At 73.0% G+C, this 57,671-nt stretch carries 50 protein-coding genes, 1 tRNA gene and 1 pseudogene (1 of these 52 running past the window's edge); 27 read left to right on the top strand and 25 right to left on the bottom strand.

Annotated features, from left to right (window positions below; genetic code table 11):
- The 5 genes in view from metK to PSD17_RS05375 are tightly spaced (at most 2 nt apart) and all read right to left on the bottom strand, a layout consistent with a single transcriptional unit that may run on beyond the window.
- Positions 1-475, bottom strand: partial view of a methionine adenosyltransferase gene (gene metK / locus PSD17_RS05395; RefSeq protein ID WP_013674257.1) — the beginning only. It extends 761 nt beyond the left edge of the window; 475 of the gene's 1,236 nt are visible here — the first part of the coding sequence; it begins with the start codon at positions 473-475; its stop codon lies off the left edge, out of view.
- Positions 476-477: 2 nt separating this feature from the next.
- Positions 478-1,608 carry a hypothetical protein gene (locus PSD17_RS05390; protein WP_339121931.1) on the bottom strand — a complete coding sequence of 377 codons (1,131 nt, stop codon included), beginning with the start codon at positions 1,606-1,608 and terminating at the stop codon, positions 478-480.
- Complete coding sequence (locus tag PSD17_RS05385; protein WP_013674259.1) at positions 1,608-3,110, bottom strand: hypothetical protein; 1,503 nt, start codon at positions 3,108-3,110, stop codon at positions 1,608-1,610. Before PSD17_RS05385 ends, PSD17_RS05390 begins: the two co-directional genes overlap by 1 nt.
- Complete coding sequence (locus PSD17_RS05380; protein ID WP_013674260.1) at positions 3,100-4,086, bottom strand: methylenetetrahydrofolate reductase; 987 nt, start codon at positions 4,084-4,086, stop codon at positions 3,100-3,102. The genes PSD17_RS05385 and PSD17_RS05380 overlap by 11 nt, the downstream gene beginning before the upstream one ends.
- On the bottom strand, positions 4,083-4,655 hold the full coding sequence (locus PSD17_RS05375) for a methylenetetrahydrofolate reductase C-terminal domain-containing protein (RefSeq protein WP_339121930.1): 573 nt from the start codon (positions 4,653-4,655) through the stop codon (positions 4,083-4,085). Before PSD17_RS05375 ends, PSD17_RS05380 begins: the two co-directional genes overlap by 4 nt.
- Positions 4,656-4,934: 279 nt before the next feature.
- On the opposite strand from PSD17_RS05375, the gene PSD17_RS05370 reads away from it, so the two are divergent.
- The 4 genes from PSD17_RS05370 (at position 4,935) to PSD17_RS05355 (ending at position 11,691) form a co-directional block, all read left to right on the top strand.
- Complete coding sequence (locus PSD17_RS05370) at positions 4,935-6,305, top strand: PucR family transcriptional regulator (protein WP_041759495.1); 1,371 nt, start codon at positions 4,935-4,937, stop codon at positions 6,303-6,305.
- On the top strand, positions 6,302-8,113 hold the full coding sequence (locus tag PSD17_RS05365; RefSeq protein WP_339121927.1) for a bifunctional homocysteine S-methyltransferase/methylenetetrahydrofolate reductase: 1,812 nt from the start codon (positions 6,302-6,304) through the stop codon (positions 8,111-8,113). The genes PSD17_RS05370 and PSD17_RS05365 overlap by 4 nt, the downstream gene beginning before the upstream one ends.
- Before the next feature lie 132 nt (positions 8,114-8,245).
- A complete protein-coding gene (locus PSD17_RS05360) occupies positions 8,246-10,099 on the top strand; it encodes an acyltransferase family protein (RefSeq protein ID WP_339121925.1) in 1,854 nt (617 codons plus the stop codon).
- Positions 10,100-10,446: 347 nt separating this feature from the next.
- Complete coding sequence (locus PSD17_RS05355; protein ID WP_339121924.1) at positions 10,447-11,691, top strand: carboxylate--amine ligase; 1,245 nt, start codon at positions 10,447-10,449, stop codon at positions 11,689-11,691.
- Positions 11,692-11,716: 25 nt separating this feature from the next.
- On the opposite strand, the gene PSD17_RS05350 is transcribed toward PSD17_RS05355, so the two are convergent.
- The gene (locus tag PSD17_RS05350; protein WP_339121922.1) at positions 11,717-13,732 is read right to left on the bottom strand and encodes a M13 family metallopeptidase; all 2,016 of its coding nucleotides are present in this window, start codon (positions 13,730-13,732) and stop codon (positions 11,717-11,719) included.
- Positions 13,733-13,841: 109 nt separating this feature from the next.
- Between PSD17_RS05350 and PSD17_RS05345 the strand changes: the two genes are divergently transcribed.
- Positions 13,842-15,281 (top strand): MFS transporter, encoded by a 1,440-nt coding sequence (locus tag PSD17_RS05345; protein ID WP_013674267.1) that lies wholly within the window; start codon positions 13,842-13,844, stop codon positions 15,279-15,281.
- Positions 15,282-15,287: 6 nt separating this feature from the next.
- Here the strand turns inward: PSD17_RS05345 and PSD17_RS05340 are convergent, their stop codons facing one another.
- From PSD17_RS05340 to PSD17_RS05325, 4 genes are all read right to left on the bottom strand, one after another.
- Entirely contained in the window at positions 15,288-15,683 is a 396-nt protein-coding gene (locus PSD17_RS05340) for a cupin domain-containing protein (RefSeq protein WP_013674268.1), read from the bottom strand.
- 106 nt (positions 15,684-15,789) lie between these two features.
- Positions 15,790-16,497 (bottom strand): SDR family NAD(P)-dependent oxidoreductase, encoded by a 708-nt coding sequence (locus PSD17_RS05335; RefSeq protein WP_013674269.1) that lies wholly within the window; start codon positions 16,495-16,497, stop codon positions 15,790-15,792.
- Positions 16,494-16,736 carry a hypothetical protein gene (locus PSD17_RS05330; RefSeq protein ID WP_339121920.1) on the bottom strand — a complete coding sequence of 81 codons (243 nt, stop codon included), beginning with the start codon at positions 16,734-16,736 and terminating at the stop codon, positions 16,494-16,496. The genes PSD17_RS05335 and PSD17_RS05330 overlap by 4 nt, the downstream gene beginning before the upstream one ends.
- Before the next feature lie 156 nt (positions 16,737-16,892).
- On the bottom strand, positions 16,893-18,266 hold the full coding sequence (locus PSD17_RS05325; RefSeq protein WP_445260993.1) for a DUF349 domain-containing protein: 1,374 nt from the start codon (positions 18,264-18,266) through the stop codon (positions 16,893-16,895).
- 872 nt (positions 18,267-19,138) lie between these two features.
- Here PSD17_RS05325 and PSD17_RS05320 point away from each other — a divergent pair.
- From PSD17_RS05320 to hflX, 4 genes are all read left to right on the top strand, one after another.
- On the top strand, positions 19,139-19,858 hold the full coding sequence (locus PSD17_RS05320; protein ID WP_013674272.1) for a hypothetical protein: 720 nt from the start codon (positions 19,139-19,141) through the stop codon (positions 19,856-19,858).
- On the top strand, positions 19,855-20,850 hold the full coding sequence (gene miaA / locus PSD17_RS05315; protein ID WP_339121918.1) for a tRNA (adenosine(37)-N6)-dimethylallyltransferase MiaA: 996 nt from the start codon (positions 19,855-19,857) through the stop codon (positions 20,848-20,850). The genes PSD17_RS05320 and miaA overlap by 4 nt, the downstream gene beginning before the upstream one ends.
- 5 nt (positions 20,851-20,855) lie before the next feature.
- On the top strand, positions 20,856-21,731 hold the full coding sequence (dapF, locus tag PSD17_RS05310) for a diaminopimelate epimerase (RefSeq protein WP_013674274.1): 876 nt from the start codon (positions 20,856-20,858) through the stop codon (positions 21,729-21,731).
- 177 nt (positions 21,732-21,908) lie between these two features.
- Complete coding sequence (gene hflX / locus PSD17_RS05305; protein ID WP_233899443.1) at positions 21,909-23,279, top strand: GTPase HflX; 1,371 nt, start codon at positions 21,909-21,911, stop codon at positions 23,277-23,279.
- 708 nt (positions 23,280-23,987) lie between these two features.
- Here the strand turns inward: hflX and PSD17_RS05300 are convergent.
- The 4 genes and pseudogenes from PSD17_RS05300 to lexA form a co-directional block, all read right to left on the bottom strand.
- Positions 23,988-24,398 carry a hypothetical protein gene (locus PSD17_RS05300; protein WP_013674276.1) on the bottom strand — a complete coding sequence of 137 codons (411 nt, stop codon included), beginning with the start codon at positions 24,396-24,398 and terminating at the stop codon, positions 23,988-23,990.
- A gap of 55 nt (positions 24,399-24,453) precedes the next feature.
- A complete protein-coding gene (locus PSD17_RS05295; RefSeq protein WP_339121915.1) occupies positions 24,454-24,978 on the bottom strand; it encodes a hypothetical protein in 525 nt (174 codons plus the stop codon).
- 525 nt (positions 24,979-25,503) lie between these two features.
- Positions 25,504-25,920 (bottom strand): annotated as a pseudogene (locus PSD17_RS35300) (hypothetical protein); the annotation flags it as partial.
- Positions 25,921-26,637: 717 nt separating this feature from the next.
- Complete coding sequence (gene lexA, locus PSD17_RS05290; protein ID WP_013674278.1) at positions 26,638-27,369, bottom strand: transcriptional repressor LexA; 732 nt, start codon at positions 27,367-27,369, stop codon at positions 26,638-26,640.
- Positions 27,370-28,144: 775 nt separating this feature from the next.
- On the opposite strand from lexA, the gene PSD17_RS05285 reads away from it, so the two are divergent.
- The 3 genes from PSD17_RS05285 (at position 28,145) to PSD17_RS05275 (ending at position 32,652) form a co-directional block, all read left to right on the top strand.
- Entirely contained in the window at positions 28,145-28,519 is a 375-nt protein-coding gene (locus PSD17_RS05285; RefSeq protein ID WP_339121913.1) for a LysM peptidoglycan-binding domain-containing protein, read from the top strand.
- A gap of 618 nt (positions 28,520-29,137) precedes the next feature.
- Positions 29,138-29,617 carry a transcriptional regulator NrdR gene (gene nrdR / locus PSD17_RS05280; RefSeq protein ID WP_013674280.1) on the top strand — a complete coding sequence of 160 codons (480 nt, stop codon included), beginning with the start codon at positions 29,138-29,140 and terminating at the stop codon, positions 29,615-29,617.
- A 170-nt stretch (positions 29,618-29,787) separates the two neighbouring features.
- On the top strand, positions 29,788-32,652 hold the full coding sequence (locus PSD17_RS05275; RefSeq protein WP_339121911.1) for a vitamin B12-dependent ribonucleotide reductase: 2,865 nt from the start codon (positions 29,788-29,790) through the stop codon (positions 32,650-32,652).
- A 237-nt stretch (positions 32,653-32,889) separates the two neighbouring features.
- Here PSD17_RS05275 and PSD17_RS05270 read toward each other — a convergent pair whose 3' ends face one another.
- Positions 32,890-33,885, bottom strand: a complete 996-nt coding sequence (locus tag PSD17_RS05270) for an alpha/beta fold hydrolase (protein WP_013674282.1) — start codon at positions 33,883-33,885, stop codon at positions 32,890-32,892.
- Positions 33,886-33,950: 65 nt separating this feature from the next.
- Here PSD17_RS05270 and PSD17_RS05265 point away from each other — a divergent pair, with 65 nt between their 5' ends.
- A complete protein-coding gene (locus PSD17_RS05265) occupies positions 33,951-34,457 on the top strand; it encodes an NUDIX hydrolase (protein WP_339121908.1) in 507 nt (168 codons plus the stop codon).
- 10 nt (positions 34,458-34,467) lie between these two features.
- Positions 34,468-35,442, top strand: a complete 975-nt coding sequence (locus tag PSD17_RS05260) for a pirin family protein (RefSeq protein ID WP_339121906.1) — start codon at positions 34,468-34,470, stop codon at positions 35,440-35,442.
- Positions 35,443-35,464: 22 nt separating this feature from the next.
- Here PSD17_RS05260 and PSD17_RS05255 read toward each other — a convergent pair whose 3' ends face one another.
- Complete coding sequence (locus tag PSD17_RS05255; protein ID WP_013674284.1) at positions 35,465-35,677, bottom strand: helix-turn-helix domain-containing protein; 213 nt, start codon at positions 35,675-35,677, stop codon at positions 35,465-35,467.
- 209 nt (positions 35,678-35,886) lie between these two features.
- Between PSD17_RS05255 and PSD17_RS05250 the strand changes: the two genes are divergently transcribed.
- The 4 genes from PSD17_RS05250 to PSD17_RS05235 all read left to right on the top strand — a co-directional run bounded on the left by PSD17_RS05250 (position 35,887) and on the right by PSD17_RS05235 (position 39,012).
- Positions 35,887-36,579 (top strand): transglutaminase-like domain-containing protein, encoded by a 693-nt coding sequence (locus PSD17_RS05250; RefSeq protein ID WP_339121904.1) that lies wholly within the window; start codon positions 35,887-35,889, stop codon positions 36,577-36,579.
- A 10-nt stretch (positions 36,580-36,589) separates the two neighbouring features.
- Positions 36,590-37,669, top strand: a complete 1,080-nt coding sequence (locus tag PSD17_RS05245; RefSeq protein WP_103383288.1) for an MBL fold metallo-hydrolase — start codon at positions 36,590-36,592, stop codon at positions 37,667-37,669.
- Positions 37,670-37,848: 179 nt separating this feature from the next.
- Entirely contained in the window at positions 37,849-38,337 is a 489-nt protein-coding gene (locus tag PSD17_RS05240; protein ID WP_103383287.1) for a DUF3145 domain-containing protein, read from the top strand.
- Positions 38,338-38,457: 120 nt separating this feature from the next.
- On the top strand, positions 38,458-39,012 hold the full coding sequence (locus PSD17_RS05235; RefSeq protein WP_013674288.1) for a hypothetical protein: 555 nt from the start codon (positions 38,458-38,460) through the stop codon (positions 39,010-39,012).
- Positions 39,013-39,083: 71 nt separating this feature from the next.
- Here the strand turns inward: PSD17_RS05235 and PSD17_RS05230 are convergent, their stop codons facing one another.
- From PSD17_RS05230 to PSD17_RS05210, 5 genes are all read right to left on the bottom strand, one after another.
- Positions 39,084-40,328, bottom strand: a complete 1,245-nt coding sequence (locus PSD17_RS05230) for a beta-ketoacyl-[acyl-carrier-protein] synthase family protein (protein WP_339121902.1) — start codon at positions 40,326-40,328, stop codon at positions 39,084-39,086.
- Positions 40,325-40,567: an acyl carrier protein gene (locus tag PSD17_RS05225; protein ID WP_013674290.1), complete on the bottom strand. Its 243-nt coding sequence runs from the start codon at positions 40,565-40,567 to the stop codon at positions 40,325-40,327. The genes PSD17_RS05230 and PSD17_RS05225 overlap by 4 nt, the downstream gene beginning before the upstream one ends.
- Before the next feature lie 53 nt (positions 40,568-40,620).
- Complete coding sequence (locus PSD17_RS05220) at positions 40,621-41,610, bottom strand: beta-ketoacyl-ACP synthase III (protein WP_013674291.1); 990 nt, start codon at positions 41,608-41,610, stop codon at positions 40,621-40,623.
- The gene (locus PSD17_RS05215) at positions 41,607-42,539 is read right to left on the bottom strand and encodes an ACP S-malonyltransferase (RefSeq protein ID WP_339121900.1); all 933 of its coding nucleotides are present in this window, start codon (positions 42,537-42,539) and stop codon (positions 41,607-41,609) included. The genes PSD17_RS05220 and PSD17_RS05215 overlap by 4 nt, the downstream gene beginning before the upstream one ends.
- 185 nt (positions 42,540-42,724) lie before the next feature.
- Positions 42,725-44,242, bottom strand: a complete 1,518-nt coding sequence (locus PSD17_RS05210; RefSeq protein ID WP_339121898.1) for a PucR family transcriptional regulator — start codon at positions 44,240-44,242, stop codon at positions 42,725-42,727.
- 155 nt (positions 44,243-44,397) lie between these two features.
- On the opposite strand from PSD17_RS05210, the gene PSD17_RS05205 reads away from it, so the two are divergent.
- Positions 44,398-45,165: a pirin family protein gene (locus tag PSD17_RS05205; RefSeq protein WP_339121896.1), complete on the top strand. Its 768-nt coding sequence runs from the start codon at positions 44,398-44,400 to the stop codon at positions 45,163-45,165.
- Positions 45,166-45,290: 125 nt separating this feature from the next.
- On the opposite strand, the gene PSD17_RS05200 is transcribed toward PSD17_RS05205, so the two are convergent.
- Positions 45,291-45,497 (bottom strand): cold-shock protein, encoded by a 207-nt coding sequence (locus PSD17_RS05200; protein WP_013674295.1) that lies wholly within the window; start codon positions 45,495-45,497, stop codon positions 45,291-45,293.
- A 352-nt stretch (positions 45,498-45,849) separates the two neighbouring features.
- Complete coding sequence (aceE, locus tag PSD17_RS05195) at positions 45,850-48,618, bottom strand: pyruvate dehydrogenase (acetyl-transferring), homodimeric type (protein WP_013674296.1); 2,769 nt, start codon at positions 48,616-48,618, stop codon at positions 45,850-45,852.
- 205 nt (positions 48,619-48,823) lie between these two features.
- On the opposite strand from aceE, the gene PSD17_RS05190 reads away from it, so the two are divergent.
- From PSD17_RS05190 to PSD17_RS05180, 3 genes are all read left to right on the top strand, one after another.
- Entirely contained in the window at positions 48,824-49,258 is a 435-nt protein-coding gene (locus tag PSD17_RS05190; RefSeq protein ID WP_013674297.1) for a DUF3052 domain-containing protein, read from the top strand.
- 130 nt (positions 49,259-49,388) lie between these two features.
- Positions 49,389-49,847 (top strand): peroxiredoxin, encoded by a 459-nt coding sequence (locus tag PSD17_RS05185; RefSeq protein WP_013674298.1) that lies wholly within the window; start codon positions 49,389-49,391, stop codon positions 49,845-49,847.
- A 30-nt stretch (positions 49,848-49,877) separates the two neighbouring features.
- Positions 49,878-49,949, top strand: a tRNA-Val gene (locus tag PSD17_RS05180).
- Between the two features lie 347 nt (positions 49,950-50,296).
- Here the strand turns inward: PSD17_RS05180 and PSD17_RS05175 are convergent.
- Together PSD17_RS05175 and PSD17_RS05170 are read right to left on the bottom strand one after the other, a co-directional pair.
- Positions 50,297-50,638, bottom strand: coding sequence for a hypothetical protein (locus PSD17_RS05175; RefSeq protein ID WP_339121894.1), 342 nt, complete (start codon positions 50,636-50,638; stop codon positions 50,297-50,299).
- Positions 50,616-51,725: a phosphotriesterase family protein gene (locus PSD17_RS05170; protein ID WP_339121892.1), complete on the bottom strand. Its 1,110-nt coding sequence runs from the start codon at positions 51,723-51,725 to the stop codon at positions 50,616-50,618. The genes PSD17_RS05175 and PSD17_RS05170 overlap by 23 nt, the downstream gene beginning before the upstream one ends.
- 1,489 nt (positions 51,726-53,214) lie before the next feature.
- Here PSD17_RS05170 and PSD17_RS05165 point away from each other — a divergent pair.
- The 5 genes from PSD17_RS05165 (at position 53,215) to PSD17_RS05145 (ending at position 56,879) form a co-directional block, all read left to right on the top strand.
- Positions 53,215-54,654 (top strand): nicotinate phosphoribosyltransferase, encoded by a 1,440-nt coding sequence (locus tag PSD17_RS05165; protein WP_339121890.1) that lies wholly within the window; start codon positions 53,215-53,217, stop codon positions 54,652-54,654.
- Between the two features lie 283 nt (positions 54,655-54,937).
- Positions 54,938-55,756 (top strand): aldo/keto reductase, encoded by an 819-nt coding sequence (locus PSD17_RS05160; protein WP_103381258.1) that lies wholly within the window; start codon positions 54,938-54,940, stop codon positions 55,754-55,756.
- Between the two features lie 133 nt (positions 55,757-55,889).
- Entirely contained in the window at positions 55,890-56,570 is a 681-nt protein-coding gene (locus PSD17_RS05155; protein ID WP_049803651.1) for an HAD family hydrolase, read from the top strand.
- A gap of 43 nt (positions 56,571-56,613) precedes the next feature.
- A complete protein-coding gene (locus tag PSD17_RS05150; protein WP_339121883.1) occupies positions 56,614-56,748 on the top strand; it encodes a glutamine amidotransferase in 135 nt (44 codons plus the stop codon).
- A complete protein-coding gene (locus PSD17_RS05145; protein WP_267895056.1) occupies positions 56,745-56,879 on the top strand; it encodes a hypothetical protein in 135 nt (44 codons plus the stop codon). Before PSD17_RS05150 ends, PSD17_RS05145 begins: the two co-directional genes overlap by 4 nt.
- Positions 56,880-57,671: the final 792 nt, after the last annotated feature.

The following is a 57,671-nucleotide window of genomic DNA, read 5'->3' as shown; positions in this document are numbered from 1 at the left end:
TGTGCGCCAACGCGATCGGCATCGGCATCAGCTCGGGGGTCTCGTCGGTGGCGTAGCCGAACATCATGCCCTGGTCGCCGGCGCCCGCCTTGTCGAGCTCGTCGTCGGAGAGCTTGCCGCGGTGCTCGTGGGCCTGGTCGACGCCCTGGGCGATGTCGGGGGACTGCTTGTCCAGCGCGACGAGCACCGCGCAGCTGTGCCCGTCGAAGCCGTAGCGGCCGTCGTCGTAGCCGATGCGGTTGACGGTGTCGCGCACGATCTGGGTGTAGTCGAGCTGCCCGGGCGTGGTGATCTCGCCCGCCAGCACGACCATGCCCGTCGTGATCAGGGTCTCGCAGGCCACCCGCGAGTACGGGTCCGCCGTGAGCGCGGCGTCGAGCACCGCGTCGGAGATCGCGTCGGCGATCTTGTCAGGGTGCCCCTCCGTCACCGACTCGGAGGTGAAGAGGTAGTCGTGCGACTCCTGCTGGCTCATCGTCATGCTCCTCGGGCGACGGACTCTGGTGCTGTCTCTGTGGGTGACTCGCTCGCCGCAGCGATGGCGTTCACCGGCGGTGCTGTGATGCGGGAGGCGAGCTCGGCGCGCACGGCGGCCGTGCCGGCGACCATGGCGGCGAGCTTGGCGCGGGCGACCGCGCCGGTCACGTTGCGCAACCCGCAGTCGGGGTTGACGACGAGGCGTTCGGCCGGGACGAGCTCGAGCGCGCTGCGGATGCGGGACGCGATCAGCTCGGGCGTCTCGACCTCCGACGACTTCACGTCGACGACGCCGAGGCCGATGGTGCGGTCCCAGCCGAACTTCTCGATCACGGGGAGATCCTCGTAGCCCTTGCGCGCGAACTCCAGCACCAGCTGGTCGACGCGGGCGTCGAGGACGGCGGGGAACAGGAAGTCGTAGTGGCCCTCCCACAGCGGTCGGGCGTAGCGGTTGCCGTAGCAGACGTGCAGACCCCAGGTGACGTCCACGCCCTCGGTGACGATGTTGACCGCCTCGATCGCCGTCCCGACCGCGTCGGGGTAGCCGGCGAGGAACGGCTCGTCGATCTGCAGCAGCTGCGCGCCCCGCTCGGCCAGCGCGTGCGCCTCGGCGTTGAGCACCCTCGCGATCGCCAGCACGAGCTCGCGCTGGTCGGCGTAGGCCGAGTCGTGGATGCGCCGCGACAGCGAGAACGGCCCGGTGAAGGAGAACTTGACCGGGCCCGACGTCTGCTCGGCGGTGAACGCGAAGTCGTCGGCCAGACCCAGCGGGGCGGTCGCGAACCGGTCGGGCAGCGGCGCCGGCACCCGCGCCTCGTAGTAGTCGAAGTAGAAGTCCTTGGCCGTCTGCGGGATCTCCACGCCGGGCATCCGGGCCAGGAAGTAGTCGATGTCGTTGTCGCGGCGCAGCTCGCCGTCGGAGACGATGTCGATCCCGGCCAGTTCCTGGTCGCGCAGCGCGGCCTTGATCGCCATCTCGTGCAGGTCGGTGAGCTGGGCGAAGCTCATCCGGCTGCGGTAGTAGTCGGTCTTGAGCCGCTCCATCCACTCCGGGACCGGGTACGAGCCGACGACGGTCGTCGGCAACAGCGGCACCCGGCCCATCAGCGCGGCGTTCCTGGGCGCCGACATCAGTCCCTCACCTGCGCCGTCATCGTCACGATGTTGCCCCCCGAGCGGTGTGAGAACGGGGCGTAGTGCACGTCGAACCCGTGCCGGCGCCCGACGTGGGCGAGCAGCGGGCCGTTGACCCAGTTGACCACGGAGCCGTCGTACTTGCCGGGTCCGCGGAAGTGCGAGCGGTAGGACTGGACGTCGGTCACGAACAGGTCGTGGCAGACGAGCTTGCCGAAGGGGTGCAGCAGCTGCAGGCTGTCGACGAAGCTCGCGAGCGCCCCGTTGTTGACGTGCATCCGCACGTCCGCGCCCGACTCCAGCAGCGGGCGCAGCATCTCGCCGCCGACCTCGGGGGCGATCTCGTAGAGGTCGAGCCCGGCGAGCGGGACGTAGCGCTCCTCCAGCCGGATCGCGCTCCACGCCGCCCGCCAGAAGGTCACCGCCGCGTCGGTGTCGGCGAAGTTCGCCGGGGCCGCCTCGGCGAGCAGCGCCGGGCCGAGCCGCAGCAGCTTGTGCACCAGCGCGCCGACCTGGTCGGGCGTGGTGTTCGCCTGTCCCGCCAGCGCGCGCGCCTGCTCGGGCGGCAGGTACGCGCGGGTCTGCACCTGGTAGGTGCGCCCGCCGAGCTGGGCGACCTCGTCGGTCGGCAGGTTGTCGTAGACGTTGGAGATGTAGACCAGGAACACCTTGTAGCGCAGGAACCCCAGCGACGTCCGCGGCCGTGTCGCGTCGAGCGCGAACGAGCTGACGTGCGCGAGGTGGTCGCACACGGTCTCGCGGGCGAGGTCGAGCACGTGCTGGGAGTAGTCGCACATCAGGTAGTGCAGCCGGCGGTAGTAGCCGCGGCCGTGGGCGAGGTCGAGCGCGCGGAACTCGTCGAGGAACACCTTGGCCTGGCTGCCGTTGCCCACCCCGAGCTCGACGACGTAGAGCTCCTCCGGGAGGGCGTTGTTGTCCGACAGCGGGTCCCACACCGCGAAGAGCTTGCGGATGAGGTCGCGCGCCGCGTCGTGGTTGCGGGCGTCGCTCTCCCCGCCGGGCAGCGCCTGCTCGTAGCCGCGGCCGGTGGACTTCTCCCACAGGTCCAGGTCGGCCCAGTAGCGCGCGTTGAACGACCAGATGCAGCTCGCGCTGCCCGGCCCCCACTCCTCCAGCGTCACCCGGCCACCGGTGCCGCCGCCCGCGTGCTCGCGCAGCAGCTCGGCGGTGTGCTCCTTGAGCGCCACCTTGCCGCTGCGCCGCACGTCGACGGCGACCTCCATGTCGTCGTCGCGCACACCGACCTGCTCGATCACGGGACCGCCCGCGGGCAGTCGCTCCGGTTCGGCCAGGATCGGCCGCAGCTCGACGACGTCGCGGAAGTTCTCCCGGTACTGCACCCAGTCGCAGACCAGCCGGACCTTCGACAGGTCTGTGGAGTCCTCCGAGAGCGCCTCGACGACCGGGACCAGCGCGGTCGTGATGTCGATCGGGGTGGTCCCGCGCAGGCGGGAGTGGGGCCGGAAGTCAACCAGCATGTCCGAGTCCCTCCGTGGTGACCGCGCCCGGTGCGGAACCGGTCAGTGCCGGGCGTGGGGCCGGGCGTGGAGCGGGTCGTGGCGCGATGCCCGCGCGTTCCAGGATCTCCGGGACGCCGCGCTCGTACCCGAAAGCCATGAGGTGCACGCCCGCGACGCCGGGCAGCTCGGCGAGCTGCTGGATCGTCTCGACGCACATCGTGACGCCCTCGGCGGCGACCCGGTCGGCCGGCACGCCGCGCAGCCGGCGGACCACCTGGTCGGGCACGTGGATGCCGGGGACCCCGTGGCGCAGGAACTCCAGCACCCGCAGCGACCGGATCGGGCCGACGCCCGCGAGGACCCGGCAGCGCTCGGTGACACCCAGGTCGCGCAGCTCGGCCAGCCACGTCGTGAAGACGTCGACGTCGAAGACGTACTGGGTCTGCACGAACTCCGCGCCGGCCGCGACCTTCTTCGCCAGCCGCCGGGCGCGGAACCGCCGCGGCGGGGCGAACGGGTTCTCCACGGCACCCACCAGCCAGTCCGGGCGCGCACCGATCTCGCGGCCCGACGCCAGCGTGCCCCCGTCGCGCAACGACCGGGCCGCCCACACGAGCTGGGTGGAGTCGAGGTCGAAGACCGGGGCGGCGTCGGGGTGGTCGCCGAAGCGCGGATGGTCGCCGGTCAGCAGCAGGACGTTGGGGATGCCGAGCGCGCCCGCGGCGAGCAGGTCGGACTGCAGGGCGATGCGGTTGCGGTCCCGGCAGGTCAGCTGCATCACCGGCTCGACGCCCGCGCGCATCGCCAGCAGGCTCCCGGCGAAGCTGGACATCCGCACGTGCGCGCCCTGGTTGTCGGTGACGTTGGCCGCGTCGACCCAGCCGCGCAGCAGGTCGGCCTTGCGGGTGATCGCCTCGGCGTCGGCGCCGCGAGGCGGCCCGATCTCGGCGGTGACGGCGAACCGGCCCGCCTCGAACGCCCCCCGCAGAGTCATCGCACGCCCCCGACGGGGTGCAGGCCCAGCTCGCGGTGCAGCAGCGGCCGCGCGCCGTCGGCGTCGGCGGCCGTCCACAGGTCCTCGTCGCGTCCCTGCCAGTAGTTGACCCAGGAGCTCTGGTCGCGCAGGCGCTGGTCGACGGGGCGCTGCAGCAGGTCCAGGTCGGCGCCGTGGCCCGCCTGCTCGCTGCGCTCGTACGCGACGACCCACACGCACGGCAGCTCGGGATGCACCTCGCAGCCCCCGCTCGCCGAGACCCCGCCGCACGGCCCGTTGCGCAGCTGCTTGGGGCAGGTCATCGGGCAGGTGTAGCCCGTGGCCGGGAGCGCGCACTGCCCGCACATCCGGCAGCCGAACAGCTCCTGCTTGGTCACGCGCTCGACGGTGGTGAACGCCGCGTAGGCCCGGGGCCGCCGCTCCAGCCAGGCCGCGACCCGCGCGTAGAGCCGGTTGGTCGCGAGCCCCGCGTGCAGGAGGTAGCCCAGCCGCGCGCCGATGCGCGGGCGGAACGGCCGCGGCCAGCCACGGCGTGCCGCCGCGTCCGCCGTGAGGTCGTCCGTCGCCACGTCACGCCTCCTCCCGGTCGGCCGTCCATCGAGGTTCGCAGCTGCCCGGTGGTCGCGTCATCGTGCCCGACGGCCAACGTCGGTCGCGGGCCGTTGTGCCCGCACACAGGCCCGACAACGGTGTTCCCGCAGGGCGAACCGCGGATTCCCGCACCGTCGAGGGCCCGTCGGCGGCGGTGGTGGGGGCGATCACAACCGGCACCGGTGCTGCATTGTGCCGAAGGACAACCGAGGTGTCACGCGTTGTGCGCCCGGAAGGGCCGCACGTACAGTCCGCGCATGGCCGCCCCGGGCTCGACGGCGAGCACCCCGCCCGTGCCCTCACGCGTACCGGTCGCGCACGCGCTGCGCCGGCCCGCGGGCGACGAGGCGGCTGTGCTGCGCCGCGTGGTGAGCATGTGCGGGCACCTGTCGGCGCTCGCCGCGCAGAACACCGAGCTGGCCGACGTCGTCACCTTCCTCGCCGAGGGCGTCGGCGCGGGGGTCGTCGTGCTCGACCGGCGGCTCGACGAGCTCGCCCGGGCCGGGCTCCCCGGCGGCGACGACCTCGTCGGCGGGGTCCGCGAGCAGGCCGGGGTGGCCGGGCTGCGCACGGTGCTCGCCGCCGCGGCGCGGACCCGCCGGGCGCTGACCGTCCCGGGTTCGGCGGCGGCCGGGGCGGCGACGGTCGTCGCGCCCGTCTCGGTCGGCGACGACGTCTCCGGGTACCTGCTGACCGCCAGCCACGCCGGCAGCGACCTCACCGAGGACATGCGGCTGCTCGTGACCGAGCACGCGGCGATGGTGTGCGGTGTCGTGCTCGGCCGGGAGCTGGTCGTCACCGCCGCGGCGGGCCGGGCCCGCCAGGAGCTCGTCGAGGGTCTGCTGCTGGTGCGCGACCGCGACGACCCCGAGGTCGAACGCTGGGCCCAGCACCTGGGCTTCGAGCCGGGCCGCGGGTACTGCGCGGTCGCGGTCAGCCTGGCGGGCGACCGGGCCGCGACGGCGTTCCCCGCCGTCGAGACCGCGCTCGGCCGGCTCGCGCCCGAGGCGATCGTCGCCGCCCGGGCCGACGAGATCGTCGCCATCGTCCCGGCGACGGCCGGCGGCGCACCGGGCCGGGGCGTCGCACCGGGGCCGCTCGCCACCGCCCGCGCCGTCGCGGCGGGCTGCGTCGCGGCCATGTCGGGCAGGGCGGGCGCGTCGGTCCCGGTCGCGGTCGGCGTCGGCAACCCCTGCGACACGGCCGCCGAGATCGCCCGCTCCTACGCCGAGGCCCGGCACGCGCTGGCGGCGAGCGAGAAGCTCGGCGAGTTCGGCGGGGTCACGGCGTTCGCCGACCTCGGCATCCACCGGCTGTTGCTGCGCGTTCCCGACGTCACCGACCTGCGCGACTTCGCCGAGGAGGTCGTCGGCGCGTTGCTGGCGGAGGAGCGGACCGGCGGCATGGAGTACCTGGCGACCCTGTCGGCCTACTTCGAGCACAACAACTCCCCGCGCCGGGCCGCGGAGAAGCTGCACGTGCACCCGAACACCGTCAGCTACCGCATCCGGCGCATCGAGGAGATCACCGGCCTGTCGCTCGACGTGCGGCGCGACCGGCTGATGGCCGAGGTCGCCGTCGAGATCCTCGATGCGCTGGGCGACAGGGCGGGCGGAGGCCGACGATGAACGTCCGGGAGCTGCTCACGACGTCGGTGCTGGTCGGCGACGGGGCGATGGGGACGATGCTGCACGCCGCGGGCAACTCGCTCGACCAGGCGCTGCCCGCGCTCAACCTCACCGAGCCCGAGCTGGTCCGCACCATCCACGACAGCTACGTCGGTGCCGGGGTGGACCTGGTGCAGACCAACACGTTCGGCGCGAGCCGGCTGCGACTGGCCGAGTACGGCGCGGCCGACGACGTCGCCCGCATCAACGCCGCCGGCGCCCGGCTCGCGCGCGAGGCCGCTGCCCGCGCCGACCGGGCGGTGCTGGTCGCGGGCTCGGTCGCCCCCGCCGTCAGCGTCCACCAGCGCAGGCGGGTCGCGGCCGAGGAGCGCAGGGCCGCGGTGCGCGAGCAGGTCGAGGTGCTCGTCGGCGCCGGTGTCGACGTGGTGCTGCTGGAGACGTTCGGGCACCTCGACGAGCTCGTCGAGGCCGCCGAGGTGGCGCTGGAGGTCGCGCGCCGCACCGGCGACGTGCCCGTGATCGCGCAGGCGACGTTCGGCTCCGATCGGCACACGCTCTCCGGCCACACCCCGCACGAGGTCGTCACCGCGCTCGCAGGGTTCCCGCTCGCGGCGATGGGGGTCAACTGCACGCTCGGCCCGCAGGGCTGCCTCGCGGTGCTGCGCGAGCTGCGGGTGCACACGGCGGTTCCGCTCACCGTGCAGCCCAACGCCGGACTGCCGCGGCGCGTCGGGCCCGCACGGTTCGAGTACGACATCGACGCCGACTACTTCGTCCGCTACACCCGCCAGCTGCTCGACGCCGGCGCCGCGCTCGTCGGGGGCTGCTGCGGGACGACACCGAGCCAGCTCGCCGCCGCGGCCGCGGCCGTCGCCGAGCACCGGAGCCAGCGCGCGGCCGAGGTCGCCGAGCGGGTCGCCGCGACCACCGTCGTCCCCGAGCGGCCCGAGACCGACGGGCCCTTCTCGGCGCCGGGGCACGTCGTCGCCGTGGAGCTGCGGCCCGCGCCGACGGGCGGGGTCGACGAGGCGCTCGAGCTCGCGGCCGAGCTGCAGGAGGCCGGCGTCGGGTTGGTGTCGGTCGCCGCGTCGTCGAGCCCTCGGGCGCAGGTGAACTCCGTCGACCTCGCGCTGCACCTGCACAACCGGCTGGGCCTGACCACGCTCGCGAGCGTCACCACGTGGGACCGCACGATCATGGCGCTGCAGGCCGACCTGCTCGGCGCGCACGCCCTCGGGGTGCGCGGCGTCGTGTGCGAGACCGGGACACCGCCCCTGCTGGGCGACTACCCACATGTCGACGGCATCTGGGACGTCGACTCGCTCGGGCTCATCGAGCTGCTCGCGGGCCTCAACGATGGCACCGACTACCACGGGCTGCGGCTGGGGACGAAGACGTCGTTCGAGATCGGGGCCCGGGTCAACCCCGGCAGCCGCGACCCCGGCCGGGCCGCGGCGGGGGCCCTGGACAAGATCGCCGCGGGTGCGCAGTTCCTCATCACCCGGCCCGTGCACGAGCTCGCCGGCCTGGAGCGGGTGCTGGAGGCCGTCGACGGGCGGGTGCCCGTGCTCGTCGCGGTCCGGCCGCTGACCGGCTTCGACGAGGCCGACTACCTCGCCCACGAGGTTCCCGACGTCACGATCCCCGCCGCGACACTGGCGGCCCTGCAGGACGCGGGCCCCGACGCCCGCGCCGCCGGCATCGACCTGGCCGTCGCGCTCGCGGACCAGATCCGCGGCATGGCGAAGGGTGTCGTAGTGACGGGTGGGTCCGACGTCGTCGAGGCAGTCCGCCGACTGCTCGGATAGCCCTACTCCTCCCGGTCGTCACGAACGTGGGGTTGCGTCTCCCCGGTCTCTCGCGACACGCCGATCTCGTAGGTGCTCAGGCGGCACACCTCGTGACATCGTCACCTGGTCGGCTGACGGGCGAGGGGGCGGATGGTCGAGCAGCTCGTGCCGCGCGCCGATCCCCGTCGCGTCGGCGACACCCGCAGGCGCGTGTCGGCGGTCCCGTACGCGCCGGGTCTCGACGGCCTGCGCGCGCTCGCCGTCGTCGCGGTCCTCGTCTACCACCTCGAGCTCTCGTGGGCCGGTGGCGGCTTCCTCGGCGTCGAGATCTTCTTCACCCTCAGCGGGTTCCTCGTCACGCAGCTGCTCGTGGCCGAGCTGCGCGCCCGCGGACGGGTCGACGCGAAGGCGTTCTTCCTGGCCCGCGCGCGCAGGCTCGTCCCGGCGCTGGTCGCCTGCGTGCTCGCGACGGTCGTCGTCTACCGGCTGCTGCTGCCCGGTGACGTCGGTGGCATCCGGGACGACGCGCTCGCCTCCCTGACCTACGTCCAGAACTGGCACCTGGTCATCGCCGGCATCCCGTACGGCGAGGCGTTCGCGCGGCCCTCGCCGCTGCTGCACATCTGGTCACTCGGCGTCGAGGGCCAGCTGTACCTGCTCTGGCCGCTGCTGTTCGTCGGCGTGCTCGCGATGGTGGCCCGCAGGCGGGCCGCGGCCGTCGCGCTGCTGCTGGCGATGGGGTCGGCCGTGGTGATGGCCCTGCTCTACGACCCGGACTCGAACATCCGCGTCTACTACGGCACCGACGCCCGCTCGGCGGGGTTCCTCGTCGGGGCGGCGCTCGCACTGGTCTACGGCCCCGAGGCGTGGTCGCGCCGGCTGTCGAGGCCGCGGCGCGCGATCGTCGACATCGGTGGGGGCGTGGCGCTGGTGGCGCTGGTCGTCGCCCTGTCGACGGCCTCGGAGTTCGACGACCAGCTCTACGAGCGCGGCGGCTTCCTGCGTGCCGGGCTGCTGACCGCGGTCGTGATCGTCGCCGCGGCCCGCAACGGCGTGGTCACGAGCGTGCTCGCGCGCCGCCCCCTGATCTGGCTCGGCCGCCGCTCGTACGGCATCTACCTCTACCACTGGCCGATCTTCGTGCTGACCCGGCCGGGGATCGACGTCCCGGCGCCGGCGTGGCTGGTCGACCTCGGCCGGGTCGTGGCGACGTTCCTGGTCGCGGAGCTGTCCTACCGGTTCCTGGAGACGCCGATCCGGCGTGGGGCGATCCGGCGGGTGTGCGCGCGGGCGAAGGCCGGCACCGCGGCCGTCGCGACGTGCGGGGTGCTCGCGCTGACGCTGACCGCCTGCGGGATCGTCGCCGTGACGGGAACTCCCGGCGCCGCCCCGGTGCCGCCCGCCGCGGCCGCCGACGACGAGCCACCCGTCGACGCCGCGCCCGCCGACCCGGGAAGCGCCGCACCCGTCGCACCGGGGGCCTCCACGGCGGCCGGGGCCCCGGCGACCCCGACGACCGCGCCCGCCACCCCGAGCGGCGGGGTGGGGCGCCCGGTGCTCGTCGTCGGCGACTCGATCACCCTCGGCAGCGCCGACGCGCTGACGACCGCGCTCGGCCCGCAGACGACCGTCGACGGGAAGGTGGGCAGGCAGTTCAGCACCGCGCCCGCGATCGTCGCCGCGTGGGTGGCCGCGCACGACGGGCCCGTGGTGGTCGACCTCGGGGCCAACGGGACCATCAGCCGGCGCGACGTCGACGCCGTCGTGAGCGCCGCGCGCGACGAGCGGATCGTGTTCGTCGGGGTGTCGGTGCCGCGACGCTGGCAGGACGCGAACAACGCGACCCTGCGCGAGGCGGTCGTGGCGGCCGGCCCGCGCGCGGCGTTCGTCGACTGGGCGGCGATCGTCGCGGCGGACCCGTCGATCATCGGGCCCGACGGCGTGCACCCGACCGTCCGTGGCCGGACGGTGCTCGCCACCGCCGTCCGGCAGGCACTCGGCTGACCCGACGGGTCCGACCGGCCCATTCGCCATTCGCACAGGGCGCGTCCCAATTGTTCCGGCGGGGTTTTTGCCGACAGTTAATTTAGGGTTGGTAACCGGCGACACGCGAGTGCGCGCAGTACGGAGCGTCACAGCAGAACCGGACATAACGTGCCTGCTGCACCTCGACCGGGTGGGCCGCGGCACCGCTCGTGACCGCACGTCCCCGGCTCGCCTCCGAAACGTGGTGGTCACGCCTTTATCACAACGGCCGTCCGAATGGGCCGGTACCCGCGACGCGCGCGAGCGCGGGGGGTGCTCTAGTTTCCTTTTCCGAGAATGTGCGTTGAGGCAGGAAAGGAGGGTCGATGATCGACGCGGTGCTGCTCCATCCGAACGACGGGTGCCTGACGGTCGCGCGGGAGCTCACCCGGCGCGGGGTCCGGGTGCACGCGCTCGCGACCCCCGAGTACGCCCACGTGACCCGCAGCCGCGGGGTGCGCGGCGAGGTCATGCCCGACATCCGCGAGCACCCCCGCGCCTGGCTCGACGCGCTGGCCGGCGTCGACGACGGGGTGCTGATCTGCGGGTCGGACGCCGCGTCGGAGTGGGTCGTCCGCCACCGCGCGCGCATCCCCGCCCGGCTGCGGTCGTTCGAGGCCCCGGGCGGCGCCCACCTCGACCTGATGGACAAGCGCACGACCTACCGGATCGCCGCCGAGGCGGGCGTGCGGGCGCCGTGGATGCACCACGTCGCCGACCGTGCGGACCTCGACGACCTGCTCGGCGAGCTCACCTACCCGTGCATCCTCAAGCCGACGCTGGGGCACGTCGCCAAGGAGCTCGTCGGCGTCGGCACCGTGCACATCGCGTCGCGCGCCGACGCGCTGGCGCACGCGGTGCCGTTGCTCGACCTCGGCGTCCCGATCCTGTTCACCGAGCTCGTCCCCGGACCGGAGACCCTGCTCGAGGGCGCGGTCATGGTTCGCGACCACGACGGCGGCTACCCGTTGAGCTACGGGCGGCGCAAGCTGCGGCAGTGGCCGATGGACTACGGCGTGGGCTCGTTGACCGAGGCCGTGCCGGTGCCCGAGACCGTCGCGCTCACCCGGCGGCTGCTCGACCACACCGGCTACGTCGGGCTCGCCGCGTGCGAGACCAAGCGTCACGCCGGGACCGGTGAGCTGTACCTCATCGAGGTCAACGTCCGGGTGCCGGGCAACTTCGGCCTCGCGCAGGCCTGCGGTGTCGAGGGGCCGTGGCGGCTCTACGCGACGCTCGCCGGGCTTCCGGTGGGCCCGCAGCGCCCGCAGGTCGACGGCCGCAAGGTCCTACTGCCCGTCAAGGACGCCCAGGCCGTCATCGCCCGGGTACGCCGCGGCGAGACCACCTACGGCCGGGCCGCCCGGTCGCTGCGCGGGACCCGCGACTTCGGCGCCTTCGCCGCGCGCGACCCACTGCCGGCGCTGCACCAGCTGGCGAGCACGCTGCTCAAGGCCCGGGGCCGCGTCGGCAGGCCGGCGGCCGCGCCCGTCGCGGTCGACGTGCGCGCCCCGCTGTCACCGCCGCTCGTCCGCACGGCGTGCAGCCCGGGCGGCGGCCGGCCGTCGTAGGCCCGCGCCGCCACCCGGGCGGGCGTCACCAGATCCGCACGCGCTCGGTGGGCGGGGTGTAGAGCGCGTCCTCCTGCTGCACGTCGAACGCCTCGTGGAACGCGTCGAGGTTGGTGACGACGGCGTTGCAGCGCAGGTCCGGCGGCGAGTGCGGGTCGATCGTCAGCCGTCGGACGGCCTCGGCGTCGCGGGTGACGGCGCGCCACACCTGCGCCCAGCCCAGGAGCACCCGCTGCAGACCGGTGAACCCGTCGATCACCGGGGCCTCCCCGTCGCCGAGGGAGATCCGGTAGGCCTTGAGCGCGATCGTGAGTCCGCCCAGGTCGCCGATGTTCTCGCCGACGGTCAGCGCGCCGTTGACCTTGTGCTCGGGTAGCCCGATCGGGGACAGCCCGCTGTACTGGTCGATCAGCGCCTGCGCGCGACGCTCGAACTCGGCGCGGTCGTCGGCCTGCCACCAGTCGGTCATGTTGCCGTCGCCGTCGTACTTGCTGCCCTGGTCGTCGAAACCGTGGCCGATCTCGTGCCCGATGACCGCGCCGATGCCCCCGTAGTTGGCGGCGTCGTCGGCCTCCGGGTCGAAGAAGGGCGGCTGCAGGATCGCGGCCGGGAAGACGATCTCGTTCATCCGCGGGTGGTAGTAGGCGTTGACGGTCTGCGGCGTCATCAGCCACTCGTTGCGGTCGACCGGCTTGCCGAGCTTCGCGAACTGGAAGTCGGTCGACCACTCGCCGGCGCGCCGGACGTTGCCCAGCAGGTCGCCCGGGTCGACCTCGAGCGCCGAGTAGTCCTTCCACTCGTCGGGGTAGCCGATCTTCGGGGTGAACCGGCCCAGCTTCTCCAGGGCCCGCTCGCGCGTCTCCGGCCCCATCCAGTCGAGCGACGAGATCGACTGCCGGTAGGCCTCGACCAGGTTCGCGACGAGCTCGACCATGCGCTCCTTGGCCGCGGGCGGGAAGTGCCGCTTCACGTAGAGCTGTCCGACGGCCTCGCCCAGCGCGCCCTCGACGAGCCCGACGCCGCGCTTCCACCGCTCCCGCAGCTCCGGGGTCCCCGACAGGGTGCGCCCGTAGAAGTCGAAGTCGGCCTCGACCAGCGCCTCGTTCAGGTAGTCGGCGCACGAGGACACCGTGCGGATCGCGAGCCACGCCTTCCACTGCTCCAGCGGGCGGTCGCGCCACATCGCCGCCGCCTCGGTCACGAACGTCGGCTGCCGGACGACGACCTCGTCGAAGGCGCCCGCGGGCGCGCCGAGCGCCTCGATCCAGACGTCCCACTCGAAGCCCTGGGCGTTCTCGGCCAGCGCCGCGCCCGTCATCAGCGTGTAGGTCTTCTCCGCGTCGCGGTTGGTGACCCGGTCCCAGGACGCCGCGGCGAGCGCCGTTTCCAGCTCCATCACCGTCGACGCCACTGCCGCCGGCTCCGCCAGCCCGGCCAGCTCGGCCAGCCGTGCCAGGTGCGCGACGTACTTCTCGCGCAGCTCGGCGTAGGAGTCCTCGCGGTAGTACGACTCGTCGGGCAGCCCGAGGCCCGACTGCGACAGGTGCACGAGGTAGCGCGACGAGTCCTTCGCGTCCGTGCTGACGAACGCGCCGAACAGCGCCGTGCGGCCCTCGCGCTGCCGCCGGCCCAGCACCGCCGCCAGCGCGGCCGTGTCGGCCGCGTCGGCCACCTCGGCGAGCAGCGGCCGCAGCGGCTCGATGCCCAGGGCCTCGATCCGTTCGACGTCCATGAACGACGTGTAGAGATCGCCGATGCGGCGCGCGTCGGTGCCCGGCGCGGCGGAGGAGGCCGCGGTCTCCTCGACGATCGCCCGGACGTCGGCCTCGGCGTTGTCGCGCAACGCGTGGAAGGCGCCGTCCTGCGAGCGGTCGGCCGGGATCTCGTGCTCCTTGAGCCATTTGCCGTTGACGTGCCCGAACAGGTCGTCCTGCGGACGGATGCCGGAGTCGACCCAGCGCAGGTCGAGCCCGGACCGCGGGGACCCCGTCGGGGCCTCCGCGGGGGACTCCGCCGGGGGTGAGGTCGGGGAGGTCGTCATGGGTGCATTGTGCCCTGACCCACGACCGGGCGAGGGCCGCCGGACGTTCGCCTACGGTGTAACCGGGCTGCCGATCTCCGGAGGACGGCCGGGCCCGGAGGAGGGCTCGATGGTCGAGGCGGACGGCCGTGTCGTCGGAACTCCGTCCTCGCCCCCGGCACCGACCGGACTGCACCGCCCGCTCGCCCTGCTCGTCGCGGGCGCGTTCTTCATGGAGATCCTCGACGGGACCGTCATCGCGCCCGCCGCGCCGCACATCGCGGCCGACCTCGGGGTCGCGGCCGTCGACGTCAACGTCGCGATCACCGGCTACCTCCTCACGCTCGCGGTGCTCATCCCGATCAGCGGGTGGCTCTCCGACCGGTTCGGCGCCCGCCGGATCTTCGTCGCCGCCCTCGTCGTGTTCACCCTGGCGTCGGCGGGCTGCGCGCTCGCGCCGTCGCTGCCGGTGCTCACCGCGACCCGTGTGCTGCAGGGCGTCGGCGGGGCGATGATGGTGCCGGTCGGGCGGCTCGCGGTGCTGCGGACGACGGACAAGCGCGACCTGGTGCGCGCCATCGCCTTCCTCACCTGGCCCGCGCTCGTCGCGCCCGTCGTCGCGCCCGCGCTCGGTGGCCTGCTGGCCAACTACGCGTCGTGGCGGTGGATCTTCGTCGTCAACCTGCCGTTGGGGCTCGTCGCCCTGGTGCTCGCGCTACGGATCGTGCCCGACGTCCGCGCGCCCCGCCGCGACCCGCTCGACTGGCGCGGGTTCGTCCTCACGGCCGCGGGCGCTGCCGCGCTCGTCGTCGGGCTGGAGAGCATCGGCGGCGGCCGCTGGGGATCGGCCGTCGCCGCGCTGGTGCTGGCGGCCGTGCTGCTCACCGCGGCCGTGGCCTACCTGCTGCGGACCCGTCGGCCGCTGGTCGACCTGCGGGTGCTGGCCCTCGCCACCTACCGGCTGACCGCGGCAGGCGGGTCGGTCTACCGGATGGTGATCACCGCCATCCCGTTCCTGCTCCCGCTGCTGTTCCAGCTCGGCTTCGGCTGGTCGGCGGCGCAGGCGGGGCTGGTGGTGATCGCGTTGTTCGTCGGCAACGTCGGGATCAAGCCGGCGACCACGCCGCTCATGCGGCGCTTCGGGATCCGGGCCGTCGTCCTGTTCTCCATCGCCGCATCGGCGGCGTGCCTGGTCGGGATGGCGTTCCTGACGGCGGCGACCCCGTTGCCGGTGCTGCTCCTGCTGCTGCTGGCCAGCGGGGTCGTGCGGTCCACCGGCTTCAGCGCCTACAACAGCGTCGCGTTCGCCGACGTCGAGCAGGAGCGGATGACCGGCGCCAACACCCTGATGTCGACGCTGCAGGAGCTCGGCGCGGGCCTGGGTGTCGCGGTCGGAGCGCTGTTCGTGCGGCTCGGCGACCCCGTCGGGCACCTCGTCGGCCTGTCCGACGCCCCCGCGACGCCCTACCGCATCGCGTTCCTGCTCCTCGTCGTCGTGCTCGTGGTGCCGGCGATCGAGACGCTGCGGCTCTCGCGGACCGCGGGTGACGTCGTGACCGGGCGGTCCTGACCCCGGTCAGCCCACCGTCCGGGCGAAGGGGACCGCCGGGTCCGGTGCCGGGGTGTTCACGGCCAGGTGGACCGTCGGCTCGCTGCCGGCGTTCCAGTTGCGGTGCGGCACACCGGCGGGGAAGACGACGAGGCTGCCCGCGGGCGCGTCGAACTCCTGGCCGTCGACCTCGATGCTCATCGTGCCCTGGAGCACCCAGAACACCTGGTCCACCTCGTGCACGTGCAGGCCTGCGGGGGAGCCGCCGCCCGCCGGGGTGCGGATCCAGTCGACGTGGCAGGACTGCGCGCCGGTGGCCTGCCCGATGAGGTTCTGCGAGAACCGCTCGCCCGCGCCGGTGGCGGCCAGCGCGTCGGTGTCGACGCGACGCAGGTACGGGTTGGCGGTGTTGCCGGCGGTCATCGGCGCTCCCTCGGATCGGCGCCCCGGCGGGGTCCCGGGGTCCTCACCACCCTCGCACCCGCGGCGCGGCCCGAGCTGTGACGCGCATCCCAGCGGCGCGTCCGCGTCAGGGGTGGGTGGGCCAGATCGTCACGGAGTTGACCTGCGTCCGGCGGGGCAGGGCCAGCACCGAGAGCACGACGTCGGCGACGTCCTGGGGCTGGACGAGGTCCGCGGCCCGGTAGGGGCGGTGCGCGGCGGCGTGGATGCGTTCCTGCATCGGGGTGGCGGTGCGTCCGAGGTGCAGCGTCGTGACCCGGACCCCGGCGGCGTTGACCTCGCCGCGGAGGCTGTCGGCGACGGCGGTGAGGGCGTGTTTGGTGGCGGCGTACTGGCTGACCCCGGGGTAGGCGGCCAGGCCCTGGGTGGAGTTCATGAAGATGACGTCGCCGTGGCGGGCGCGCAGGTGGGGGAGGAGTTCGCGGGTCAGCTCGTAGGGGGCGCGGACGTTGACGGCGTAGAGATGGTCGAAGGTGGCGGCGTCGGTGTCGGGGACCTCACCGCTGGCGTAGTCGCCGGCGGAGTGGACGAGGACGTCGACGCCGCCCAGCAGGTCGGCGAGGTGGTGGCCGAGTACGGGCACGGCGTCCGGGTCGGCGAGGTCGGTGGTGAGCACGGTGGCGGCGCCGTTGTGGGTGGCGGCGGCCGCGTCGGCGAGCCGGGCGGGGTCGCGGCCGATGAGGACGAGTTGTTTGGCGTGCGGGCCGAGTGCGACCGCGACCGCGCGGCCGATTCCGCTGCTGGCGCCGGTGACCACGGCCGCGTCGATCATCATCGGGTGCGCCGCCGCTCCCCGTCGAAGGCTCCGTCGAAGGCCCCGTCGAAGGTTGAGGAGAGGCCCGCCGCGCTGCGGTCGGGAGGCCGCACATGGTCGCTGTCCGTGACCGATTTCTCCCACATGTCCCTCATGGCGTACCCATCCGCCGGATCGGCGATTTTCCTGCCGATGCGAGCATCGTGGACCTCAACCGCTGCGAACCCGCTGGATATTAGCCTGTCGGGAGCGATCTGCACCGAGGAACAAGGCACGAGAATTCTCGGCAGGCCGCCGCCGGATCGCAGAACGCCGACCCGTCGATCGCTACGCTGTGTAGTCGCTGATGGACCGCCTGCAGACAGCGTCGAGCCCCGTCGGGACGCTCGTCCGGATCGTCCCCGTCCGCCGCGCCATCAGCGCTGGTGAACCGACTCCTCCGCGGTCCGCAGCCACTCGCGCCACTGGTCGGCCTGCGCGCGGGCCTCGGCGGCCCGCTTCGCGTCGCCCGCCGCTTCGGCCTTCTGCGCCTGCGCCTCGAACTGCGCGACGCGGTCGCGGAACTGCGAGACGCGGGCCTCCGTCTCGGGGTCGGTGCGCCGCCACTGGCGGTCGACGGCCTCGCGGACCCTCTCCTCGATCGCACGCAGGCCCGCCTCGAGCGGACGGATGTCGTCGCGCGGGACCTTGCCGATCGCCTCCCACCGCTCCTGGATGCCGCGCAGCGCGGCCCGAGCGGCGTCGGCGTCGTCGGTGTCGATCTTGTCGGCCTCGGCCAGCAGGGCCCGCTTGGCGTCGGCGTTGGCGGCGAACTCGGCGTCGCGCGCGGCGAACGTCTCGGTCCGCCGCGAGAAGAACGCATCCTGGGCGCTGCGGAAGCGCTGCCACAGCGCGTCGTCGGCGTCCTTCTGCGCCCGCCCGGCCGCCTTCCACTCCGCCATGAGCTCGCGGTACCGCGCGGCCGTGGGGCCCCAGTCGGTCGAGTCGGCCAGCGCCTCGGCCTCGGTGGCCAGCTCCTCCTTGCGGGCCTTCGCGCTCGCCCGCTGCCGGTCGAGATCGGCGAAGTGCGAGCCGCGGCGGCGGTTGAACGCCTCTCGGGCCCGGGAGTACCGCTTCCACAGCGCCTCGTCGGTGCGCCGGTCGATGCCCTTGATCGTGCGCCACTCGTCGAGGATCGCCTTGAAGCGGTCGCCCGCCTGCTTCCACTGCGTGGCCTCGGCGGCGAGCTTCTCGGCCTCCGCGGCGAGCTCCTCCTTGCGGGCCACGGCGGCCTCGCGCTGGGCCGACCGGGCCGAGCGCGCGGCACCGACCGCCGCCTCCGCGAGCGTCACCAGCTCGTCGAGGTGTGCCTTGAGGGCCGCGACGTCGCCGACGACGGCGGCATCGGCGAGCCCGTCGCGCATCGCGGTGGCACTGTGCAGCGCCTGCTTCGGGTCACCGCCGCCCGTCGTGAGCCGGACGGTGAGCAGCTCGGCCTCGGTACGCAGGTCGTCGAACCGGCGGGCGTAGTGCGCCAGCCCCTCCTGCGGCGCGCCGGCCTGCCATGAGCCGACCTCGCGCTCGCCCTCGGCCGTCACGAGGAAGATGCGGCCCTCGTCGTCGACCCGGCCCCAGCGCGCCGGATCGGCGCCTGCCTCGGGTACCGAGATCGCCGCGGCGGGTACGGCCGCGACCGGCGTCGGCGCGGCGGCCGCCTGCGCGGCGGGGGACTCGAGGGGCTTCGCCGGCGGCTTTGCGGCACGGGGCGGCGGGACCGGGCGCGGGCGGCCGCCGGGCGGGGGACCTGGCAGCGGCGCGCGGGGGGTGGGCGGCGGGCCGGGGACCGGCCGCGGCGGTGCGGCGACCGAGGTGCGCGCGGGCTCGTCGGTGTGCTGTCCGGCCGGGTGCTGTCCGGGCGTGTCGTGGCGGGCCGCGTCATGATCGGGCGTGTCGTGGCGGGCCGCGGCGTGATCGGGTGCGGCGTGATCGGGTGCGGCGTGATCGGGTGCGGCGTGGTCGGCGGGGGCCGGTGTGGAGATCGGCCCCGGATCCGCCGGGGTGTCCTGCGCCGCAGGGGTGTCCTGCGCCGCGCGGCTGTTCTCCGCCGTCGCCGTGTCCGGCCCCGCGGTGTCGTCGGTGGCCGCGGTGTCGCCGGTTGCCGCCCGGTCGTTGCCGGCGGGCGTGTCGGTCGTGGCCGACGCCGTGGCTTGGCCGGGGATGGTCGCGGCCGCGGGGGCGTCGCCCGTGGGTGCGGCGTCGGGGGCGGCGTTCGTCGCTCCCGCCCCCGCGTCGGCGCCTTCCGCGGCCTGCTCGTCCGTGCTCGCGGCGGCCTGCTCGCTCGCGTCGGCGGCCTGCTCGCCTGCGCCCGTCGCCCGGTCGGGTCCCTCGCCGGCTGTCGGAGGGGCGGCGACCGACGCGGCCTCCTCGCCCTGCCGGCCGTCGTTACTGGTCGCCTGCTCGTCCGACACCCGTACCTCCCTCGTCAGGCCCGTGCCCGAAGCGGGCCCGGGCGCTCCGCCGCGGCGGAGCCCGTTGCACGTGCCGCACCGATCCCTCGCGGACCGGGCTGCTGACAGCGATTCAAACAGGAATGCGCACGTGGCGGAACCGGTCGCGCCGTCAACGGGCCCTGTGGGGCGACGAGACGCGGGCATGACCGCTCCCGCTGGCTACGCTCGGTGCCGTGATCTCCGCGGTCGCCGTCGTGCCCGAACCACCGCTGCTGGTCCCCGAGCTGGCCGGGGCGGCAGCGGCGGAGACGGTCGACGTGCGCGACGCGTGCCGGACCGCCGCCGCGCTGCTCGCGGCGCGGGCCTCCCGCTGGATCGCCGTGGGAGCCGACCGTGGCGGTCGGCGCACGGTCGCGCCCGCGACGGTGGGCTCGTTCGTCGGTTTCGGGGTCGACGTGCGGGTCGCGCTGGACACCGGCCTCGCGACGGACCGCGGACCCGTCGACAGGGACCTGCCGCTGCCGCTGCTCGTCGCGGGCTGGCTCGCGGCCGGCACGGGAGCCGCGATCGCCGTGCGCGGCGAGCTCGTCGCGCCCGACGCCGCCCCCGCCGACTGCCTCGCCCTCGGCCGGGCCCTCGCCGCGGAACCCGACGGCGTCGGGCTCCTCGTCGTCGGCGACGGCGCGGCGACGCACACGGAGAAGGCCCCCGGCCACTTCGACACCCGCGCGACCCGGTTCGACGCCCGGGTCGCGACCGCGCTCGCAGCGGCCGACACCGCGGCCCTCGCCGCGCTCGACGCGGAGCTCGCCACGCAGCTGTGGGCGGGCGGCCGGGCGCCCTGGCAGGTGCTCGCCGGCGCCACCGCCGACCGCCGCTGGGACGCCGAGCTGCTGTGCTCGACGGCGCCGTTCGGGGTGGCCTACCACGTCGCGTTCTGGACGCCGGGATGAGCGCGCCGCCGCTCGTCGTGGTCGTCGGGCCCACCGCGACGGGCAAGTCCGACCTCGGTCTCGCGCTCGCCCGCGAGCTCGGCGGGGAGGTCGTCAACGCCGACGCGATGCAGCTCTACCGCGGGATGGACGTCGGCACCGCGAAGCTCACCGTCGCCGAGCGGCGCGGTGTCCCGCACCACCTCCTCGACGTCCTCGACGTCACCGAGACCGCCTCGGTCGCCGCCTACCAGCGCGAGGCCCGCGTGGTGATCGAGCGGCTGCGCGCGGCGGGCCGCACGCCGGTGCTCGTCGGTGGCTCCGGGCTCTACGTGCAGGCGGTCGTCGACGAACTGGAGTTCCCCGGCACCGACGCGGCGGTCCGGGCGCGGCTGGAGGCCGAGCTGGCCGAGCGCGGTCCGGGGGCGCTGCACGCCCGCCTCGCCGCGCTCGACCCGGCCGCCGCAGCCGCCGTGCTGCCCGGCAACGGGCGGCGCATCGTGCGGGCGCTGGAGGTCATCGAGATCACCGGGCGCCCCTTCACGGCGACGATGCCGCGCATCGGTGCCCCCCGCTACGACGCCGTCCTCGTCGGCGTGGACCGGGACGTCGCCGAGCTCGACGACCGCATCGCGACGCGCGTCGACCTGATGCTGGCCGCCGGGCTGGTCGAGGAGACCCGGACGCTGCTCGCCCGCGGCCTGCGCGAGGGCCGCACGGCGTCGCGCGCGCTGGGCTACCAGCAGGTGATCGACGCCCTCGCCGCCGCGGCCGGCGCCCCTGACTCCGAGGACCGCGACGCCCCGGCCGACGGCGCCCGGCTCGCCGCCGTCCCGCTCGACGACGCCGCTGTCACCGATGCCGCGCAGCGCACGGTCGTCGCGACGCGCCGGTTCGTCCGCCGGCAGCGCTCGTGGTTCCGCCGCGACCACCGGATCCGCTGGTTCGACGGCGCCGCCCCCGACCTCGCCGCGCAGGTCCTCGGGGCCCTCACCTCCGGATCGCTACCCTGAGGCCCGTGAGCAGCGGGATCCGGTTCGCGAAGGGCCACGGCACCGAGAACGACTTCGTCGTGCTGCCCGACCCCGAGGGCGCGCTCGACCTCAGCCCGGCCCGCGTCGCCGCGGTGTGCGACCGCCGCCGCGGCCTCGGCGCCGACGGCGTGCTCCGCGTCGTGCGCTGGGCCGCCGCCGGGCCCGACGTCCCCGCGCCGGTGCCGGGCGTCGAATGGTTCATGGACTACCGCAACGGCGACGGCAGCGTCGCCGAGATGTGCGGCAACGGCGTGCGCGTCTTCGCCCGCTACCTCGCGCTCGAGGCCCTGCTGCCCGACGGCCCCGGCGCCGAGCTCGCGCTCGGCACCCGCGGGGGAGTCCGCACCGTCCGCTTCGCCGGCGGCGACGGGGCCGACGGTGAGGTCTCGGTCGGGATGGGCGTCGCGCGGGTCGGCGACGAGAGCACCGCGACCGTGCGCGGGCACGCCTACGCCGGGGTCGCCGTCGACGTCGGCAACCCGCACCTGGCGTGCGTGACCGCGGCCGACGCCGGGGCCCTCGCCGCCCTCGACCTCGGCGTCCCGCCCGGCCACGACCCGGCCCTGTTCCCGCACGGGGTGAACGTCGAGTTCGTGACGCCGGTGTCGGGCGACGAGGTCACGATGCGCGTCCACGAACGGGGCGTCGGGGAGACGCGCTCCTGCGGTACCGGCACCGTCGCGGCCGTGGTCGCGGCGCTGCGGGCGGCCGGCCGCGACCGGGGCACCGTCGGTGTGACGACGCCGGGAGGGCGGCTGCGCGTCACCGTCGAACCCGACGGGTCGACGGTCCTGCAGGGCCCCGCCGTCGTGCTGGCGCACGGGGAGATCGACGACGTGTGGTGGGACGCACAGGGCTGACCGACCGGGCGAACCGGGGGAATGCGGCGGACAGGGTCGTGGCGACGTGGGAGGATGGGCGTCACGATGACTGAATCCCGACTCGACATCTCCGGCATGTTCGCCCCGCGCTCCGACGGCGCGGGGCTCGACACCGCGGTGGCCGCAGCCGCAGGCCGCGAACCGTCGACGGGCGACATGGAGCTCGAGGAGCGCACGTCGCTGCGGCGTGTCGCCGGCCTGTCGACCGAGCTCACCGACGTCACCGAGGTCGAGTACCGGCAGCTGCGCCTCGAGCGCGTGGTGCTCGTCGGCGTGTGGACCACCGGGACCGCCCAGCAGGCCGAGGCCTCGCTCGTCGAGCTCGCCCGGCTGGCCGAGACGGCGGGCTCACAGGTGCTCGACGGGCTCGTCCAGCGGCGCAGCCGTCCCGACCCGGCGACCTTCATCGGGTCCGGGAAGGTCGACGAGCTGCGCGCCGCCGTCCAGGGCGCCGGGGCCGACACCGTGATCGCCGACGGCGAGCTCTCGCCGGGCCAGCTGCGTCAGCTCGAGGAGAAGCTCAAGGTCAAGGTCATCGACCGGACGGCGCTGATCCTCGACATCTTCGCCCAGCACGCCCGCTCGCGCGACGGCAAGGCCCAGGTCGAGCTGGCCCAGCTCTCGTACCTGCTGCCGCGGCTGCGCGGCTGGGGTGAGGCGCTGTCCCGGCAGGTCGGCGGCCGCGCCGCGGGCGGCGTCGGCATCGGCGGGCGTGGCCCCGGTGAGACGAAGATCGAGCTCGACCGGCGGCGCATCCGCCATCGCATGTCCAAGCTGCGCCGCGAGATCGCCGCGATGCGCACCGTCCGCGAGACCCAGCGCGGGTCGCGGCGGCGCAACGAGGTCCCCGGGGTCGCGATCGTCGGGTACACCAACGCCGGCAAGTCGAGCCTGCTCAACGCGCTGACCGATGCCGGTGTGCTCGTCGAGGACGCGTTGTTCGCGACGCTCGACCCGACGACGCGGCGCGCCGAGACGCCCGACGGGCGCGACTACACGCTGACCGACACCGTCGGGTTCGTCCGGCACCTGCCCCACCAGCTCGTCGAGGCCTTCCGGTCGACGCTCGAGGAGACCGCGCAGGCCGACCTGCTGGTGCACGTCGTCGACGCGTCCGACCCCCTGCCCGAGGACCAGATCGCCGCGGTACGCAAGGTCCTCGTCGAGATCGGCGAGGAGCAGCAGGGGCGGATGCCGCCCGAGCTGCTCGTCGTCAACAAGATCGACGCGGCGGGCGATCTGCAGCTGGCGCGGTTGCGGCACCTGCTGCCCGACGCGGTGTTCGTGTCCGCGCACACCGGTGCGGGCGTGTCGCTGCTGCGCAGGCGGATCGCCGAGCTGCTGCCCAACCCGGAGGTCGAGGTCGAGCTGCTCGTCCCGTACGCCGAGGGCGCGCTCGTCGCCCGGGTGCACTCCGACGGCGTCGTGCTCGAGGAGGAGCACGTCGCCGACGGGACCAGGATGCGAGCCCGCGTCGGCCCCGAGCTCGCGACGGCCGTCTCCGCCCACCTGGTGGCACCGCGGTGAGCTCGCGACGGTGATCAGACGCGCGGCCGCGGTCGTCCTGGTCCTGGGGGCCGCCATGATGGGCGGAGCCGGGACGGCCCTCGCCGCCGATCCGCCCCCTGGGGTGCGCACCCACTGCACGGTCGACGACCCGCGGCTCGCGGAGCTGTCCGGGCTCGTCGTGGACGGGACACCGGACAAGCCGACGGTGTGGGCGATGTCCGACGGCGGCAACCGCGTCGCGGCGTACTCCATCGACCCGCAGACCTGCGCCGTCACCGGCAGCCGCACCGCGACCACCAACCCGTTCGACGCCGAGGACCTCGCCCGCGGACCCGACGGGGCGCTGTGGGTGGCCGACATCGGCGACAACCGGTCCGCGCGCAACACCGTCGCCGTCGTCACGCTGCCGGCGTCCGGTGCGTCCAAGCTCTACCGCTTCACCTATCCCGACGGCCCGCACGACGCCGAGGCGCTGCTCGTCGGGTCCGACGGCGTGCCCGTCATCGTCACCAAGGACCCGGTCACCGCGGCCGGCATCTACCGTCCGCAGGCGGCGCCGACCGGCGTCGGCCCGACGCCGCTGACCAAGGTCGGCCAGGTGTCGCTGCCCTCGTCCGACACCCAGGGCGGTCCGCTCGGGGGGATCGGGTCGCGGCTGGTCACAGGCGCTGCTACCAGCCCCGACGGCACGGCCGTCGCGCTGCGCAGCTACACCGATGCCTGGCTCTACAAGGTCGCGGCTCCCGGCGACGCCGCCGCGATCGTCGCCGCGCTGGGGACCACCCCGATGCGCATCCCGCTGCCCGACGAACCGCAGGGCGAGGCCATCTCGCTCGACGCCGCGGGCGCGCTCTGGTCGGCGGGGGAGACCCGGGGCGGTACGCCCGGTGCGCTGCGCTCGGTCGACGGCGCGGTCGCGATGCTGGCGGCCGCCGACACCTCGCAGGCGCCCCCGCCCACGGCGGACGACACCGTCGCGCCGGAGGACCGCACCTGGTCGCCGGCGATGCTCGGCGCCGTCGGCACCGCGGCGGTGCTCGTGCTGGGCGCGATCCTGATGGCGCTGCGGTCGTTCAGCCGGTCGCGCCGGGAGCTGCGGCGGCTCGAGGCCGAGGCCGCCGCCGAGCCGACGCTCATCGGGGCGGATGCCGCGGCCCCGGCTCAGCACGCGGAGTCCGACGACGGCGCGACGTCACCCGACGCGACGGTCGTCGCCGCGGCGCCGCCCGGTCCGCAGGCAGTGGGCGCTCCGGGTACCGGCAACGTTCCCGACGATCCGGGACGTTCCGACGGCTCGGCTCCACCCGGCCTGCTGCGGTCGGGTCCGGTCCAAACCGGTCCGGCTCAGCCCGGTCCGGCGCAACCAGGTCCGGCTCAGCCCGGTCCGGCGCAACCAGGTCCGGCGCAAGTGGGTCCGGGCCAACCCGGTCCGGCCCAGCCCGGTCCGGCCCAGCGCGGCGCGGTCCGGCCCGATGGCCGGGTTCGGCCTGATGGCCCCGTTCGCTCCGACGGCCCGGTTCGCTCCGACGGTCCGGCGCGGCCCCGTGGCCCGGTGCCGCTCGGTGCGCGCGCCGGGGAGCGCGGCCCCGCTGGTCCGCAGGCTGGTCCCGGTGGTCCCCGTGGTGGGGGACAGGGTCCTGACGGCGCTCGTCCCCTCGGCCCCGGCGGTCCGGCGCAGCATCCCGGTCCGGCGCAGCATCCCGGTCCGGCGCAGCATCCCGGTCCGCGACCGGGACCCGGGCCGCGCGCGCCCCTGCCGCCGGGCTCGACCGCGCCTCCCGGCCCGCCGTTCCCGCCCGGCCCGCCGCGGCCGACAGGCCCTGCTCCGGGGCCGGGCGGTGCGTCGCACGGTGCGGGGCCGAGCAATGCCGGCCCCGGCCTGCCATCCCGTGGCCCGAACCGGCCGGGACCGGAGGGGCCCGTTCCGCACGGTCGGGGCGCGGACGGACCTGCCCGAACCGGCGCTGGTCCGGGCGGGCCCGGTCCGGAGCGTGGTGCGAACGGTCCTGGTGCGAACGGTCCCGGTGCGAACGGTCCCGGTGCGAACGGTCCCGGTGCGAACGGTCCCGGTCCGAACGCTGCTGGTGCGAACAGTGCCGGTACGAACGGTGCCGGTACGAACGGTGCCGGTCCGAGCGGTACGCGACGAGAGCCGGGCGATCCCGCCGGCCGCCAGCGCGACGCCGCCGGTGGCCGCGCCCAGAGTCCAACCGGTGCTACTCCGGCCGGCGCTGGTCAGAACGGCCCTGCGCAGAACGGCCCTGCGCAGAACGGCCCTGCGCAGAACGGCCCTGCGCAGAACGGCCCTGAGCAGAACGGCACGGGTCCGGACGCGCGGGGACGGGACCGGAGTGAGGGGCGGCGCTCCGAGGTCGCTGGGCCGAATGCTCAGCTGCCGAACGGTCAGCCGTCGAATGGTCAGCCGTCGAATGGTCAGCCGTCGAATGCTCAGCCGCGGAACGACCCCGCGGCGAACGGTCAGCCGCTGACGCGCTCGGCGGCCAATGGACAGCCGTCCAATGGACAGCCGCCGAACAGGCCGTCGGTGACCGACGCGCGCCTGGACGCAGATCCGTCGACAAGCCGGCCGGCGAACAGAACGGGTCCGGAGGCTCACCCCGCGAAGGGGCGACCCACGAGCCTGCCGCCTTCGAACCATCCGATGCCGAACGGTGCAGGCGCAAACGGGCAGGCAGCGAACGGTCAGGGCGCGAACGGTCAGGGCGTGAACGGAACGCGATCGAACGGCACGGAGGCTGCCGAACCCGGCGCCGCATCGACGACCGCCATCCGCCGGGACGCGCGCGACGAGGACGCACTCCGAACGCCGCCGGGTGCCCCGGCACCCGAGCCGTTGCGTGTGGACGGGCACCGAGCCGCCGCAGAGGAACGCGCGGACGCCGACCGTGGATCGTCACGTCCGCACGAGGACGCGGGGCGCCCACACCGACCGGGGCCGTGAGCCGGACGCATCGCGCGTATCACCGGCTGAGTCGTCGCTCGGCTGAGCATCGGGTCGAGCGACGGTGCGGCGGTACGTCGAGCCCGTCGAGTTGTCGACCCGCGCCGACGTCGGCGGCAGAGCCTCCGGCCGGGCCACGGCCGCCGCCGGGTCGGCCCGGGAGGCCTCGGCTCGTGTGACCCCCTGTGAGCGGCGACGGTCGCCATGGCGACCATCGCCACTCGCGAGCGCCGCGGGGCGCGAGCTCTGCGTGGTGGGGCGGCGAGCCGGCCGTTCGAGCCGATGACCGTCGCGCCGACGATCTCGCGACGGCCCGCGCGTGGAAAGCCGCCCGCGGTCGCTCACCGGCTGACGTGCCGAGCATCCCCGTAGGTCGCCGACCTCGGGGCCTGCGTCGCAGGCGCGTCGTGACTCTCAGAGTCTGCGCAGCACCGCGACGACGCGGCCGAGGATCGTGGCCTCGTCGCCGGGAATGGGGTCGTACGCGGGGTTGGCCGGCATGAGCCAGACGTGCCCGTCGCGGCGGCGGAACGTCTTGACCGTCGCCTCGCCGTCGATCATCGCCGCGACGATCTCACCCTGTTCCGCGACCGGCTGCTGGCGCACGACCACCCAGTCGCCGTCGGTGATCGCCGCCTCGACCATCGAGTCGCCGCGCACGTTGAGCAGGAACAGCGTGCCCTCGCCGACGATCTCGCGCGGCAGCGGGAACACGCTCTGCACCGCCTGTTCCGCGAGGATCGGCCCACCAGCGGCGATGTCACCCAGCAGCGGGACGTAGGCGGGGGCGGGGTGCTCGTCACGCGTCGTGCCGGGATCGCGGGAGTCCGCGTCGGCGTCGGCGACGTCCTCGGGGGCGCGGACGTCCACCGCCCGCGTGCGGTTGGGGTCGCGGCGCAGGTATCCCTTGCGCTCCAGGCTGCGCAGCTGGTGGTGGACCGAGGACGTCGACGTCAAGCCGACGGCGTCGCCGATCTCGCGGACGCTCGGCGGGTACCCGAAACGCTCCACCCAGTCGCGGATGACCTCCAGCACCTTCCGCTGCCGCGGGGTCAGCGACGTGTCGTCCCCCGCCGCCTCGGCCGGGTCCGGGAAGGAACGCACCTGCCCGGCCTCACGGTCGGTACCGGTCTCGTCCCGTGCCATCTCGTCCGCCTCCTCGATCGGCGCGGTGGGGCCGTTCGTCCCCGCCGCCGTCGCACCGCACCGTAGACCCGATCATCTCCGCCGCCAAACACATGTTCGAACGACACGCGGCGCGTCGCGAAAATTTGTCGGGGCCCGGTGGTACACATTCGCACGAGCGTTCGATCGAACGCTTGTGCGAACGGAGGGTATCCGATCGGGCGCGGCGGGCGATCGCCGCCGAGGTCGGGCCGTCCGGTCCACGTGTGTCGCCGACCGAGGAGCCGGCGCCGACGGGAAGGGAACTGCCATGTCTGTCAGCACGGCTCCCGGATGTGCGGGCGCAGGGACGGGTGGGCCCGCCGGGAACGGTGCCGGAGCCGCGGGTTCCGGCGGGACGGCCGCGGACCGGTCGCCGAGGCAGGCGTCGCACCGGCCCGAAGCGGTGCGGGACGCCGACGAGGGCGGCGCCCGGCCGCGACGCCGGGGCCGCGGGCCGCGGCCTGCGCGTCCGCGGGAGGCCGCGCGGCGGGGCAGCGCACAGCGGGACGCATCGCGGGCCGAGGCCGGTGTACCTCGGCGGTCGGGGTCGACGATGGCGCGGCGGGGGACGCGCCCGTCGTTGACCGTGCTGCCGGGCGGCCTCGAGCCGACCACGGGGGGCGACGGGGGGCTCGGTCCCCGCCTCGACTCGTCCGATGTGGACGCGCAGCGCCTGTCCGAGATCGACCGTGCGTTGCTGCGGCATCCGTCGGCGCGCGGCCGACGCCCGGCCGGGGCGAGCGTCGCCCCCGGTGTGGCACGTCCTCGTTGCGTCGCGCCGCCGCGGGTGCATCCGCGGGCTGCTCGGTCCCGGGCACTCCGACGGACTCCGCTGGCGCTGCGCTACCGGGTGCGGCGGGCGGTCGCGGTCCTGGTGCTCGGGGTGTGCGCCGCCGTCGTGGTGGTCGCGCTCGGGTCGTTGGGCGAGATCGCCCGCGACGCCGGCCCCGGCATCCCCACGAGCACCGCCCAGGTCGTGGTCCAACGTGGCGACACGGTGTGGGACATCGCCCGGCGCACGGTCCCCGATGCCGACCCTGCCGTGGCCGCCGCCCGCATCGCCGAGCTCAACGGCCTCCATTCGGCTGCGCTGCGACCCGGCCAGATCCTCACTGTGCCGCGGGCCTAGTCAGAGGCGGGCGGGCCTCCGGTACCCCTTCGCTGCTGTGTCACTGCCGTCGCTCATGTCGTTCCGCTGCGTCCGTTCCGCTGCGTCCGTTCCGCTGCGGCCCGTCCGGCGGCCCGTGCGGCTTCGGTCGGCCGGTGCGGCCGCCGTGCGCCCTTCGATGCTCAGCCTCCATTGCCCAGCGCCGTGGGACCCGTCGCGGAGCCGCCGGCGCCGACCGGCGCTCTGCCGTGCACCCGATCGTCGGCTCGGTGGCGGAGCGTGCCGTGTTACCCGATGGCGGAGCGTGGCCGGCGGTGGGTGCCGGGTCGGTGCCAGGGCGGCGGGTGCCAGTGTGGATGGCGGCCGCAGGGGTCGGCGGGGATCCGTGCGGGTGCTCGCGCCCCGCGCCCGGGTGCCCTCCGTGTGGGTCCGGACACGGGTCGTCGACCGCGCAGGGTGCGCGACACGCCGTTCCGGAGGCGACGCGCCGGGCCGTCGGGGCGCTGGCCTCGCCGGATCGGGCGAACATGGGACGCGTGGGCGCCCCGAGCGCCCACACCCCTACATCTTGTGGTTACATACGTGTTGTTCGGCCACAGGTTGGGGTTGTCGGTCGCTCTCGGAGAGAGGATCACTACTGTGCGCTGCCCGTTCTGCCGCCACTCGGACTGCCGCGTCATCGACTCTCGTGAGGTCGAGGACGGGCAGGCCACCCGCCGTCGTCGCTCCTGCGCGTCGTGCGGTCGGCGGTTCACCACCGTCGAGGAGCCGGTGCTCGCGGTGGTCAAGCGCAGCGGGGTGACCGAACCGTTCAGCCGCGACAAGGTGGTCGGCGGAGTACGACGCGCGTGCCAGGGCCGCCCCGTCGACGAGGACGCGCTGCAGCAGCTGGCGCACCGCGTGGAGGAAGCGGTCCGGGCGGGCGGGACGGCCGAGATCCCGAGCCACGAGGTGGGCCTGGCGATCCTCGGGCCGTTGCGCGAGCTCGACGAGGTGGCCTACCTGCGCTTCGCGAGCGTGTACCGCTCCTTCTCCTCGATCGAGGACTTCGAGAAGGAGATCGCGGATCTGCGACGGTCGGTCGCCGGGGAAGCAGCCGACGGCGCGGATCGCGACTAGCAGTAACACGCCGGGACGGGGGAGACCTCGTCGCGGCGGGTCGCCCGGCCGGCGCGCGACACCGGCCGGTCGGCACACGCAACGGCCCGCTCGGCGCCCTTATCGCCGGCGTGGTCGTTGACAGGGTGCGACACGACTGCACCACGGTTGCTCAGGGGAAGAGGACGAGGATGACGGAGACGGTCGGGGCGACGGCCTCGGGGGACGCGGCCGGGAACGCACGCGGCGCGAAGGCCGGGAGCCGGTCCGACCGGCGGAAGCGGCCCGCCGGGCTCACCGTCGAGCGGCTGTACACGACGGCCGGGGTACACCCGTACGACGAGGTGACCTGGGAGCGTCGTGACGTCGTCATGACCAACTGGCGCGACGGCACGGTCAACTTCGAGCAGCGCGGCGTCGAGTTCCCGTCGTCGTGGTCGGTCAACGCCACGAACATCGTCACCAGCAAGTACTTCCGCGGGGCGGTCGGCTCGCCGCAACGCGAGTCGAGCCTGCGCCAGCTGATCGACCGGGTCGTCGGCGTCTACCACCGCTCGGGCGTGGAGAACGGCTACTTCGCGACCGACGAGGACGCGGAGATCTTCGCCCACGAGCTCACCTGGATGCTGCTGCACCAGGTGTTCAGCTTCAACTCGCCGGTGTGGTTCAACGTCGGTACGTCGTCGCCGCAGCAGGTCAGCGCCTGCTTCATCCTGGCGGTCGACGACACGATGGAGTCGATCCTCAACTGGTACCGCGAGGAGGGCCTGATCTTCAAGGGCGGCTCCGGCGCGGGGCTGAACCTCTCCCGCATCCGGTCGTCGAAGGAGCTGCTCTCGAGCGGCGGCACGGCCAGCGGTCCCGTCTCGTTCATGCGCGGTGCCGACGCCAGCGCGGGGACGATCAAGTCGGGCGGCGCGACGCGGCGCGCGGCCAAGATGGTCGTCCTCGACGTCGACCACCCCGACATCGAGGAGTTCGTCGAGACCAAGGCCAAGGAGGAGGCCAAGGTCCGGGTGCTGCGCGACGCCGGGTTCGACATGGACCTGGGCGGCGCCGACATCACGTCGGTGCAGTACCAGAACGCCAACAACTCCGTGCGCGTCACCGACGAGTTCATGCGCGCCGTCGAGGAGGGCACGAGCTTCGGTCTGCGCGCCCGGATGACGGGCGAGGTGATCGACAGCGTCGACGCCCGCACCCTCTTCCGCGGCATCGCGCAGGCCGCGTGGGAGTGCGCCGACCCGGGCATCCAGTACGACGGCACGATCAACGACTGGCACACCACGCCGGAGTCGGGCCGCATCACGGCGTCGAACCCGTGCTCGGAGTACATGCACCTGGACAACTCCAGCTGCAACCTCGCGTCGCTGAACCTGCTCACGTTCCTCGGCGACGACGGGATGTTCGACGCGGAGCGCTTCCGCCGGGCCGTGGAGTTCATCATCACGGCGATGGACATCTCCATCTGCTTCGCCGACTTCCCGACGGAGCCGATCGGCGACACCACCCGCAAGTTCCGCCAGCTGGGCATCGGCTACGCCAACCTCGGCGCGCTGCTCATGGCCACCGGGCACGCCTACGACTCCGAGGGCGGCCGCGCGCTGGCGGCGTCGATCACGTCGCTGATGACGGGCGCCGCCTACAAGCGCTCGGCCGAGCTGGCCGGCGTCGTCGGCCCGTACGAGGGCTACGCCCGCAACGCCGAGGGGCACCAGCGGGTCATGCGCAAGCACGCCGCTGCCAACGACGACGTGCGCACGCTTGCCGCCAGCACCCACATCCACCGGCTGGCCACGATCACCTGGAAGGAGTGCCTGGCGATCGGCGAGCGCAACGGCTGGCGCAACGCGCAGGCCTCCGTGCTGGCCCCGACGGGCACGATCGGCCTGATGATGGACTGCGACACGACCGGCATCGAGCCGGACCTGGCGCTGGTCAAGTTCAAGAAGCTGGTCGGCGGCGGCTCGATGCAGATCGTCAACCAGACCGTGCCGCGCGCGCTGCAGAAGCTGGGCTACCAGGCCGAGCAGGCCGAGGCGATCGTGGAGTACGTCGCCGAGCACGGGCACGTCATCGACGCACCGGGCCTGCGCACCGAGCACTACGAGGTCTTCGACTGCGCCATGGGGGAGCGGTCCATCGCCCCGATGGGCCACGTCCGGATGATGGCCGCCGTGCAGCCGTTCCTGTCCGGCGCGATCTCGAAGACCGTCAACATGCCCGAGGCCGCGAGCGTCGAGGATGTCGAGCGGATCTACATGGAGGGCTGGAAGCTCGGCCTGAAGGCGCTCGCGATCTACCGCGACAACTGCAAGGTGGGCCAGCCGCTGTCGGCGGGCAAGGAGGCCCGCAAGGACGCCTCGGCCGACGCGGAGGCGCCCGTCGAGTACCGCCCGGTCCGGCGCCGGCTGCCGAAGAAGCGCCCGAGCGAGACGGTGTCGTTCACCGTGGGGGGCGCCGAGGGCTACCTGACGGCGGGCTCCTATCCCGACGACGGCCTGGGCGAGATCTTCGTCAAGCTCGGCAAGCAGGGTTCGACGCTGGCCGGCGTGATGGACGCCTTCTCGATGTCGATCTCGGTGGGTCTGCAGTACGGCATCCCGCTGGAGTTCTACGTCTCGAAGTTCTCCAACCTGCGCTTCGAGCCCGCCGGCATGACCGACGACCCGGACATCCGGATCGCGACGAGCGTGCTCGACTACCTGTTCCGTCGTCTCGCGCTCGACCACCTCAGCTACGACAAGCGCGCCGAGCTGGGCATCTTCTCCGCCGACGAGCGCTCGGAGCAGGTCGCGACGGCCTACGGCGAGCCCGAGCCCGCGACCGACGTCGACCTGGAGAGCCTGCGCTCGACGGTGTCGATCGACGAGCGGCCGGCCGCGCCCGCCGCGCCGACCCCGCCCGCGAACGTCGGCAGCTCGACGGAGCTGCTGGAGCTGCGCCTGGGCAAGGCGGCCGACGCGCCGCTGTGCCTGACCTGCGGCACCAAGATGCGGCCCGCCGGATCGTGCTACCTGTGCGAGGGCTGCGGGTCGACCAGCGGCTGCAGCTGACACCCGAGGCATCCCTGCACGACCGACGGGGCCGGACCGCGAGACGGCCCGGCCCCGTCGGGGTTTTCGGACGCCGCATGACGCGCGACGCGCGGAGAGCACCGTGCGGTGCGTCCCCGTCGGCAACGGGTCGCCCTCGCGCAGTCCGCGGCCGCGCTCGCGGGCGAGGCCGTCGGCACGATCCTCCACGCGGACCGACCGCGGCCACGGCCCGGACCGACCCGCTGGGCCCGGAGGTCAGGTCGCCGACCGCTCCCCGGTGACCGAGACGCTGCCCGGGACCCTGCCGTCGGCACGCAGCAGCTGGCGCCACTGCTCGGGGCTCCAGCTCGCCGGGGCGGTGCCCGCGACGAACTCGTCGACGAGCGCGACGAACCGCGCGGGGTCGGTGTGGAACGGGAAGTGTCCGGAGGTCTCGAAGATCTCCAGCCGGCTGCCGGGCATCGCCTCGTGCGCCCGCCGGCCGTGCTCGACGGGCACGATCGCGTCGCGTGCGCCCCACACCAGCAGGACCGGCATCCCGCGGGTGAGGTAGCAGCGGTCGAGCATCGTCACGACCTGACCGCGCCAGTCGACGACGGCCCGCAGGGTCCGGATGAAGGCGGCGCGGGAGGTGGCGTCGGGCAGCGCGTCGACGACCCGCAGCAGGTCGGGCGCGTCGAGCCCGATGTCGGTCCCGAGCAGCCGCAGCGCCGCGACGACGGCTTCCGCCTGCAGCCGCATCGTCGGCAGCCGCAGCGCGCCGAGCAGCGTCGCGGCCCCCGGCAGGGTCATCGCGCGCAGGACCGGCGTCACGTCCGGCCCGGCGCCGCCGCTGCCGACGAGCACGAGCCGCTCGGTGCGCTCCGGGAACTGGTAGGCGAACTGCATCGCGACGCCACCGCCGAGCGAGTGTCCGACGAGCGTCGCCCGCGCGATCCCGAGCACGCCGAGCAGGTCGCGGATGCCGTTGGCGTAGGCGGCGACGGAGTAGTCCGCGCGCGGCTTGTCCGACTCGCCGTGGCCCAGCAGGTCGGGCGCGATCACCAGGTGTCGACGGGCCAGCGCCGGCAGCACCGGCGCCCACGTGCGCGAGCTGTCGCCGATCCCGTGCACGAGCACGAGTGGGGGTCCGGCGCCGGCGACGCGGAACGCCCGGCGGTAGCCGTGGACGGTGCGGAACCGCAGCTCGGCGTCCCGCGGCGGCACGGCGCCGAGCCGTCCCGCCGCGGTGCCCGTCCACCCGCTCCGCATCGCGCCGACGCTAGGCGTCGCTCGTCACGCCGGAGTTTCCGACGCGTTGCGGCGCAGTAGGGTCGATGATCGTGACCGACCGGTTCCGGCTCGTCCCCGCCGCCTACGTCCTGCTGTTGCGGACGGGTCCGCGGGGCGAGGAGGTCCTGCTCCAGCTCCGCCGCGGCACCGGGTTCATGGACGGCCACTGGGCCGCCGCGGCCGCGGGGCACGTCGAGGAGGCGGAGTCGGTCACCCGAGCGGCGGTGCGCGAGGCGGCGGAGGAGCTGGGCGTCGTCGTCGACCCGGCCGACCTCGTGGCGCTCACCGCGATGCACCGCACCCGGGCCACGGGCCTGCCCGTCGACGAGCGCGTGGACTTCTTCTTCACCTGCCGCGCCTGGCGGGGCGAGCCACGGGCCGCGGAGGCGAAGGCCGCAGACGTCCGGTGGTTCGCGCTCGACGCGCTGCCGGAGCCCGTCGTCCCGCACGAGCGCTGGGTGCTCGACCAGCTCGCCCGCGGCGCCGTGCCGCCGCCGGTCTCGGAGTTCGGGTTCACCCCGGACGGACGTCGTCCTACGGTGTCGTCATGAGGCAGCTGCGGTGAGCGACACCTCCACCCGTCCGGTGGTCGAGATCTGCGGTGGCGAGGCCGGGGCCGAACCGGTCCGCGAGCTGCTGCCGGCCCGGACGGTCGAGCTGGGCGGGTCCACGCGGGTCCGCCGGCTGCTGCCGACACTGGGCCGCCGCATGGTCGGGGCCTGGTGCTTCGTCGACCACTACGGGCCCGACGACGTCGCCGCCGCGCCCGGCATGCAGGTCCCGCCGCACCCGCACATCGGCCTGCAGACGGTGAGCTGGCTGCTCGAGGGCACGGTCCACCACCGCGACAGCCTCGGGTCCGACCGGCTGATCGAGCCGGGCGAGCTCGCCCTCATGACGGCCGGTCGCGGGATCGCGCACGCCGAGCAGTCACCCGATCCGCACGCCCCGGTGCTGCACGGCGCCCAGCTGTGGGTCGCGCTGCCCGACGGCGCCCGCACGGGCGACCCGCGCTTCGAGTTCCACGCGGACCTGCCGGTCGTCACCGGTCGCGGGCTGAGGGCCACGGTGCTGCTCGGCGAGCTGGCCGAGGCCGTGTCGCCGGGACGGGTGCACACGCCGCTGGTCGGGGTCGACGTCGAACTCGATGCCGGTGCCGACGTCGTGCTGCCGTTGGAGCCCGACTTCGAGCACGCCGTGCTGACGGTCTCGGGCGCGCCCGACGTCGACGGCGTCCTGGAGCCGGGGTCGCTGTGCTATCTGGGCTGCGGGCGGTCGCAGCTGCGGCTGCGTGCCGGGTCGGGGAGTCGGTTGCTGCTGCTCGGCGGGGTGCCCTTCGGCGAGGAGATCGTCATGTGGTGGAACTTCGTCGGTCGCAGCGGCGACGAGGTGCGCGCCGCCCGCGAGGCCTGGCAGGCCGAGATCGGCGGCACCGGCCCGGCCCGCTACGGCGCCGTCACCGGCTACGACGGCGCACCGCTCGCGGCCCCGGCGATGCCACCGGTCCCGCTGCGCCCGCGTGGCCGGACCCGCTGAGGGGCAGCGTCCCGCAGGGAGGTCAGCCCGCCTCGTAGCGCGCCGACTCGATGAGCTCGTCGACCGCCGCCGGCTGCACCCGGAACGACCGCCCGAAGCGGACCGCGGGGAGCCGACCGCTGTGCAGCAGCCGGTAGACCGTCATCTTCGACACGCGCATCCTCTCGGCGACCTCGGCCACGGTGAGGAACGGCGTCCGCCCGACCCCCGCGCCTTCCGGACTGCCTGCCACCATCGTCGACCCCACTTCTCCCGCGCCGTCACGAGCGGCGAACGGCCCACCCGCAGCGGTCACCTGACCGATTTGCTGCACGGCGACACTAATCGACGAAGCGTCACCTCCGGAGTGCGAAAACGTCCTCGACCGGGTGGTATGACGAGAGGCCCTGAAGGGGCGATGACGGCGTGCGATCATTGGACGACGCACCGTGAGGGAGGAGCGACGTGGCGCAGGGACAACAGGTGTCGGACCGACCGGAGGACCATCTGGCGCCGGGCGGCTTCGTCGACTCGGACGCGCCGGCCGTGCGCGAGTTCGCCGAGCGGTCCGCGGGCACCGAGGACGACCCGGTCCGGCGGGGCGCGGCGCTGTTCGCCGCGGTCCGCGACGGCATCTGGTACGACCCCTTCGTCATCAGCACCGATCCCGAGGACTACCGGGCGAGCACGGTCGCGACGACGCCGCGCAACTGGTGCGTCCCCAAGGCGGTCCTGCTCACCGCAGCGGCCAGGGCCCTCGACATCCCGGCCAGGCTGGGCTTCGCCGACGTGCGCAACCACCTGAACACCGCCCGGCTGCGCGCGATGATGAACGGCAACGACCTGTTCGTCTACCACGGCTACACCGAGCTGTGGCTCGACGGCCGCTGGGTCAAGGCCACGCCGGCGTTCAACCGGGAGCTGTGCGCGCGCTTCGGGGTCGACCCGATCGAGTTCGACGGCCGGCACGACGCGCTCATGCACCCGTACTCCGGTGACGGCAGCGAGTACATGGAGTACGTCACCGACCACGGCCCCTTCGCCGACCTACCGTTCGACGCGATCATGGCCACGTTCCGCAGCACGTACGGTGAGGCGATGTTCGGTGGCCGGTCTCACGCCGGTTCCGACGAGTTCACCGCGCCCACGTCCGCCTAGGGTGCCAAGGGTGAGCACGACGATCCTCGACGACGACCCGAACGGCGACTGGACGGCCCCCGGGACGTTCCGTGTCGCCCCCGGCGTGTACCGCATCCCGCTGCCGCTGCCGAACGACGGGCTGCGTGCGGTCAACGTCTACGCCATCGAGGACGTCGACGGCTGGACACTCGTCGACTCGGGCTGGGCGCTGGAGATCGCCGAGGACCTCCTCGGCTCGGCGCTCGCCGCGCTGGGCACCGGGCTGCCCGAGGTGAGGCGCTTCCTGGTCACGCACTCGCACCGCGACCACTACACGATGGGCGTGGAGCTGCGCCGCCGCTTCGGCAGCCGGGTGCTGCTGGGGGCGGGGGAGAAGGTCGGGCTCGACGAGATCAACCGGCCCGACCGGATGAGCGGCGGCTCGTCGCACATGGAGCGGCTGCGCGCCGCGGGCGCGGACGACCTCGCCGATCTCATCGAGCGCAACGCCCCGCCGCCCATGGACCTGCGACTGTGGGAGCCGCCCGACGAATGGCTCGACGACGGCGCGGTGATCACCGTCGGACCGGAGGAGGGCCCGGCCGCGCGTACGCTGACCGCCATCGCGACGCCGGGGCACACCCGTGGCCACATGGTCTTCGCCGACCCGGAGCACGACCTGCTGTTCACCGGCGACCACGTACTCCCGACGATCACGCCGTCGATCGGCTTCGAGCCCGTCGCGCCGCCGAGCCCGCTCACCGACTTCCTGACGTCGCTCCAGCTGCTGCGCGACCGTCCGGACGCCGCGATGCTGCCCGCGCACGGGCGCGTCGGGCGCCGCGTGCACGAGCGCGTCGACGAGCTGCTGGCCCACCACGCGCAGCGGCTCGACGCGACGCTCGCGGGCCTCGCGCAGGGCCGGACCACCGTCGCCGAGGTCGCCGCGACGCTCACCTGGACCCGTCGGGAGCGCACGCTGGCCGAGCTCGACCCGTTCAACCGCATGCTCGCCATCCTCGAGACAGGGGTGCACCTGGAGGTCCTCGTCGAGCGCGGCCTCGCCGACGTGGACCGGCCGGCGGAGAGCGAGGGCCCCGCCGGGCTGCTGCGCTACCGCCCGGCGTGACCGACACGCCCGACGCGCCGAGGATGTTTGGCGTCGCGGCGCGAGATCGGGCAGAGTGATCACCGACAGCCGATCACCGCCGGGTCCGCCCGGCCGAACCGAACGACACACGACTGCACCACCACTGCACGCGAGGACGTAGGGGAAGACGTTTCCTCGTCGAACAGCGGAGGTCTGCAGTGAGCACACGCGGCGTGGTTTTCGTCCACTCGTCGCCGACTGCGGTCTGCCCGCATGTCGAATGGGCGATGTCAGGGGTCCTCGGGGGCAAGGTCAGCCTTCAATGGACCCCCCAGTCCGCTGCGCACGGACAGCTCCGGACCGAGGTCACCTGGTCCGGTCCCGCGGGCACCGGCGGTGCTCTCGCGAGCGCGCTGCGCGCCTGGCCGATGCTGCGCTTCGAGGTCACCGAGGAGCCCAGTCCGGGTGTCGACGGTCAGCGGTTCTGCTACGTCCCCGGCCTCGGCATGTGGAGCGGTCGGACGAGCGCGAACGGCGACATCGTCGTCGGTGAGGACCAGCTGCGCGCCGTCGTGGCCGGTGCCGCGGCGGCGAAGGTGCACGCGAGCATCGAGGCGCTGCTCGGTTCGGCGTGGGACGCGGCGCTGGAGCCCTTCCGGCTGGCGGGCGACGGCGCGCCCGTCACCTGGCTGCACCAGGTCGGCTGAGCGGGGGACCGGACCGGCAGACGGGCGCGGTGATCATCCGGGACGGGGTCGTCGTCACCTGATCGTGGCCGTCGGGGAGACTGGGCCCGGGCGCGGCACGACGGGGGAGGACGACGCCACGTGAGGTCGGGGGTCCGGTACACGCCTGCGCTCGCCGTCGCGCTGCTGGCGTTGCTGATCGCGGCCGGGGTGTCCGCGTACGTACTGGGCGGACGGTCGTTCGAGGGCGTGGCGCCCACCGGCGCGCCGCCCGCGCCGCCGTCCTCGGGCGCGGGAGCGCCCACGGTCGAGCTCAGCGCCGACGCGGAGCGGCATCCGTCGGCCGACGCGGTGCGCAGCCAGCTGCAGCACTACTTCGACGCCATCAACTCCCGGGACTACGACCTGTGGAGCGCCACGGTCGTGCCCGAGCGGGTGGCGCAGCAGCCGCGGGAGCAGTGGACGGCGTCGATCGACACGGCCACCGACGGCACGATCCGCGTCGACCGCATCGACGATCTCGCGCCCGGCCGGCTGCTGGTGCTGGTCCGGTTCGTGTCCACGCAGTCGCTCGACGACGCCCCCGCCGACCTGCGGGTGCCGCGGATCTGCTGGCGCGGCACGTACCCGATGACGGGCGCGCCGCCGCGGCTGGAGACCGGCTCGGCGGGCAGCCTGCTCTCCGAGCCCTGCTGACCGCCCACGACTGACGACGGGCCCGGCACGCAGCATGCGTGCCGGGCCCGTCGGCCTTCCTCAGACCTTGCTCAGACCTTCGTGAACACCACGGAGGCGTTGTGCCCGCCGAACCCGAACGAGTTGTTCACCGCGGCGTTGAGCTCCATCTTGCGCGGCTCCCCGGCCACGACGTCGAGCTCGACGCCCGGGTCGAGGTTCTCCAGGTTCAGCGTCGCCGGGACGACGCCCTCCTTGACCGAGAGCATCGTGAACAGGCTCTCGACCGCGCCCGCGGCACCGACCAGGTGTCCCATCGACGACTTGGGTGCGGTGAGCACCGGCCGGTCGCCGAGCGCCTTGCGGATCGCGGCCGACTCGCCCACGTCGCCGACGACCGTCGAGGTCGCGTGACAGTTGACGTGGTCGATGTCCGACGGTTCCAGGCCGGCGCTGCGGACGGCCTTGAGCATTGCCCGGGACTGGCCCGAGCCCTCCGGGTCGGGCCCGGTGATGTGGTACGCGTCGGCGGTGAGTCCGTGACCGGCGAGCCGGCCGTGGATCGTCGCCCCCCGGGCCCTGGCGAAGTCGGCCCGCTCCAGGACCAGGATGCCGGCCCCCTCGCCGAGCACGAACCCGTCGCGGCCGGTGTCGAACGGCCGCGACGCCCTCTCGGGCTCGTCGTTGCGGCTGCTCAACGTGCGGGACTGCACGAAGCCGGCCACCGTGATGCCGGTGATGCAGGCCTCGGCGCCCCCGGCCACGACGACGTCGGCGTCGCCCTCCTGGATGAGCCGGTACGCCCAGGCCAGCGCCTCGGCGCCGGACGCGCACGCCGACACCGGCGCGTGGACACCGGCACGGGCCCCCAGTTCGAGGCTGACGACGGCCGCGGGGCCGTTGGGCATGAGCATCGGGACGGTCAGCGGCGACACCTTGCGCAGGCCGCCGGACTCGAGCAGGTCGTCCTGGCCGAGCAGGGTCATCGCCCCGCCGATGCCGGTGCCGACGACCGCCGCCACCCGCTCCGGCTCGACCTTCGGCTCGTCGCCGCCGAGCCCGGCGTGCGCCCACGCCTCGCGGGCCGCGACGATCGCGACCTGCTCGCACCGGTCGAGCCGGCGGGCCTGGACCCGCGGGATGACCTCGGTGGGCTCGACGGCCAGCTGCGCGGAGATCTTCACGGGCAGGTCGAAGCGCTCGACGAACTCCGCGTCGGTCCGTCCGACACCCGACTTCCCGGCCAGCAGCGCCTCCCAGGTCGACGCGGCGTCCCCGCCGAGCGGGGTGGTCGCGCCGTACCCGGTGACGACGACCTCGACTGGGGCCCCCGTCACTGGTTCTTCGCGATGTAGTCCACCGCGTCGCCCACCGTCTTGAGCTCGGCGAGCTGCTCGTCGGGGATCTTCACACCGAACTTGTCCTCGGCCTGGACGGCGATCTCGACCATCGAGAGCGAGTCGATGTCGAGGTCGTCGACGAAGGACTTCTCGGCCGAGACGTCACCGGCGTCGATACCGGCGACCTCCTCGACGATCTCGGAGAGGCCGGACAGGATCTCGGCGTTGTCAGCCACTGGGTGCTCCTTCTGGTGGGAAACTCGGGGTGTCGCGTGGTCGGAACGGAATCCTAGGGACAGACCACGACCTGGGCGGCATAGGACAGGCCCGCACCGAACCCGACCAGCAGCGCGACGTCGCCGGAGCGGACCCGGCCGTCGGCACGCATGTGGTCGAGCGCCAGCGGGATCGACGCCGACGAGGTGTTTCCGGAGTGGATGATGTCGTCGGCCACGACCATGTCCTCGCGCGCGCCCTTGGCCCGCAGCCGCTTGGCGACGGACTCGACGATCCGCAGGTTGGCCTGGTGCGGGATGAGCACGTCGATGTCGGCGGGCGTGAGGCCGGCGAGCTCGACGGCACGCAGCGCGACGGGCGCGATCTTCGTCGTGGCCCAGCGGAAGACCGACTGGCCCTCCTGGGCGAGCGCCTGGTTGTGCTCGCGGATCTCGATCATCGAGGACAGGTCGCCCGCGGACCCCCACGCCACCGGCCCGACGCCCACCGACTCCGCGTCGGGGGCCGGACCGAGCACGGCCGCCCCGGCACCGTCGGCGAAGATGATGCACGTCGAGCGGTCGTCCCAGTCGAGCCAGTCGGTGAGCTTCTCGGCGCCGATCACCAGCACCGTGCGGGCCGAGCCCGCGCGGATGAGATCGGCACCGGCACCCATCCCGTAGCTGAACCCGGCACAGGCGGCGTTGAGGTCGAACGCGCCGGGAGCGCTGACGCCGATCTTCTCGGCGGTCTGCGCGGCGGCGTTCGGGATGGGGTAGCGCATCGTGCACGTCGCGACGATGACGGTGTCGACGTCGGCCGGGGTGAGCCCGGCGTCCTTGACGGCGCTGCGGCCGGCCTCGGCAGCCATGTCCACCAGCAGCTCGTCCTCGGCGGCGACGCGGCGCTCGACGATGCCGACGCGCTCGCGGATCCACTGGTCGTTGGTGTCGACGCGCTTCGCCAGGTCGTCGTTGGTGAGGATCTTCTCGGGCTGGTAGCTGCCGACGCCGAGGATGCGTGCGCCTGGCACCGCCGCCGGGAGGGTCAACCGAGCGCTCATGCCTGCGCCCCCGCGTGCTCGGCGACCAGGGCGGCCGCGGCGTCGAGGTCGTCGGGCGTCTTCAGTGCCAACGTGGCCGTCCCCTTCAGCTCGCGCTTGACGAGTCCGACCAGCGCCCCCGCGGGCGGCAGCTCGATCACCGCGGTCACCTCCCTCTCACGCAATGTGGCCATGCACATGTCCCAGCGCACCGGCCGGGTCACCTGCGAGACCAGCCGCGACAGCGCCTCGGCGCCCGAGGTCACGACGGTCCCGTCGGCGTTGGACAGCAGCGGCCGCTCGGGGTCGGCGGGCTCGATGCCGGCGGCGTGCGTGCGCACGGCGTCCTCGGCGGGAGCCATGAACCGCGTATGGAACGCACCCGCGACGGGCAGCGCCTTCACCCGGCTGCGCTCGGGCGGGTTCTCGGCCAGCGCCGCGAGCGCGGACAGCGGTCCGGCCGCGACGATCTGCCCGGCGCCGTTCATGTTCGCCGGTTCGAGGCCGAGCTCGGACAGCCGTGCGAGCACGTCGTCGGGGTTCCCGCCCAGCAGGGCGCTCATGCCCGTCGGTTCCAGCGCACACGCGGCCGCCATCTCCCGCCCCCGGACGGCCGCCAGCGCGACGGCGGCGTCGGTGGGCAGGACGCCGGCGACCGCGGCCGCGGCGAGCTCTCCGACGGAGTGCCCGGCGATCGGCGCCCGCTCGGGCAGCGTGACATGTGCGCCGAGCCGCGCGGCGGCGAGCAGCGCCGTGGCGACGACGAGCGGCTGGGTCACCGCGGTGTCCTTGATCTCGTCGGCCTCGGCGGTGGTCCCCAGCCGGCGCAGGTCCAGCCCGACGGCGTCGGACCAGGCCGCCACGGTCTCCTCGGCGACGGGGTCGTCGAGCCAGGGGGACAACATGCCTGGGGTCTGGGATCCCTGACCCGGTGCGAGCAGCGCGATCACGACGGACAGCGAACACCGCCGGGGTACGCGGACGGCATAGCGGCAGGCTCCAACTCCACGAGCCGATATTGTAGGTTTCCTACAACAAAGAGAACTATGTGACCGCCGACTCCCCACGTCGAGGGACCGTCTTTTGTAGGAGTCGCCCGCCCGGTCGCGCCGATCGCGTGATCCTCAGTCGCAGCTCAGGGTGCGTCGGGCGGACGGGCGGCGGGTTCGCCGGAGGCCTCGGGCCCCGCCTCGGCCCGGGCCATCCGCACCGCGAGGAGCGCCGCGCGCAGCACCAGCGCGTCGCGCGGATCGGTCGGCGTCCGGCCGGTGAGTTCGCTCACGCGGCGCAGCCGGTAGCGCACGGTGTTGGGGTGCACGAACAGCGTCCGCGCGCAGCCCTCGAGCGAGCTGCCGCCCTCGAGGTATGCCGCGAGGGTGCGCAGCAGCTCGCCGCCGGCGTCGGCCAGCGGCGCGACGATCGTCTCCACCAGCCGCCGGTGTGCCGCCGCGTCGCCGGAGAACGCCCGCTCGGGCAGCAGCTCGTCGGCCGGTACCGGACGCGGCGCCTCGGGCCAGCCGGGTGCCGCGCGCAGGCCGGCGAGCGCGTCGCGGGCACTCGCGTGCGCCGTCGCGAGGTCGGGCGCGAGCGGGCCGACGACCAGCGGACCGTCGCCGAAGTCCAGGGCCAGCGCGGCCAGCACGGCGTCGAGGCCGTCCCCGTTGCGGTCCCCGTGTCGGTCACCGGGTCGATCACCGGGTCGATCGCCGCTCCGGTCGCCGTTGCCCGGGCCGGTGTCGGGCTCGCCGTCGCCCGCGCACGAGAGCAGGACGACGAGCCGGTTCCCCTGGGCCCCGACCAGGACCGACCGGCCGGCGCGCCCGGCGCGGCGGCGCAGCTCGCCGAGCCGCTCGGCCGCGTGCTCCGCGGGCGGGCTGCCGACGAGTACCCGCACCGCGCCCGCCGGGTCCCAGCCCAGTGCCGACGCCCGGGAGATCAGCTCGTCGCCCGCGTCGCCGCGGACCACGCCGTCGACGACGAGCGCCTCCAGCCGGGCGTCCCACGCCCCGCGGTCCTCCGCGGCCCCCGCATAGGCGGTCGCCGCGGCGAACGCGACCTCGCGGCCGAAACGCAGCACCGCTTCCGACAGCACGCGGAACTCCGCGTCGTCGGCGGCCAGCGGCGGCAGCCGTTCCTCGAGGACGTCGGTGGCGACCCGCACCAGCTCCACGGTCTGGCGCAACGTCAGCCGGCGCGCGAGGTCGCGTGGGGCGATGCGGAACGCCTCGGCGGTGAGCCGTACCGAGCCGGAACCGGCGCCCGCGCTCTCGGGCTCGGCGTCCTCGGGTCGGGTGTCGTCGGCCTGAACCCCGTCGGGTCGGCCGCGCCGGGGGCGGACGGGTCCGGGCCCGGCTGCGGGGGGATCGGTGGCGGGGGCGGTCGGGTGCCCGGCTCCGGTCGCGACGAGCCAGCCCACGAAGTTCGCGACGCCGGTCTGGGTGACCAGCTGGACGCCCGACCGCAGCGCCGCGGGCAGCTTGCGGAACCAGGGCTGACGGCGGTCCATCGCCGCGAGGCACGCCCCGGCGATGCCACCGGCGGCGAGCTCCAGGCGGCGCAGCGTCGCGGGCGAGACGCCCGCGCGCGGGCCGGTGGGGGTCGTCGGGCGGGCCCGGGTGCCGGGATCGGCACGGCCGGATGCGGGGGAGGTCACGGCGCGGTCCCCGACATGTGCGGCAGCATGGCACGCGAGGGGGTCCGGCGGTGGCCGTGCCTGCCCGCCGGGCCCGTGCAACAGCAGCGCAACGCCCGGATGCGACGGTCGCCGCCCGCGGCCGCCCGCCGAGGACCTGGAGGAGGGAGCAGCCCATGAGCCGGTCCGGCACCGTCGACGGCGTGCTCGTCCGGCGCGCCGACGACCGTATGCACACCGAGATCGACTGGCTCGACTCGCGGCACAGCTTCTCGTTCGGCGCGCACTACGACCCCGACGACACACACTTCGGTCTGCTGCTGGTGAGCAACGACGACAGGGTGAGGGCGGGCAGCGGGTTCGAGACCCATCCGCACCGCGACACCGAGATCGTCACCTGGGTGCTGGCGGGATCGCTCGTGCACCAGGACTCGACCGGGCACTCGGGCGTCATCCATCCCGGTCTGGCGCAACGGATGTCGGCCGGCAGCGGCATCCTGCACTCGGAGAAGAACGACGCGTTCCGCGCGGATCCCGCGACGCCCGCGACCGACGTCCACTTCGTGCAGATGTGGGTCGCGCCCGACACGTCCGGCGTCACGCCGGGCTACGAGCAGCTCGACATCACCGCCGAGCTCGACGAGGGTGGGCTCGTCGTCGTCGCGTCGGGCGTGCCGCGGCACGTCGACCAACGCGCGATCTCGTTGCGGCAGAAGGACGCCGCGCTCCATGCCGCACGTCTGCTGCCTGCGGGCACGGTCCGGCTGCCCGCGGCTCCGTACGTGCACCTGTTCGTCGCCCGGGGCACGGTGGAGGTCGAGGGGGCGGGACGGCTCGCCGACGGCGACGCCGCACGGATCACGGCGTCGGACGGTCGTCGGGTGACGGCCGGCGCCGATGGTGCCGAGATCCTGGTGTGGGAGATGCACTCCGCCCTGCGCTGAGCATCCGTTCCGCCGGGCCCGTCCGGGTACCGCTGTGGACCCGGACGTCGAGCGACGTCCGGGTCGGGGACGGTCGGAGGTCGGGTGTGGCGAAGGAGTGGGCGTGGGGCGGGTGACCGCCTCGGTCAGCCGATGGGCGTGACCTTGGTGGCCTGCGGGCCCTTCTGGCCCTGCTCGATGTCGAACGAGACGCGCTGCCCCTCGTCGAGGCTCTTGTAGCCGTTGACCTGGATCGCCGAGTAGTGCACGAACACGTCCGCGCCACCACCGTCAGGAGCGAGGAACCCGTAGCCCTTCTCGCTGTTGAACCACTTGACGGTGCCCTCTGCCATTCTTGCTCTCCTCGTACCTGGTGCCGGGGCACTCGCCCCCGGCATCGCGCCGCCCAGCTGCTGTTCGCACCCTGGTCGGGACACCGTTCACGATCACGCGAGGTCGGCGTCGGGCGGAGCGTACCGTGACTCGGCTCTCCTGCCGAGAGTCAATGACCTGTGGATTCTCGGTGAGCGACACGTTCGGGGACACCGTTCGGCCCCGATCAGAACGCCCTCGCGCGGGGCGGGCGGACCGCTGTCGCGCACCGTGTCCGGCCGTGCGTCGAGGGTGATCGGCGCCACGTGCGCGACCGCCCCGGAGCCGCGGATGCGGCCCCGGGGCGGTCGGGTACGGCGCGCGTGCGGCGTGTCAGGCGACCCCGGAGTCCGACGTCTGCGGGCCGGCCGCCTGCGGGTCGTCGATCGCGTACTTGGCCGCCGCCTCGGCGACGACGGCGCGGTCGACCTCCCCGCGCGCGGCCAGCGAGCCGAGCGCGGCCACGGTGATCGACTCGGCGTCGACCGCGAAGTGCCTGCGCGCGGCCGGCCGGGTGTCCGAGAGCCCGAAGCCGTCGGTGCCGAGCGTGGTGAACTGCGCCGGAACCCACTGGCGCACAAGGTCGGGGACCGCGCGCATCCAGTCCGACACCGCGACGACCGGTGCGTCGGACCCCTCGAGGGCCGTCCGCACGTACGGCACCTTCGGAGCCTCCTCGGGGTGCAGCAGGTTGTGCCGCTCGGCGTCCACACCGTCGCGGCGCAGCTCGCCCCAGGACGTCACCGACCACACCTCCGCGCCGACGCCCCACTGCTCGGCGAGCATGTCGCGCGCACGCAGTGCCCACGGCACGGAGACCCCGGACGCCAGCAGCCGCACCTGCGGGCCCTCCGGGCGCGGCGACGCCGCGTACCGGTAGAGGCCGCGCAGCAGCGCGTCGACGTCGAGGTCGGCGGGCTCGGCGGGCTGGACGTAGGGCTCGTTGTAGACGGTCAGGTAGTAGATGACGTTCTCGGGGTCCTCGCCGACCATGCGGCGCAAGCCGTCCTTGACGATGTGGGCGACCTCGTAGGAGAACGCGGGGTCGTACGCCGCCACGGCCGGGTTGGTCGCGGCCAGCAGCAGCGAGTGCCCGTCGTTGTGCTGCAGACCCTCGCCGGTCAGCGTCGTGCGGCCGGCCGTGGCGCCCACCAGGAACCCGCGGGCCATCTGGTCGGCCGCGGCCCAGATCGAGTCGCCCGTGCGCTGGAAGCCGAACATCGAGTAGAAGACGTAGACCGGGATCATCGGCTCGTCGTGGGTGGCGTAGGACGTGCCCGCCGCCGTGAACGAGCCGACCGAGCCGGCCTCGTTGATGCCCTCGTGCAGCAGCTGGCCCTGCTCGGACTCCTTGTAGGCCAACATGAGCGACGCGTCGACCGACGTGTACTGCTGCCCGTGCGGGTTGTAGATCTTCTGCGTCGGGAACATGGAGTCCATCCCGAACGTGCGCGCCTCGTCCGGGATGATCGGCACGAAGCGAGGGCCGATCTCCTTGTCCTTCACCAGCTCGCGCAGGATGCGGACGAACGCCATCGTCGTGGCCGCCTCCTGCTTGCCGGATCCCTTGCGCGCCACCTCGTAGACCTTGTCGCCCGGCAGCACCAGTGCCTTCGACGACGTGCGGCGCGACGGCAGTGGCCCGCCGAGGGCCTTGCGCCGGTCGGCCATGTAGCGGATCTCGGGCGCGTCCTCGCCGGGGTGGTAGTACGGCGGCAGGTACGGGTCGCGCTCGAGCTCGGCGTCGCTGATCGGGATGCGCTGCTCGTCGCGGAACTGCTTGAGGTCCTCGAGGGTCAGCTTCTTCATCTGGTGCGTGGCGTTGCGACCCGCGAAGTGCGACCCGAGGCCGTAGCCCTTGATCGTCTTGGCCAGGATCACCGTCGGCTGGCCGTTGTGCTCCAGCGCCGCCGCGTAGGCCGCGTAGACCTTGCGGTAGTCGTGCCCGCCACGCTTGAGGTTCCAGATCTGGGCGTCGGACAGGTCGCTGACCAGGTCCTTCGTCCGCGGGTCGCGGCCGAAGAAGTGCTCACGGACGAACGCGCCGTCGTTGGCCTTGTAGGTCTGGTAGTCGCCGTCGGGGGTCTGGTTCATCAGGTTGATGAGCGCCCCGTCGCGGTCGGCGTGCAGCAGCGCGTCCCACTCGCGGCCCCAGATGACCTTGATGACGTTCCAGCCCGCGCCGCGGAAGAACGACTCCAGCTCCTGGATGATCTTCCCGTTGCCGCGCACCGGCCCGTCGAGCCGCTGCAGGTTGCAGTTGACGACGAACGTCAGGTTGTCCAGGCCCTCCGTCGCCGCGACGTGGATGAGCCCGCGCGACTCCGGCTCGTCCATCTCCCCGTCACCGAGGAACGCCCACACGCGCTGGTCGGAGGTGTCCTTGATGCCGCGGTCGCGCAGGTAGCGGTTGAACCGCGCCTGCATGATCGCGTTCATCGGACCCAGGCCCATCGAGACCGTGGGGAACTCCCAGAAGTCCGGCATCAGCCGCGGGTGCGGGTACGACGGCAGGCCGTGGCCGGGACCGCCGTGGGACAGCTCCTGTCGGAAGCCGTCGAGCCGGTCCTCCGACAGCCTGCCCTCGAGGTAGGCGCGGGCGTAGATGCCGGGGGAGGCGTGGCCCTGGATGTAGACCTGGTCGCCGCCGCCCGGGTGCTCCTTGCCGCGGAAGAAGTGGTTGAAGCCGACCTCGTAGAGCGTCGCGGAGGAGGCGTAGCTCGAGATGTGCCCGCCCACGCTGATCCCCGGCCGCTGTGCGCGGTGCACGGTCATCGCGGCGTTCCAGCGGATCCAGCGGCGGTAGGCCCGCTCGGCCTCCTCGTCGCCGGGGAACCAGGGCTCCCGGTCGGTCGGGATGGTGTTGACGTAGTCGGTGCTCGTCAGCGACGGGACCCCGACATGGCGCTCACGCGCACGCTGCAACATCCGCAGCATGAGGTAGCGGGCGCGTTGCTGGCCCGCGGCGTCGAGCACCGCGTCGAACGAGTCGAGCCACTCCGCGGTCTCCTCGGGGTCGATGTCCGGGAGGTGGGCGGCGAGGCCGTCTCGGATGACGTGGACGCGTCCGGTTCTCTCGGAGCGGTTGTTCGGGCCGGTCAAGGGGTCTCCCTGGTTGGCGGTCGTGCCGTTCGTGGTGCGTGTGCCCCGGCGCGGCGGGGCCACTCGTCGGCTGTCGTTGCTGCCTCTATCGTGCCCCTCGGCGCGAGATCGTGGAACGGCGGTTGCGCACCGCTGGCCCCTCGTGTTCGGATTCCGCATCCGAACACGGGGTCGAGTAGGCCCCACGACACTAGGGGGCGCACGCGTGGTCGCCGCGGAAGATGCCGGACGCACGTCCGACATCGCCGGCAAGCTCGGCATCGAGCCGGGCATGGTCGTCCAGGAACTGGGTTGGGACTCCGACGTCGACGAGGCGGTGCGCGACGCTGTCGAGGAACGCAGCGGCGACGAACTGCTCGACGAGGACGCCCAGGAAGTCATCGATGTCGTCCTCATGTGGTTCAGAGAGGGGGACGGCGACCTCGTCGACGCCCTCGTCGACGCCAGGGGACCCCTCGCCGACAACGGCGTCGTCTGGGTGCTGACGCCCAAGACGGGTCGTACGGGCCATCTGGAGCCCAGCGAGATCGCCGAGGCGGCCCCCACCGCCGGGCTCTCGCAGACGTCCAACGTCAGCGTCACCGACGAGTGGGCCGGTGCCCGGCTCGTCGCGCCGAAGCAGGGGAAAGCCCGCCGCTGACCCGTCCGCCCGCGGCCCGCCGGAACCGGGGTCGCGGGCGTCGGCACCCGGACGGGTGCAATAGGCTCGACCTCGAACCGCGCCCGCGACCGGGTGCGGTGACGCCGACGTGTCGAGGAGAACCCTGATCATGGCGCTCACGGTGGGCTCGCAGGCCCCCGACTTCACGCTGAAGGCCCACACCGGCGACGAGGTCACGCTCTCGTCGTTCCGCGGGAACAAGGCCGTCCTGGTGGTCTTCTACCCGTTCGCGTTCTCCGGTGTCTGCACCGGCGAGCTGTGCTCGGTCCGCGACGACATCGGCGCGTTCCAGAACGACGACGTGCAGGTGCTGGCCGTCTCGGTCGACCACACCTTCGCCCTCGCAGCCTGGGCGAAGGAGCAGAACTACGACTTCCCGCTGCTGGCCGACTTCTGGCCGCACGGCAAGGTGGCCCAGGACTACGGCGTGTTCAACGCCGACGCCGGCTTCGCCCTGCGCGGCACGTTCCTCGTCGACACCGAGGGCGTCGTGCGCTTTGCCGAGGTCAACGCCCCCGGCGACGCGCGGGACCAGGACGGCTGGCGCAAGGCCATCGCCGCCCTCTGACCCACCGCCGGCCCGCGAGGGCCGGCCCCCGGGCGCGTAGCTCAGCGGGAGAGCACTCGGCTTACACCCGAGCGGTCGCAGGTTCGAACCCTGCCGCGCCCACCCCCTCCGACCAGGTCAGACACCTGCGCGACAGCTCAGTGGTCGTGTGTCGTGACACAGTTCATGACACGAACGTTCCTCCCCTCGCGTCATGCCACGTGCTCAGGCAGACCACAAGCGCACCCGCGGCAGCGTCGACCGCCTCCCCAGCGGGGCCTACCGCGTGCGCGTCTACGGAGGTGTCGACGCGGTCAGCGGACGCCGACACGACCTCGTGAGATCATTCCTCCGGGGCTTCGTGCGCACGCCGAGGCCGAGGCCGAGGCCGCGCGAACGCGCACCCTCAACGAGGTCGACGAGAGCCGAAACCCGCGGATGTCGGCCACGGTTGACCAGCTGCTCGACGGCTACCTCGAGATGTCGACGTCAGCGCGAGCACACACCTGGTGTGCACGCGGTACCCGGAGAACCACGTCCGCCCGTGCATCGGCGGGCTCGGGGCCGGCGCCGTGGATCCCGACGTCCTCGAATCCCTGTGCGCCGAGCTGCGCCACTGCGGAATCCACTGCCGGGCGCGGGCGGAGGAAGACGCGGCGGAGGTCGGAAAGCTGCTGACCGGGCAGGCGTACGTCTCCAGCGCCCGACAGCCGTTCGAGACGGTCGCGGCGGTCATCCCTCAGCAGATTCTGTCCGGCGAGCTCGCGGCCGGCGATCAGCTGCTTGCACTCAACGCCCTGGTCGAGCGGCACGAGGCTCGCTTGACGGAATCGATGACCCGGTGCGTGAACTCGAAAATAGGCGTCGAGGATTCGCGGTCATCAGGTCTGCCACGACGCCGGATGTCACTCCATGACGCTCCAGGCGAGGCAGGAAAAGCTTCGGGACATAGCCGAATCCGTTTCCACCGTTGCAGGTCAACATGCTCTTGGTGGCCACATCGTGGCTCAATAGTATTCGTGCGGCGTACCCGTCCCGAATGAGGCCGGCGACCGCGGCTGCGGTCTGGTCAGGGGCGGGGGACTGACCTTCCCCGGGGTAATGGAACGGCATCCCGATCATGTCGAACTCGAGCCAGACGCCATGATCCGCGACGGCGCGCTGGTAGTCCAGATCATGGCCAGAGGGATCCATATGGCACATGACGACCGCCGCAGGGGCAACCCCTTCCTCGCCCAGGACGATGTCGAGTACCTCGAGGGCTCGACGTTGCCAGCCCGGCAGGTGGACCAGGAGCGGAACTCCGAGCTGACGTTGGGCGCGAGATGCAGCGCGCAGCCGGAGCTTCTCCGCGTCCGTGAAGTCAGGTGAGACTCCGATTTCCCCGATGACTCCGGGCGAGAGCCCCGTTTCGCCGACTCCGTCGATGAACTCGGCCAGAAGTTCCTCGGTGAGCTGGTCGACGCCGGCGGAGGTGGTCGTGCTGTCGTGAAACCCGTGGACATACCAACCGGAACCCATTACGACGTTGATTCCCGACCTGTCGGAGATCTCTCTGAGCGCTAGAGGGTCCCGCCCGAAGTCTCCGTTTGTGCAATCGATGACTGTTCGTCCGCCGGCCTCACTGAAGTTCCCGAGTTCGGCGGCCGTGGTGAGCGGGTCGTCCTGACGCCCGTTGTCGAAGCAGCAGAACGGGTTGTCGGCAAGTAGCCAGTTCATCGACGGACCCACGCGGGTGCCGTACAGCTTGCGTTCGGCGGCGCCCTCGGGCGGGGTGAACCGCTTCGTGAAGTCGAAGATGAGGTGCTCGTGGGTGAGGGTCATGCCGAGCTCGTCTACAGGTATGGGGCCTCGAACCGTGTTCACCTGCACGGTCTGCTCGGCTGCCGATGAGGCCATCTGGATTCTCCTTCGTATCGGGATCGGTCGCGCCGGCCCGTACTGGATACCGCGCCAACGTCGATCCATGGGAGCTTGGGTCGTAGCTGTCGCCGAGGGACGCCTGAGTCGTGCGGTCGTTGTCCACTGTCGTTGTCCACTGTCGTCCCGCGATGCCCTGCGTCCGTCAGACCATGCCTCCGACCTCGAGGTCTGTGCCACCTGAACCCTGTGGACAGGGGTGAGTGCGGTACGGCCGCAGCGCACCGCCGAGGACTGCGAGCCCCACATCCCGCGGCGGCAACGCCGCGCTGGGTGCTCGTCGGGCGCCGATCATCGGCGCTCGCTCGAATAGGACTGAGCTGTGGATCAGGGGTCTCCGATGGTGACGGGGAGCTCCGTGATCAGCCATTGAACACGATAGAAACGTTCTAAGTCTTGCTGTGATGCAGCCTACGTCGCTAGGGTTGTCGGCAGCGTCGGACGCTACACGAGTAGAGCAACTGGCATCGAGTAGAAACGATTCAAGCCGCGCGTTCGTCGGGCGGCGTCAGGACGGGAACTACAGGAAGCGACATGGCCTCGACCACTCGCTCCCGACCGCGGTCGGCGAGCACTCGGCTGCTCGAGCCAGGGGGCGCGGCGGAGATCGGCACGCTGAGGGCGTCGGCCGTCTGGGCAGGCGGCGACATGGCATCCGGCACGGGCCGGCACTCGCTGCCCGGGACCAGGGGGGACGACCACATGGCTACCTCCTCCAGGGAGCTTGCGCCCCTCCAAAGGCATCGAGCTCCGGACCTTCGTGGAGAGGCCTCTGCGGCCTCGGCTCGCGTTTGCTCTTCGAGACAGGGCGATCACTGTCTCGCTGCCGTGATGCGTCGTCATCGGCGATACCGGCTCTGTGCCTCTGGAGCCGATCCTTGGTGATGAGGAGCAGAGCACGACCTCTGATTCCCGTCACATGGCAACCATTGACACGAGTGGTCGGGTGTCCGAGGTGATCGACGAGACGACGAGACTCCGATGAGCATGCGGTTCGACGTGACGGAACAGCCGATCGAGTTGACGATCCGGAGTTCGTCGAGCATCTCGTGGATCTGGTGGTCTGGAAGTACTCCCACGTCGGACGCCCGTACCTCGAGTACCGCGTCAGTGTGGGGCGCGGTAGCGGCGCGACGTCGGTACCGGATCATTCATGAGCGCGTCGACGGTCGGAGCATGCATGAGCTGCCCGGCCTCCGGCCCGGCGGCGCCTTTGCTTCCCTGACCGCTTGGTGAACGGAAGCTGATTTCTCCATCGAGGCCGGCCCGCTCGGATCGAGAGACCGCCTTCATGGCCCCGACGACGGCAGGGGCGGGCCGCTGACCACCAGTTGAGCGGCTCCCCAATCCGCCTCATGATCACGGGAGGCGGGCGCGGCGGGGTGGCTCAACGAGCACAGTCCTCGGCTTGGTCCAACCTCTCTCTGACCAGGCCCCCTGCTGTAGGTACACGACCAGGAGAGTAGACATGGGCGAATCGTCCCTGTGGCGCAACATCATCGTGAACGTCGACAGTTACAAGAACGCGCACTACGGGATGTACCCGGACGGCACCGAGTACGTCTCGAGCTACGTCGAGTCACGTGGCGGCCGCTTCCCCGCGACACTGTTCGTCGGGCTCCAGGCTTTCCTGCGCGAGTACCTGACCCGGCGGATCACCCTCGACGACATCCATGAGGCCGAGGCCGTGCACCGGCCGATGGGCATCCCGTTCAACCGGCAGAACTGGATCGACCTGGTCAACGACCACGACGGCTACCTCCCCATCGAGATCGAGGCAGTCCCGGAGGGCACCGTCGTCCCGACCGGTAACGTCCTCGTCCAGCTGGTCAACACCAATCCGCGTTACCCATGGATCACCAGCTTCGTCGAGACCGCTGTGCTCCGGGCCGTCTGGTATCCGACCACGGTCGGCACGTTGAGCTGGACGGCCAAGCAACTGATCAGGGGGTTCCTGGAGCGCACCTCCGATCACCCCGAGGCGATTCGCATGTACTTGCACGACTACGGCAATCGCGGGGTCAGCTCGCTGGAGTCGGCCGGTCTCGGCGGAATGGCACACCTGGTCAACTTCGACCAGACCGACACGGTTCCCGCGTACGTCGCCGCCCGGCAGTGGTACAACGCGGCGGCCCCGAACGGCAGCGCCGTCTTCCAGGAGCATTCCACGGTGGCGGCCGCCGGCAGGGATGCCGAGGCGGACACGTTCCGCAGCCTTCTCAAGTTCCCCGGGGTCGTCGTGGCCGGCCTCCTGGTCGACACGTTCGACCACGACCGGGCGGTCAACGAGATCCTCGGCAAGGAGCTGCACGACGAGATCAGCCAGTTCCAAGGGCTCGTCGCGGTGCGGTGCGACTCTGGCGATCCGATCAAGGTGCCGGTCGACACCGTCGAGTCGCTGATGAACAGCTTCGGGCACGAGACCAACGGCAAGGGTTTCAAGGTCCTGCCTCCGAACATCCGGGTGATCCAGGGCGACGGGCTCACCCTCGACACCTACATCGCGATCTACACCGAGCTGGAGGCGCGGGGTCTGGCCGCGGACAACGTGCTCTGTGGGATGGGTGGCGGCCTGCTGCAGCAGGTCAACCGGGACACGCTCAACTTCGGGTTCAAGGCCAGCGCCATGCGGATCAACGGTGAGTGGCGCGAGACCGTGAAGGCCCCGACCGGCAGCGCGATGAAGCGGTCGAAGGGAGGCAGGCTCGCGCTCCGCTACACCGACGGCACGTACTCCACGGTGCCCCGCGACTCCATCCCGGCGGAGGAGAACCAGCTCGTGCCGGTCTTCCGCGACGGCAAGGTGCTGCGGCAGTGGGACTTCACCGAGCTCATCGAGCGGAGCGAGCGGCCGACTCCGGAGAGCTACTACTCGGGCGTCGTACAGGGAGTTGCCGGGGTGCGCTGAGGCCGGTCGTTGCGGGACCGACCCGTGCTTCCCCGGGTCGGTCCCGCTCCCGTGCGACCCAGCCTGCTCCATCCGCGACTCCGGCCGCTCGATCACGGTCCCGAGCGCCGGGGGCGCTCGGGAGTGAATTGCGACCGACTTCGGACACCCATCCGGAGAAAGACTCCGGACCTACAGTTCAGTCGCTCGGGGGAGGGTGGCCGGAGGCCGAAAAACCGCGGACGACGCGTCGGAGTGCGATGTTCTCGGGCACGGAGGTATCGACGATATTGGACTTTCTGATATGACCCTGAACAAAGTTGGGCTGGCCGGAGCGAAGGTTCCACCGATCGGTCAGGGAACCTGGCGTATGGGTGTGGACGCGCCGGCCGAGATCGCCGCCTTGCAGGCCGGTATCGATCTCGGAATGACCGTGATCGACACGGCCGAGCTCTACGCCGACGGGGCTGCGGAGGAGGTCGTCGGTCAGGCGGTCCGTGGCCGTCGCGACGAGGTATTTCTGGTCAGCAAGGTGCTCCCGCAGAATGCGTCCACGAAAGGCACGGTCGCGGCATGCCATGCGAGTCTCAGACGCCTGGGGACCGATCGGGTGGATCTCTACCTGCTGCATTGGCGTCGTGAGGTTCCCCTCGGGGAAACAGTCGCCGGGTTCGAGAAGCTGCGCGAGGAGGGTTCGATCCGGGCCTGGGGGGTCAGCAACTTCGACCTGCACGATCTGGAGGACCTGCCGGACGGCGCCGTCCCTGCCTGTAATCAGGTCCTTTACAATCTGACGCGTCGCGGTCCGGAGGCGAATCTGATCCCGTGGTGTGAGCGCGTGGGTGCCGCGATCATGGCCTACTCGCCCGTCGAGAAGGGCGCGTTGCTCGGTCATCCCGACCTGCGCCGCGTGGCCGCAGAGCGTGGAGCCACCCCGGCGCAGGTTGCGCTGGCCTGGTCGGTCCGTAGCGGGGGCGTCATCGCCGTTCCGAAGGCTGCCCGGCTTGCCCATGTCGAGGAGAACGCTGCAGCGCTGGACCTCGAGCTCACCGACGAAGAACTCGAGGTCCTGGATCGCGCCTTCCCAGCGCCAGGTGTCGTCCCGCTCGAGACGCTGTCCTAGTCAGGAAATGATTTGTTTCCGGTCGACCCGACGATCGAGTGGTTCCTCTCTGGCGATCGACGTCGGCGCCGAGACCCCTTGTATGTATCCCGCGAGCATCCTCCCGTGTGACCTTCCCGTGAAAAGAGAGCTCATGCCGCAGAGCCCGGATGCCGACATGTCGGACCACGGCCGACGTCTTCATGTCTTCGACATGGACGGCACCCTCCTTCGAGGTGCCGCCACGATCGAGCTGGCCCGACACTTCGGAAAGCCGACCGTCGGCCATGATATCGAGTCTCGATGGCTCGCCGGCTCCATCTCGGACCGCGAATTCTGGGAGACGTTACTCGACATCTGTGCCGACGCGACCGAGGCCGACCTCGACGCTGCGTTCGAGGGTTCCTGCTGGATGACCGGCACCGTCGACGTGCTCACCGATATCCGCGCCAGAGGTGAGATTGCGATCGTCATCACGCAGTCCCCGGCCTTCTTCGTACGCAGACTGCAGCGTTGGGGCGCGCATGAGACCTATGGCTCGGACGTCGAGGTCGGCCGGCCGCTACCGGATGCGGCCACGCTGTCACCGGAGGCGAAGGTCAAGATCACGCAGGATGCTCTGGCCCGACACGGCCTGACTGCGCAGGCGTGTGTCGCCTACGGCGACTCGTCCTCGGACCTCGACCTGTTCACCTGGTTGCCGCACGCAGTCGGGGTGAACCCGAGCCCGGCCATCGCCCGGTTGGCGTCGGCGAGCTACGTCGGCACCGACCTGAGAGAGGCATACTCGATCGGCCGTGGCCTGCTGTCGCCCACCGGCGTCGGCAGGACCTGACGAGGGCATCTCTCGTTCACCGGTACCGATGGCAGGCGCGCCAGTGGATGACCCGCTCGCGGACGTCCTGCCGGTCGCGATGCCTCCGCATGACGACCGCGTCGAGATGTCCGACGGGGTGAAGGTCGACGTCGTCCAGCCGGGGCACCCGATCCTCGGCGGCACGCCTAGAACGTGACCGCCACGCCGCACCGGGCGCCCCCGGAGTTCGCGGAGTGGGGGCACTACCCCGCGCTGTGGGGCTCGACCCTGTCGTGGGCGGCCGGACGCCAGGCGCGGATGCCCCAGGCTGACGGGGAGCGGTGCTGAGGCGCAGCAGCCCAGGGTCTGGTTGACCCGGTGCGGGTAGCAGGGTCAGGCGTCGTAGGCGGTGTCGAACAGTGTCTCGAACCCGACAAGGGTCGAGCGGCGGAGTGTCCTGGCGGCGGCGGTGGTAGGTGCGCTCGATCCAGGACGCGATCATTGCTGCGTCCCATCGGATCCCCCTGCGTGCGGAATCTCGCGCCGACCATTTCCGCGCTCGTCGAACTCGTCGGGCTCGGCCCTGTGCTCCTCAGCTCCGCCGAGCTCGGCGACCGCACACGCGGCCGGGAGCAGCACGGACGGTGCGGCTCCGGACGGTGCGGCTCCGGACGGTGCGGCTCCGGACGGTGCGGCTCCGGACGTGGCGGCCGGCCTGTCGCAGGGCCCGGTCGTCGTGTGCCTGGGGGAGCGGGTGTCCCGGGTGACCGAACCCAGCGATGCGGTGGCGGCCTTGCCGGCCCGCCAGATCGCCGAGGTCCGAGATACGACCGACGCGGGCGACATGTTCACCGAATTGTTCGCCGGTGCCCTGCCACGGGGCAGCGGTTCTGAACGCGAGCTCCCGGGCGTCACGGCCGCCTTGCTGGGTCGGTCGGCTGGGTCGGTGCACGAGCAGGTGCCGCGCAGAGACGCCCTCGAGGGTTCACAGGAGGGCCCCAGACTGCTGCCGGTTCCGCGAGCAGGCACCCTCCTGCTCGACCACACGGCCAAACCTGGGTGTCCCGAGCGCCGGATGTCAACGGCCAGTTCGTGGTCCCCGCTGGTGGCCAGGTGAAAGTCCCCGGTCCGGGGTCGTTC

The sequence above is a fragment of the Pseudonocardia sp. D17 genome, assembly GCF_036984265.1.
Classification (GTDB): domain Bacteria; phylum Actinomycetota; class Actinomycetes; order Mycobacteriales; family Pseudonocardiaceae; genus Pseudonocardia; species Pseudonocardia benzenivorans.
This window is presented reverse-complemented; position numbering and strand designations above follow the sequence as displayed.

Bases quoted from the DNA above. Each gene is read 5' to 3' on its own strand.
- PSD17_RS05170 (WP_339121892.1), bottom strand. From the start codon at position 51,725: ATGGCCTCATCGGCAGCCGAGCAGACCGTGCAGGTGAACACGGTTCGA.
- PSD17_RS05155 (WP_049803651.1), top strand. From the start codon at position 55,890: ATGCCGCAGAGCCCGGATGCCGACATGTCGGACCACGGCCGACGTCTT.
- PSD17_RS05345 (WP_013674267.1), top strand. From the start codon at position 13,842: ATGGTCGAGGCGGACGGCCGTGTCGTCGGAACTCCGTCCTCGCCCCCG.
- PSD17_RS05185 (WP_013674298.1), top strand. From the start codon at position 49,389: ATGGCGCTCACGGTGGGCTCGCAGGCCCCCGACTTCACGCTGAAGGCC.
- PSD17_RS05385 (WP_013674259.1), bottom strand. From the start codon at position 3,110: ATGCTGGTTGACTTCCGGCCCCACTCCCGCCTGCGCGGGACCACCCCG.
- PSD17_RS05200 (WP_013674295.1), bottom strand. From the start codon at position 45,497: ATGGCAGAGGGCACCGTCAAGTGGTTCAACAGCGAGAAGGGCTACGGG.
- PSD17_RS05390 (WP_339121931.1), bottom strand. From the start codon at position 1,608: ATGTCGGCGCCCAGGAACGCCGCGCTGATGGGCCGGGTGCCGCTGTTG.
- PSD17_RS05295 (WP_339121915.1), bottom strand. From the start codon at position 24,978: ATGCTGCGCCGGACCGGGATGCTGCGCCGGACCGGGATGCTGCGCCGG.
- miaA (WP_339121918.1), top strand. From the start codon at position 19,855: ATGAGCGCGCCGCCGCTCGTCGTGGTCGTCGGGCCCACCGCGACGGGC.
- PSD17_RS05340 (WP_013674268.1), bottom strand. From the start codon at position 15,683: ATGACCGCCGGCAACACCGCCAACCCGTACCTGCGTCGCGTCGACACC.
- PSD17_RS05275 (WP_339121911.1), top strand. From the start codon at position 29,788: ATGACGGAGACGGTCGGGGCGACGGCCTCGGGGGACGCGGCCGGGAAC.
- PSD17_RS05365 (WP_339121927.1), top strand. From the start codon at position 6,302: ATGAACGTCCGGGAGCTGCTCACGACGTCGGTGCTGGTCGGCGACGGG.
- PSD17_RS05165 (WP_339121890.1), top strand. From the start codon at position 53,215: ATGGGCGAATCGTCCCTGTGGCGCAACATCATCGTGAACGTCGACAGT.
- PSD17_RS05360 (WP_339121925.1), top strand. From the start codon at position 8,246: ATGGTCGAGCAGCTCGTGCCGCGCGCCGATCCCCGTCGCGTCGGCGAC.
- PSD17_RS05220 (WP_013674291.1), bottom strand. From the start codon at position 41,610: ATGAGCGCTCGGTTGACCCTCCCGGCGGCGGTGCCAGGCGCACGCATC.
- PSD17_RS05300 (WP_013674276.1), bottom strand. From the start codon at position 24,398: ATGAGCGTCGGCTCGGCGGCGGCCTCGGCCTCGAGCCGCCGCAGCTCC.
- PSD17_RS05370 (WP_041759495.1), top strand. From the start codon at position 4,935: ATGGCCGCCCCGGGCTCGACGGCGAGCACCCCGCCCGTGCCCTCACGC.
- PSD17_RS05355 (WP_339121924.1), top strand. From the start codon at position 10,447: ATGATCGACGCGGTGCTGCTCCATCCGAACGACGGGTGCCTGACGGTC.
- PSD17_RS05205 (WP_339121896.1), top strand. From the start codon at position 44,398: ATGAGCCGGTCCGGCACCGTCGACGGCGTGCTCGTCCGGCGCGCCGAC.
- lexA (WP_013674278.1), bottom strand. From the start codon at position 27,369: ATGGCACGGGACGAGACCGGTACCGACCGTGAGGCCGGGCAGGTGCGT.
- hflX (WP_233899443.1), top strand. From the start codon at position 21,909: ATGGAGCTCGAGGAGCGCACGTCGCTGCGGCGTGTCGCCGGCCTGTCG.
- PSD17_RS05380 (WP_013674260.1), bottom strand. From the start codon at position 4,086: ATGACTCTGCGGGGGGCGTTCGAGGCGGGCCGGTTCGCCGTCACCGCC.
- PSD17_RS05350 (WP_339121922.1), bottom strand. From the start codon at position 13,732: ATGACGACCTCCCCGACCTCACCCCCGGCGGAGTCCCCCGCGGAGGCC.
- PSD17_RS05265 (WP_339121908.1), top strand. From the start codon at position 33,951: ATGATCGTGACCGACCGGTTCCGGCTCGTCCCCGCCGCCTACGTCCTG.
- PSD17_RS05160 (WP_103381258.1), top strand. From the start codon at position 54,938: ATGACCCTGAACAAAGTTGGGCTGGCCGGAGCGAAGGTTCCACCGATC.
- PSD17_RS05270 (WP_013674282.1), bottom strand. From the start codon at position 33,885: ATGCGGAGCGGGTGGACGGGCACCGCGGCGGGACGGCTCGGCGCCGTG.
- PSD17_RS05335 (WP_013674269.1), bottom strand. From the start codon at position 16,497: ATGATGATCGACGCGGCCGTGGTCACCGGCGCCAGCAGCGGAATCGGC.
- PSD17_RS05255 (WP_013674284.1), bottom strand. From the start codon at position 35,677: ATGGTGGCAGGCAGTCCGGAAGGCGCGGGGGTCGGGCGGACGCCGTTC.